Here is a 50,579-nt window from a genome sequence, read left to right on the forward strand (position 1 = left end):
GACACCATGTTCGTCGACATCTCCGCCAAGCAGGGTCTGCACATCGACAGCCTCCTCGAGGCCGTCATCCTCACCGCGGACGCCTCGCTCGACCTGCGGGCCAACCCGAGCCAGGACGCGCAGGGCATCTCCATCGAGTCCCGTCTCGACCGCGGCCGTGGTGCCGTGGCGACGGTCCTCGTCCAGCGAGGCACCCTGCGGGTCGGCGACACGATGGTCGTGGGCGACGCCTACGGCCGAGTCCGCGCCATGCTCGACGACAACGGCAACAACGTCGCCGAGGCGGGCCCGTCGACGCCGGTCCAGGTCCTGGGCCTGACCAACGTCCCGGGTGCGGGCGACAACTTCCTGGTGGTCGACGAGGACCGTACGGCCCGTCAGATCGCCGAGAAGCGCGCCGCCCGTGAGCGCAACGCCGCGTTCGCCAAGCGCACGCGCCGCGTGTCGCTGGAGGACCTGGACAAGGTGCTGAAGGCCGGCGAGGTCCAGCAGCTGAACCTGATCATCAAGGGTGACGCTTCTGGTTCGGTCGAGGCGCTGGAGTCCTCCCTGCTCCAGCTGGACGTCGGCGAAGAGGTCGACATCCGCGTCCTGCACCGCGGCGTCGGTGCGGTCACGGAGTCCGACATCGACCTGGCGATGGGCTCCGACGCCATCGTGATCGGCTTCAACGTCCGCGCGGCCGGCCGCGCGGCGCAGATGGCCGAGCGCGAGGGCGTGGACGTCCGGTACTACTCGGTCATCTACCAGGCGATCGAGGAGATCGAGGCGGCCCTCAAGGGCATGCTCAAGCCGGAGTACGAAGAGGTCGAGCTCGGTACGGCGGAGATCCGCGAGGTCTTCAAGTCGTCCAAGCTGGGCAACATCGCCGGTGTCCTCATCCGCTCCGGCGAGGTGCGCCGCAACACCAAGGCCCGCCTCATCCGGGACGGCAAGGTGGTCGCGGAGAACCTCAACATCGAGGGTCTGCGTCGCTTCAAGGACGACGTCACCGAGATCCGCGAAGGGTTCGAGGGCGGTATCAACCTCGGCAACTTCAACGACATCAAGGTCGACGACGTCATCGCGACGTACGAGATGCGCGAGAAGCCGCGGGCGTAATCGCCAACGGTTCGTGCTGGCCGGCGGGACTTCGGTCCCGCCGGCCAGCGCGCCGTTCCGGGGGCTCCCCCCGGAGCCGACGGTGCCGGGAAACCCTGTCGAGCCACCGGCGGGTACGCGGTACCGTTCTTGATGTCCCCGACCACACGGACCCGGGGCCATCGATCCCGTACCGGCGGGTTAACCGGCTACACACATGTACGTGGGGACTCTGTCCTTCGACCTCCTCCTCGGCGACGTCCACTCGCTGAAGGAGAAGCGCTCCGTCGTCCGCCCGATCGTCGCCGAACTCCAGCGGAAGTACGCGGTGAGCGCGGCAGAGGTGGACCACATGGACCTCCACCGGCGAGCGGTCATCGGCCTCGCCATGGTCTCCGGCGACGCGGCGCACCTCACCGACGTGCTGGACCGGTGTGAACGGCTGGTCGCCGGCCGCCCCGAAGTGGAGCTGCTGTCGGTCCGACGCCGCTTCCACGGTGAGGACGACTGACGACGACCAACGGCGACCAGACCACAGAACGCAAGCAGAAGAAAGAACGGGAGACGGACCAGTGGCCGACAACGCGCGGGCGAAAAGGCTGGCGGACCTCATCCGGGAGGTGGTGGCCCAGAAGCTGCAGCGCGGGATCAAGGACCCGCGGCTCGGCTCGCACGTCACCATCACGGACACCCGGGTCACGGGTGACCTGCGGGAGGCGACCGTCTTCTACACGGTCTACGGCGACGACGAGGAGCGGAAGGCCGCCGCAGCGGGCCTGGAGAGCGCCAAGGGCATCCTGCGCTCCGAGGTCGGCCGCGCGGCCGGTGTGAAGTTCACGCCGACCCTGACCTTCGTCGCGGACGCCCTGCCGGACACCGCCCGGACCATCGAGGACCTCCTCGACAAGGCCCGGCAGTCCGACGCGAAGGTCCGCGAGGCCTCCGCGGGCGCCGACTACGCGGGCGGCGCGGACCCGTACCGGAAGCCGGCGGACGACGAGACGGACGGCGACGCCGCGGAATGACCCAGAAGCACACCACGCCCGACGGCCTCGTCATCGTCGACAAGCCGTCGGGCTTCACTTCGCACGACGTGGTCGCCAAGATGCGCGGGATCGCCAGGACCCGCCGCGTCGGCCACGCGGGCACCCTCGACCCGATGGCGACCGGCGTCCTGGTCCTCGGCGTCGAGCGCGCCACCAAGCTCCTCGGGCACCTCGCCCTCACGGAGAAGGAGTACCTGGGCACCATCCGCCTGGGCCAGAACACGCTCACCGACGACGCCGAGGGCGAGATCACCTCGTCCACCGACGCCTCCAAGGTGACCCGGGACGCCGTCGACGCCGGGATCGCCAAGCTGACCGGCGACATCATGCAGGTGCCGTCCAAGGTCAGCGCCATCAAGATCGACGGCGTTCGGTCGTACAAGCGGGCCCGCGAGGGCGAGGACTTCGACATCCCCGCCCGGCCGGTGACGGTCTCCTCCTTCGCGGTGTACGACGTCCGCGACGCCGTCGCCGAGGACGGCACCCCGGTCCTCGACCTGGTCGTCTCCGTCGTCTGTTCCTCCGGCACCTACATCCGCGCCCTCGCCCGTGACCTGGGCGCCGACCTCGGTGTCGGCGGCCACCTCACCGCGCTGCGCCGGACGCGCGTCGGACCGTACAGGATCGATACGGCGAAGACGCTGGACGAGCTCCAGCAGGAGCTGACGGTGATGCCGATCGCGGAGGCCGCCGGGGCCGCGTTCCCGCGCTGGCAGGTCGACGCGCGGCGGGCCCGGCTGCTGCTGAACGGCGTCCGGCTGGAGATGCCCGACGAGTACGCGGGCGCCGGTCCCGTCGCCGTGTTCGACGCCGACGGCCGTCTCCTCGCGCTCGTCGAACAGCACAAGGGCAAGGCCAAGAGCCTGGCCGTCTTCGGCTGAGCGACCCGCACGCGGGTGTTGCCCGTGGAGCGGCGGCCGGCCACGGGGTGAGCCCCTGCCGCCGCTCCACGGTCCCCCCTCGGTTCCCCCACCCCTAGGGTTATCCAGCGGCTCCCTCCTATTCACCCGTCCGGGCAGGCGCTCGGAGTGAACCAGGGGAGCGGAAGGGGGCGCGTTCGCCACGCGATCTGTCCCGCCGATCATCACGCGCCTACCGTCGGATCTCAGGGCACACGGGGACGGGCGGGGAGGTACGGCCATGGCGGGACGGGGCCCGCGCACCGGAAGCGGTCGCCGTGCGGCCACGGACGGCGCGCCGGAGACGGCGAACGGCTCGCGAGGGTCTGTCCGGGGCCGTACGGGCGACGGTGGCACCACGGGTGCCACCGGCTACACCACAGGTACCGCCGGGGCCGGGTACACCACAGGCGGCAGCACCGGCACCGTCGGCGGCGCCGGTACGGCAGGTCTCTCGGACGTGACCGCCGACCCTGGGGCGCACCCCGGGCCCGCGCTGGTCCAGCTCCGCGACCTCGCCGGCCGCCCGCGAGGCGTCGGTTTCCTCGCCGATCACCAGGGCACCCTGCTCACCGGCCACGAAGCCGTCGACGGCCTGCCCCGGCTCGTGCTGCAGTCCGCGGGCGGCGACCGTACCTGTCTGGTCGCCGCGGACGCCGTCACCCCGCTGCCCGACCTCGGCCTGGCCCTGGTCCGCACCGAGGGCCTGGGCCTGGAGCCGCTGCCGCTGACCGTGCGGGAGCGGATCGACTCCGGCACGTACGTGCGGATTCCCGCGGGCTGCTGGCGGGAGGCCCGGGTGCTGGCCGCCACCGAGGTCACGTACACCGCCACCGACCGTTTCCACGTCCTGAAGGACGCGCTGGAACTGGCCATCGGCACGGCGGGCCGGGACGCGCTGCGGCTGGGCGGCGGCGCGGCCGGGGGACCGGTGCTCGACGCGGAGACCGGCGCCGTCCTCGGTGTCCTGGGCACCGCCCTGCACTCCGCGCGGCGCGACACGGGCTTCGCGGTGCCGCTGCGGGCCGCGGCCGGCCCCCTCGCCGAACTGCTCGCCCGCAACGCGGCCACCGTGCCCGCCTACGGGGCCGACCTCAACCTGGCCGGCATCCTGCAGCTGACCGCCACCTCGGTCGGCCAGGACGGCCCGCAGGGCTTCCTCGCCGGCATCGTGGAGCCGGTGCGACGCGACGGTGTCGCACGGGCGTTGGCCGAGTTCACGGACGGTGAGCGGACCGTGCTCGGACTGGTCGGCGCTCCGGGCAGCGGTCGTACGACGGAACTCGCGGCCCTCGCCGCCCGCCGGGCCCGGGACGAGCGGCCCGCCCCGACGCTGTGGCTGCGCGGCGCCGACCTGGAGGACGCCGACGACTCCGTGGCCGACGCGGCCCGCCGCTCCCTGGAACGGGCCGCCCGGATCGTCGCCGCCGCCCGCTCCGTCGACCCGCAAGCCCTGGGGGACCTCAGCCCCGGGCACCTGGCCCGGGTGGCCGCCCGCTCGGGCCGTCCCCTCCTGCTCCTCCTCGACGGCCCCGAGGAGATGCCCCCCGTCCTCGCCCACCGCCTGCCCGAGTGGACCAGGCAAACGGCCACCTGGCTGCACGAGACCGGAGCACGCCTGGTGGTGGCCTGCCGGGAGGAGTACTGGGAGCGCGCGGGCACACACTTCCCCACCGCCGAGCTGTACGCCCCAGCGAGGCCGGACCTTTCCGGGCACGGTGGGGGTAGCGGGCATCGTGCGAACAGCGGGGTGACTGGGCAGGCTGGGGTGGTTTTCGGCCATGGGGCGCTTGCCCAAGAACCTGCTGCTCCTTCCCCGGCTCCGCCGCCGGCGGCTCCTACGTCTCCTACGGCCCAACAGGAGGCTCCCGCCGGTGCGATGTCTTCCGAGGTTTCTCCAGATCCCGCCGGTCTCACGACCCCGGCCTCCCCGGCCGTGCCCTGCGGCTCCGCAGCGCCTCTTGCGTCCACGGCTCCGGCGGCTCCGGCGGACCATGTCACGGCCCCCGTCCCCCCGGCCGTGCCCTGCGGCTCCGCAGTGCCTCTCGCATCCACGGCTCCGGCGGACCGTTTTACGGCCCCCGTCTCCGCGGCGCCCCTCCCGCCCGTGGCCTCCGCCGCTCACGTGCCCCCCGGGGCCGCTGTCGATTCCGAGGTTGTTCCCGGGAGTGTCCGCTCCGTCGGGCCCGTTGACATGGCCGACGCCGCCCCCGCGGTCATCCCGCTCCCGCCCTGTCTGCGGCTTCCCGACCTGACGGAGGACGAGGCCCGGCAGGCGCGTGTCCGGTACGGGATTCCGGACGGTGCCCTTTCCGATCGGGACGCCCGGCATCCGCTCACCCTCCGGATGCTGGCCGAGGTCCGGGCCGCCGCACCGGAGACGCAGGTCGCGGGGCCGGTCGACCGGCACGAGGTGTTCGCGGCCCACCTCGACCTGATGTGCCTGCGCATCGCCGTCCGGCTCGCCGTGGAGAGCGGTCTGCGAGGCACGGCCGTACGCCGGCTCGCCGCCCGGGTGGCCGGGCAGGTGCACGAGGCCGCCCGGCGCAGCCTCGGCCCCGGACAGGGCGAGCTGGACCGCGCCTCCTTCGAGGCGGTGTTCCCCTGGGGCCCCGCCCCGGCCCGGCTCGGTGGCGGCGCCGGCTGGGCGTCCGCCGTGCTGACCGAGGGCCTCCTGGTCCCGGCCGGCCGCGGCTACCGGTTCGCGGACGAGGAGCTGGCCGACTGGCTCCAGGGCACGCACCTCGACCTCGACGAGGCTTTGCGGGCCCTGGTGCACCGCCCCCGTGCCGCGCGGGACAGCGCCACCGTGCCCGTACCGCACCATCGCGTCGGACCCGTCGTCCAGGCCCTGCTGCTCCTCGCCCGGCAGCACGGCACCCACCAACTGGCCGACCGCCTCAGGGACTTGACGGAGGCCCTGGACTGCGACCCCGTGTCCTGGTGGGCCGCCCGGCTGCTCGCCCGCACCCTGCTCCAGGTCCCGGACGCCACGCCGTACACCGAGGTGCTGCGGCTGCTCGCGGACCGCATCGTCGGCCGGTGCCGCGCGCGCCGGCCCGTGCCGGCCGAGTTCGGTCCGGCCTTCTGGACCGAACTGCCGCTCGACGACACCGAGCGGCTCGACCTGCTGCGCCGCCTCGTCCTGGCCGACCAGGCGCCCCCGGAGGTCGGCGCACGCTACCTGGACGCCGTCGCCCGGCTGCTCTCCGCCGCACCCGCCGTCGTACAGCCCCGGCTGACGTGCTGGTTCGACGACGAGCGGCCGCTGCCCGCGACCCCGCACGCCACCGTCGCGACCGCCGCGCAGGCGCTGCTGCACACCCACCGCCACGGCGCGCTGGACGGGCTCACCGAGCTCCTGGTGGCGAGCCCGCACCGACGCGCCGACGAACTGCTCGCCACGCTCGCCGAGGACGAGCCGTCGGCCGTCTGCCGGGCCGTCGACCGCTGGGCGCACGACGAACGCCCCGCCCGCCGGGCCGCGGCCGTGACCCACGGTCTGCGTGCCGCGTCCCACGTCCGCTCGGAGGCCGACCGGGAGCTGCTGCGCTACGCCGCCCTCGCCCTGCTGGCCCGCCCCGCCGACCGCACCCTGCACGGCGGCGCCCTCGCCCTGCTGGTCAGCGACCCGCACACCCGCGCCACACACCTCGCGGCGGCCCTGCGGCACTTCGCCGACGGCGACCCGCAGTTCCCGCCGAGCGCCCTGGCCCCCGCCCTGACCACCCACCCCGAACCGGTCCTGGAGGCCTTCCGCACCCGCCTCCGCGGCCAGGACGCCGTGGAGGCGCTGCGCACCCTCACCGACGTCACCACACCCGCCCTGGCCCTCCGCGTCGCGCCCCTGCTCCAGGAGGCCGTCCGGCTGCGACCGGCCACCGCCGGACACATCGCCTCCCACATCGACCACCGTCTCGCCCAGGGCCCCACCACCCGGCCCGTCCTGCTGCCCCTGGTCACCGGCCTGCTGGAAGACGCCCCCGAGCCGCTCCGCGCGGCCCTCGCCACCGTCCTCGCCGCCCCCGGCAGCCCCGCCTCCCGCCCGCTGCGCCGCGAACTCCTGGAACTGCTGCTCGCCCGGGAGCAGGAACCGTCCGTGCTGGACGCCGTCCTGCACGCGGCGGCGGAGCACGGCGCGGGCGGGGAGGAGGAGGCCCGCGGGCTCGTGCACCGCACCGGCCTGCTCCTCGTGCGCACCCCCGAGGGCGCCACCCGCTTCGACCGCGGCCTGGTCGACCTGGGCCGGCACGTGCCCGGCTTCGCGGCCCGGATGGCCCGCTGGCTGGCCGACACCCCGGAGGACTGGGCCGCCGTGGTGGGCCCCAGCACGCGCCGCACGCTGGAGAACCTGGCGGGCGTCCGGGTACCGGCCTGAGCGGTGACACGGCGCTGCCGTGAACGTGCGCCCCGTCACAGCCCCGACACCGATGAGGGTCCCGAGCACCCGGCATGGCACCCTTAGACCTGCGCAAGTCTTAAGCGTCGATATGGACACGGGTTCGAGGAGCGGTCACAGTGCAACGCTGGCGTGGCTTGGAGGACATCCCCCAGGACTGGGGGCGCAGCGTCGTCACCATCGGTTCCTACGACGGCGTCCACCGCGGCCACCAGCTGATCATCAGGCACGCCGTCGACCGCGCCCGGGAGCTGGGCGTCCCGGCCGTCGTGGTCACCTTCGACCCGCACCCCAGCGAGGTCGTGCGTCCCGGCAGCCACCCGCCGCTGCTCGCCCCGCACCACCGGCGCGCCGAGCTGATGGCGGACCTGGGCGTGGACGCGGTCCTGATCCTCCCCTTCACCAAGGAGTTCTCGAAGCTCTCGCCCGCCGACTTCGTGGTGAAGGTCCTGGTGGACAAGCTGCACGCGAAGGCGGTCGTGGAGGGTCCGAACTTCCGCTTCGGCCACAAGGCCGCCGGCAACGTGGAGTTCCTCGTCGAACAGGGCGAGATCTACGACTTCGAGGTCGAGGTCGTCGACCTGTACGTCACCGGCGAGGCGGGTGGCGGACAGCCGTTCTCCTCGACGCTGACCCGCCGCCTGGTCGCCGAGGGCGACGTGGCGGGCGCCCGGGAGATCCTGGGCCGCCCGCACCGGGTGGAGGGCGTAGTCGTCCGTGGCGCCCAGCGCGGGCGCGAACTGGGCTTCCCGACGGCCAACGTGGAGACCCTCCCGCACACCGCCATCCCCGCCGACGGCGTGTACGCCGGTTATCTGCACGTCGAGGGCGAGGCCATGCCGGCCGCGATCTCCGTCGGCACGAACCCGCAGTTCGACGGCACGGAGCGCACGGTGGAGGCGTACGCCATCGACCGCGTCGGCCTCGACCTGTACGGCCTGCACGTCGCCGTCGACTTCCTCGCCTATGTGCGCGGCCAGGCGAAGTTCGACTCGCTGGAGGCCCTGCTGGAGCAGATGGCCGCGGACGTGAAGCGGTGCCGGGAGATCGTGGGCGAGCAGGAGTAGGCCTTCGGCGGTGCTACGACGCGAAAGGGCGGCCGGTGCGGTGAGCACCGGCCGCCCTTTCGGTCGCTTCGGTCACTGCTGCGGCGGCGGGGCCTGCGGCGGCTGCTGTCCCTGCGGGGGCTGGGGGTAGCCGTACGGCTGGCCCTGCTGCGGCGGGTACGGCTGCTGCCCCGGGGCGGCCTGCGGGTACGGCTGCTGGTCCGCGGCCTGCGGGTAAGGCTGCTGACCCGGTGCCTGCGGGTACGGCTGGCCCTGCTGGGGCGGATAGGGCTGCGGCGTCCCGCCGTACAGCTCCTGGCCCGGTGCCTGCGGGTAGGGCTGGCCCGGCGTGGACTGACCCGGCATCGGCGGGGCGGCGACCGGCGGCGGGTTGCCGTCGCTCGTCCACAGGCCGTGCGCCTGCTGGTGGCGGGTGAAGTCCTCGGCGACCAGCGCGGCGAGGTGGAAGTAGGCCTCCCGCGTCTTCGGCCGCATCATGTCGAGGTCGACCTCGGCACCGGCGGCCAGATGCTCGTCGAAGGGCACGACCACGACCCCGCGGGTCCGTGTCTGGAAGTGCGCCACGATGTCCTCGACCTTGATCATCTTGCCGGTCTCGCGGACCCCGGAGATCACCGTGAGCGATCGGGAGACCAGGTCGGCGTACCCGTGCGCGGACAGCCAGTCCAGTGTCGTACTGGCGCTGCTCGCGCCGTCCACGGACGGCGTGGAGATGATGATCAGCTGGTCGGCGAGGTCCAGCACACCGCGCATGGCGCTGTACAGCAGGCCGGTGCCGGAGTCGGTCAGGATGACCGGGTACTGCCGGCCGAGCACGTCGATCGCGCGGCGGTAGTCCTCGTCGTTGAACGTGGTCGAGACGGCCGGGTCCACGTCGTTGGCGATGATCTCCAGACCGGACGGCGCCTGCGAGGTGAACCGCCGGATGTCCATGTAGGAGTTCAGGTACGGGATCGCCTGGACGAGGTCACGGATGGTCGCCCCGGTCTCGCGGCGCACCCGTCGGCCGAGCGTGCCGGCGTCCGGGTTCGCGTCGATCGCGAGGATCTTGTCCTGCCGCTCGGTGGCGAGCGTGGAGCCGAGCGCGGTGGTCGTGGTCGTCTTGCCGACGCCGCCCTTGAGGCTGATCACCGCGATCCGGTAGCAGGACAGCACCGGTGTGCGGATCAGGTCCAGCTTGCGCTGCCGCTCGGCCTCCTCCTTCTTGCCGCCGAGCTTGAAGCGACCGGAGGCCGCCGTGGGCCGCCCGCTCTTCGCCTTCTGCCTCTTGTTGTTGAGTAGCCGGTCGGCCGACAACTCCACGGCGGCGGTGTAACCGAGCGGCGCCGCACCGGGGTTGGTCGGCTGCCGCTGGTCGTGCTGGACGGGCTGCGGCCATGCGGCACCGGAGCGCGGGTCCACCGGCGCCTGCGGGCCGTGCGCGCCCTCGGCCGCCGGCCCGCCCCCCGGTCCCTGCGGGAACCCGTACCCGCCCGGCTGGGGCTGGGTGTTGGGGGTGCCGGGCTGGGGGAAGCCGTAACCGGCGGGCGGGGTGGGGGCGTTGGGGTTCGGCTGCTGCGCGGGCGGCTGCGGGAAGCCGTAACCGCCCGGCTGGGGCTGGGGCTGGGGCTGGGGCTGGGGCTGGGTGTTGGGGGTGCCGGGCTGGGGGAAGCCGTAACCGGCGGGCGGGATGGGGGCGTTGGGGTTCGGCTGCTGTGCCGGTGGCTGCGGGAAGCCGTAACCGCCCGTCGGGGCGGGTCCCGTCGGGGCGGGCTGCGGCCCCGGGCCCGTCGTCGGTGCCGCCGGGTTCGGCGCGGGGGCGCCGGGCTGGTTCTGCTGGCTCCAGGCGGCGGGCGCGGGCTGCGGGGCCTGCGGCTGGAACGGCGGCTGCTGTCCGGGCAGGCCACCGGGTCCCTGCGCGGCCGCCGGCTGCGGCTGACCCGGCATCGGACCGGGCTGCTGCGGCGCGTCCGGCTGGCCGGGCCACTGTGCCGCCGGGGCGGGCGCCGCGGGCTGGTACGAGGGCGGCAGCGGGGGCACACCGCTCGGCGGCACGGGCGGAGGCGTCCAGCCCGGCTGGGCGTCCTGTGCGGCAGCGGGCGGTACGGCGGCCTGGGGGGCGCCGGTCTGCGGGGCACTGTCGGCCTGGGCACCGGGCTCCGGCGCGCCCGGCTGAGGCGCACCCTCCTGGGCGGCGGCGTCCGCGGCGGCGGAGACCTGTGCACCGGCGTCGGCTGACCCGGCGTCGGTTGAGCCGGCGTCGGCTGACCCGGTGTCGGCGGACGTGGCGTCGGCGGCGGAAGCATCCCCGGCGGCGGCCGCGTCCACGGACCCGGTGCCGGCCGGGGACATGCCCTCGGCCCGGTCCTCGTCCCCGTCGGCCTCGGGGGTCGCAGTGGCCTGCACGGCGGACGCGTCGCGCTCCGCGCCGTCCTCCTCGACGGCCCCGTCCCCGGTGCTCTCGCCCGCCTGCGACTCGGCACCGTCGGCGGAACCCTCCGGCGCGTCGTCCTCGGCGGAGCCGCCCCCGACCTCGCGGTCGGCGGTAGCCGTGGCGGGAGTCGTACCAGCAGCCGCCGTACCCGAAGCCTCGGCGGAGCCCTCGTCGTCGGACGCGACCTGCTTCGCGGCAGCCGTCGCGCGCTCGGCGATCTCGGCCATCTCGCGCTTCAGGGCCACGGCGGAGAACCGCATGGTGGCCCCGCTCTCCAGGTCCCCGTTGCCCGTCTCCGGCTCGACCGCGGCGGCCGGGGCCTCCGGCCGGGCGGGCTGCGGTGCTGCCGACTGGGCGGGCTGCGGCGGTGCCTGCGAGGCGGACTGCGGCGGTGCCTGCGGGGCGGGCTGCGGTGCTGTCGACTGGGCGGGCTGCGGCTGCTGCAGCTCGAAGCCCTCGGGCAACCGCGGCATCGGGACGGGACTCCCGACGGGCGGCGCGGGCGGCGTCGGCGCGGCGTAGGGCGCGCCGTGCGGCGGGGGCGGAGGCGGCACCGGGGCCGACGAAGGCGCGCCGGAGGGACCCGGCGCGTTCTGCGTGTACCAGGCGGGCGGGGCGTAGTCGATGGTGAACTCGCCCGTCATCTCGATGGCGGACTCCGCGTCGGTCTGGTCGTCGTCGGGTGTGTCCCAGCCCCCGCGGATCCCGTCCCGATCGCTGTTCACAGTTCCTCCTGGTGGTCGAACACCCTCATGCCGTGCTTGGGGGCGACCGTTCCTGTCGTACGATTCGCCGGGCTTCCCCCTTGGGTCACCGGACCCCTGCGTCGCAGAGCGCGTACCACCCGCTCGCGGGGGACTCGCGACGTGCCCGACCCCAGCCTAATCACCAAAGCGACGCGGCGGTCAGGCCCGGCCGCCCCTTCCTGCACGTCCGACGCGTCACACCGGGCCCGAGACCACGTCGGCGCACACGTACGTACACCAAAACGTGACGAAAACGCGTCGGATTCAGGCGTCACCGTAGGCGAATTCGGGCGAGAACGCCCCAGTACTCGTGAAAACCAGCCAAGTTGGACGCACGTCAGTCCATCCGGCGTGCCACACCCAGCAGTCCGGTCTCGGCGTCCGTCGCCCGCGTCACCACGTACTGCCGGTCGCGCTCCGTGCACCACAGCGTCACGCCGTCCGGAAGCGTGGGCAGCGTGTCCAGTTCGGGGCGCGGCAGCGCCATCACCCGCCCGATCTCCGCCGCCTCGTCCGGGGAGACCCGCTGCACGCCCACCAGACGCGCCTGACGCATCAACCGCGGCGCGACCGGGCTCAGATACGGCAGCAACGTCAGCACGGACTGCCACGGCGCCGACACCACGCGCCCGCGCGGCGGCCGCATGCCGCAGTCCCGCACCACCAGCACCGGCGTCCCGGCCGAGGCACCCTGCGGGGGCACGCGGCCGACCTCGTGGACCGCCAGGCCGTTCTGACCGCCGCCCATCGCGTGCACCATCGGCATCCAGGCCTGCGGCCGGCCCGTCTCCACGGCCACCCGCGCGCCCGTCGCCGCCGCACGCAGCGCGATGACCTGAGCGGTCCACAGGCCGCCGATGAGCACGATGTCGAACGGCGTCGGGCGGTTCACCCCGAGCACGGCGGGCTGGCCCTCGGCGTTGTCGCCGACCACCACGCCGTCGTCGCCTATCGGCAGGGACAGCGCATCGGCCTGCTCCGCGGGCAGTGTGTGCCGCGGGTGGCGGGGGCCGAGCAGGCCGAAGCCGGTGCGCAGCCGCCCCTTGGAGCCCGCCGCCGATGCGGTGGCGCGGGACGAGTCGGGAGAGGTCGACAGGGCCATCAGCGGGCACCTCCAAGCGGCAGGGTGGCCAGGACTCCGGGGAGTTGTTCACGGTCCAGGCGCGCGAGCCCGGTCCGCGCCTGCCGCGCCGCCCGCTCCAGATCGCGCCGCGCGTTGGTCAGCTCCTGGTTGCTGCGGCCGGTGATGCGCAGATGGCCGGTGATGGCCACATCCTGCTGCGCGCCCGCCGCCAGCGTCAGGCTGAAGGTCGTCGCCAGCGCGGGCACCTCGGTCAGCTGCGCCACCAACTGCCCCAGCGAGCCGCCGGATCCGCCCAGCTGGGGCCAGCGGCGCACCCAGTAGGTCGTGTGCCGGCGGTTGTCGCAGCGCCAGCTGCGGCTGGACTCCTCGGTGCGGCGCTGCGGCGCCTCACCCCGACCGGCCTGGGCCGTCACCATCGGGTTGGCGCAGGCGGAGGTGGCGATCGCGGCCGTCAGCTCCTCCTCGGTGAGCACACTCGCCCGGAACCCGGCGCCGGTCAGCCGGCTCGACAGGTGCTCGGCCGCGCGGGTCAGACACTTCTGCGCACCCGTCAGGCCGCCGCCGCGGGCGGCCACCGCCTCCGGGCACAGCTCCGGATCGAGCTTCAGCGCGATCCACGTGATGCGCACCGCGGGGGAGCCCGTCTGGGCCTGCAGCGGCGCGTAGTTGCTGACCACGACCGACTGCTGGGGCAGGTGCAGCGCCGGGGCGGGCTGGGTGTGCACCACGATCTGCGCCGACTCCAGCCGGATCCCGTCGACTTCGAGGACGTCACGGACCAGGGCCAGCGGCAGCGGCCTGCGGCTGCGCTCCGCGCGCAGCGCGTCGGCGTCCGACTCCACCTGGAGCACCGCGGTCAGGAAACCGCCGTCGCCGACCATGCCGATCGGCCGCTGGTCGCGGTCGTCACCGCGGCTGTAGCTGTACGTGCGCAGGGCCGGGTCGCACTCCACCGCGGGCGCGAGACCGGAGTCCGTCCCCGGCGCCGGCGGGGTGCTCGCGGCACGCCGTCTGCGGGCCCGCAGCGCCAGCAGGGTGCTGAGCCATTCCGGCAGGGAGCGCCCACGGCGTCGTACGACGGCGAGCACCACGAACAGCGCGGCGACCGGGGCGAGCGCGATCAGCGCGATCGTCCCCACCAGCCATCCGCACAGCGCGAGCGCGGCCGCGATCTCCAGCAGCACCAGCCGCTGCAGTGCGAACGAACCGCCGCGGCCCGAGCGGGACTCCAGATGCGGCGCGAAAGCGCCCTGGTACGACGCGGGTGCCTGCTGCGCGGCGGGCCCGGGGGAGGAAGTGCCGCGGCCACTCGACCGGCGTGCGCGACCAGATCGTGATCCCGATTGCGATCGCGACCGGGTCCGCGTTGCGGAAGCCATCACTCCAAAACCCCCGAACTCACCCGGAAACCCTTTGGGGTCCGGTCCCTTCAAGCCCTGAGCACCCTACCCGTGCCACAAGCACGTCCACGCAACAGGCATAGTAGGGGGCGGGTCTGACAGTCGAGTCACCAGAGGCAACCGAGGGCGGGGGACGGATCTTCACAGGTCCCCCACGGCTCCGCAACGGGGAGAGAGCGGACACAGATGGCATCACGGCGGGACGAACTCAACGCCTACACCTTCGCGAAGCGCCGCACGCTCGCATCATTCCTTCAGCCTTCGCCCACCGGCTCCGAGGAGGGCGCGCCCAAGCCGCTGGGCGCACTCGTGCCCGGCCTCGTCGTCGGCGTCGTGATCCTCGCGGTGTTCGGCGCCATCGGCATGTTCAGCCCCACCGCACCCAAGGGCTGGGACGATCCGGAAAAGCACGTCATCGTCGCGAGCGAGTCGACCACGCGCTACGTCGTGCTGAAGACGGGCAAGCAGACCCAGCTGCACCCGGTCCTCAACATGGCCTCCGCCAAGCTCCTGCTGAGCCCCCAGAACGACAGCGTCATCACCGTCGACGAGAAGATCCTGGACAGCGGCAAGCCCCCGCACGGCGTCACCATCGGCATCCCGTACGCCCCCGACCGCCTGCCCTCCGCCGCCGAGGCCTCGGCCGCCAAGCGCTGGGCGGTCTGCGAACGCCCGGGTGCCGGCGGCCGGGCCATCCAGAAGGCGGCCTTCGTCCTCGCGAAGCGGGAATGGCCCAGGACGGACGGGCCGGACAAGCTCACCGGCGGCGACCTGATGTACGTCGTCGCCCCGGACGGCAGGACCCAGTACGTCGTCGACGCGCACGGCACGGCCTACCAGATCGCCGACACGAGCGACAAGGAACTGCTCAAGGCCCTCGACACCCAGGGCCGCGCCCCGCAGCGCGTCTCCCAGGACTGGCTCGACACCCTGCACAAGGGCGACCCGATCTCCATCCCGACGATCCAGGGCACGCCCGGCGTGAAGGCCGGCGCCGGCAGCCTGCTGGGGCAGTACGACAAGGTCGGCGAGGTCCTCAAGGCACTGGACGGCCAGACCATGCGGTACTACGTCGTCCTGCAGGGCAAGGTGGCCCGCATCTCCGAGTTCACGGCCACCCTGCTGCTCAACAGCGGCAAGCTCGTGACCGTCGGCCAGGCCGGCGAGGCACAGAAGGTCAGCCCCGCCGCGGTGGCCGACAGCACGACGTTCGACGGCAGCAAGAACTGGCCCGCGTACAAGCCGAACACGGTGAACGACGGCTCCAGCGCCACCAGCGGCCGCAACACGGTCTGCAACGTCCTGCGCTCGGTGGACGCCAAGGGCCGCACCACCCTGTCGACCTGGGTCGGCCAGGACTTCCCCGCCCAACTGCCCACCGGCTCCTCCAGCGGCTACGTCACCCCCGGCTCCGGCCAGCTCTACCGCCAGTTCCAGGGCACCGAGACCACGGTCGGCGGCGTCTTCCTGGTCACCGACACCGGCCTGCGCTACGCCCTGCAGTCCAACAGCGACAGCGACAGCAACAACGAGGGCATCGGCACCTCCGCCACGCAGCGCAAGGAGGAACTGCAGGAGGCGAAGATCGCCCAGACCCGGCTCGGCTACGAGAAGGTGAATCCCACGCCCATCCCCATGGAGTGGTCGACGATCCTGCCGACGGGCCCGCGTCTGTCGGAGGCGGCCGCGCGGCAGCCGCAGGGCTCGTAGCGACCGGGCGGAGGAGAACGGAATCATGCTGAAGGCAAGGACGCCGGTGGCCAGGACCTCGGGCACCGCCGCCAGAGCGGCCGCTCTGACCGCCGCGGTGGTCCTCACCGCGACGACGACGGTGATCGCCCTCCCCGCCGCCCCCGCCCTGGCGGACGACGGCCAGTGCACCTTCCCGTCGAAGAAGTACGCGGGCCGGCCGTGGGCGCTGCAACGCGTCAACCTGGACGAGCTGTGGGCGCTGTCCAAGGGCAAGGGCGTCCAGGTGGCCGTGATCGACACCGGGGTCGACGTCAAGAACCCGCAGCTCACCAAGGCCGTGGCCGCCTCGAAGGGCGAGAACCTGCTGCCGCGCAAGAACTCCAAGGGCGAGGCGATAGACCGAGGCAACAACTCGGGCACCACGGACACGGTCGGCCACGGCACGCGCGTGGCGGGCATCATCGCCGCCCGCCCGGTGAAGGGAACGGGCTTCGTCGGCCTGGCCCCCGAAGCGACGATCATCCCGATCAAGCAGAACGACGCCGACGGTGACGGTACGGCGGACACGCTGGCCCAGGCGATTCGCGACGCCGTCGCCAAGGGCGCGGACGTCATCAACATCTCCCAGGACACGGCCAACGCGGTCACGGGCGGCCCGAGGCTGCAGTCGGCCGTCGAGTACGCCCTGAGTCAGCACGTCGTGGTCGTGGCCTCGGCCGGCAACGACGGCCTGGGCGGCAACGTCAAGTTGACCTACCCGGCGTCGTACCCGGGCGTCCTGGCCGTGGCGGCGTCCGACCGCAACAACGAACGCGCGCCGTTCTCACAGTCGCAGGACACGGTGGGCGTCGCCGCACCCGGTGTCGACATGATCTCCACGGTTCCCGGCGGCGGCCACTGCTCCGACAACGGCACGAGTTTCTCGGCCCCCTATGTGGCGGGCGTGGCGGCCCTGTTGAAGGCCAAGTACCCGCACTGGACGGCCCAGGAGATCGTCGCCCAGATAGAACAGACCGCGGAACGCTCCATCCCGGGACATGACCGGCTGGTCGGCTGGGGCGTGGTCGACCCGGTCAAGGCGCTGACGGACGTGGACCCGGAGCACCCCGTCCAGTCCCCGAAACCCGAGGGCGGCGTGTCCAGGGCCGAGGCCCCCTCGGTCACACCCCTGCACTTCGGCGAAACGGCGGAGGAACGGGACAGCCGCATGGCGACCTACGTGGTCGTGGGCGGCCTGGTCGTGGTGGCGGGCCTGAGCGGCACAGCCGTGGCGGTCCGCGACGCCCGACGCCGGCGCGGGAGGCTGGGGGCGGGGCGGTGAGCGCGCCGGTGCCCCGGGGACGCGTGGGGACGTGCGGGCGGCCGGGAACGGGCCGATGGACGCCCTGACGAAGCCGGACGTGCTCCCGCGCCAGGCGCGCACCCGGTCCGCCTGGAACTGCCCGACGCCGCCTTCGTCGTCGCACGCGTCCTCCTCGTGAGCATGGCCGCCATCGGCATCCACACGTCGATCCAGGGCTTCGGTCTCTCCGACGACCAGTCCTGGGACGACGGTGAACTGGCCGGCGCGGTGCGGCAGGCCACGGACGACCTGGACGGCTTCACGTTCACGGTCGACGACACCGGCACCCCGAACTACTTCGACGACTACGCATCGCTGCTCCGGGACAAGGTCGTCCAGTACGGCGGCGGCGACGCTCCGCAGGACGGCGTGACCGTCACCCCGGGCGGCACCGACACGGACGACGACGCGAACCTCACGGTCACCGCGGACGGCGCGGACACCGGCTTCTGCGAGCACATCGAGCGCGGCCGGTCGAAGAAGGACGACTACACGCCGCCGGGTGTGACCGGCGGGGAGGGCTCGCTCACGTATCGGGGATACCGGATCGCCGTGACGATGCGGCAGGGGGAGTGCTGACAAGGAGGGACGGCGGCAAGCCGGCGCCTCACAGCTTGCCGAAGACCACTCCCCGCCAGGTCCAACCCGACTTGAGGACGGTGTCCCGCAGGGGGTCGCGCAGCTCGGCACTGTCGAACCGGAAGGTCTCCGTCGCTTCGACGCGACCGCTCTCCCCCCGCCCGACGGTCCACTGCCGGCTGACGGTCCGGCTCGGCCCGCGCGTGTACTGCGACGTCACCTGAAGCCTCGCCGGAGACCCGACCCGCTCGACCTCCCACTGCTCCTCGAGCGCCCGCACCTCATGTTCCTCGGCGACCAGCCGCATCCGGATGCGCACGGCGTGACTGATCCGGGACTGGACGAAGACGTGCTGCCAGGCGGGCTCCGTGAGGCGCCACTCGGCCAACAGGTCGCACCGCTCCCCGCCGCCGTACCGGATGACGTACGGGACGTCGGCATGACCGAGGCCGAGCAGCGCCGCCCGCAACTCCTCGCCCGGCACCGGCGAAACCCCCGCGGGCGGGCGCCGGGTGCTGGTCAGCTTGTCGAAGAGTCCCATGAGGTCAGCCCACGAAGAGACTTGCTCAGTTCGCGGCCGGGGAGGCCTTGTCGTCGGCCTTGATGTCGAAGTTGACCTGGCTCCCCTTGACGGAGGAAACGGTGACGGTCACGCCCAAGGTGCTGCCGTCGTTCGCGGTCAGCTTGCAACGGGTGCTGCTGCCGACCTTCCCCGTGAGGTCCTCGGGGCACGTGATGTGCGGCTTCGGCTGACCCGTCTGCGCGGCGAGCCGCTCGGAAACGGTGGAGGCGAGCTTGTCGGCGGAAACCTTCGGCTCCGACTTCTTCACGCTCACCGATCCGGAGCAACCGACGAGCAACGTACCGGCGGCCACGGCCGAGAGAATCGAAACAGCAGTGGTCATCCGGGCTTTGGACATTGCAACACTCCGCGTCGGCTTGGATGAAAAGAAGACCTGGCGAGCATACTGGGCGTGAGCGCGGCAGTGGGCGACGGGGCGTCCCGGCATTTGCCGTTTCCAGGTGATGCTTCATAGGTTCTTCACCTTCTCCGCAAGTGCCCCGCAGCGTGCAAAGTGCCTGCCCAATTGGTGAACGAGCCGAGTCCTTTCACTCGCAAGAGTGAATCCGAAGTCGGTGTAGCGCAGTAACAGCGGTGAACCTTCGGGTAGTTGGCCGCACTGTGGCGCCAATGGCGCTCAGTTGCAGGAGTCGTGGGGGCGGGTGGCCCCGTCATTCGAACGATGATGTTGGTGCTAGCGTGAGTGCGCCGACCGCCAACGCGGTTGTCTGCAGGTGGGGTTGGAAGAAAGGTAACGGGGATCTCGTGTCGGCTGATCTCGGAGTGGGGCCAGGAGTCCTCAAGAAAGGCGCTTCGGACATTCTGGAATGTCTCACGTCGGTCCAGAAGGTAGATCTGAAGGATCTGGCCGAACAGGGTGCCTCGATGGGGGACGATTCGGCCGCCGACGCTCTGGTCACGTTCTGTGGCACTTGGCAATTGGGAGCCCAGTTCCTCGCCGACTCCACAGCGACTCTGGCGGGTGGACTGAACAAAGCCAACACCGACTACGCCGCGACGGACGAGGCGATCCGTGACGCGGTGAATTCGGTCAAGTCGGATTTGAGTTAGGGACGGGGAATCCGCATCCATGGCAAGCGCGTTGGGGTCGACGAGCGACCCCAAGGACCTTATCCCGGGAGATCCCGGAAAGCTGGGCGAACTCGCCACCACGCTCAACAGCTGGTCCAAGAAGTTCGAGAAGATCGGCGACGGTCTGCGCGACCTGAAGATCCCGGGCTGGACCGGCCAGGCCAGTGACGTCTTCTGGCCCACCCTGTCCAAGGAGAAGACGAACTGGTACCTCGCGGCCGACGCGATGTCGGGTGCGGCCAAGCAGATCACCTCGTACTCCTCGACCCTGAGCTGGGCCCAGAAGCAGGCCTCCACCGCGATCGAGCAGTGGAAGTCCGGGAACCACGATGCGGCGGAGACGACGCTGAAGGGCGCGCAGAAGCAACTCAAGCCCGAGGCCGAGAAGCTGACGAAGAAGCTGGATGACCTGGCGGGAGGCGCGGCACACAGCCCGGGCTGGCTGAAGCAGGACAGGCAGCAGGTCGATGACTGGAAGTGGATCCAGGATCATTCGGTCGGCAAGACCAGCCAGAACCGGTGGAAGTGGGAGACCCAGCACTGGTTGCCGAAGGGCGACGGTGAGTACCGCACCGACAAGGTCTGGGGCAAGGACGAAGACGGCAACTGGTTCGTCCGGGACAAGCCTGCGGACTCCGGGGACGAAGGCGAAGAGGGCACCCCTGGTAAGAAGACCAACACCACTGTCAAGCTTGCCGAGTGGACGGGCGGCGCGAATGCCTGGTCGGACGGTGGCAGCAAAGAGGGATCCTTCCTGGGTGACGGCAAACTGAAGGGTTCCCTCGGCGTCTCCGCGCTCGGGGTGGACGGAACCGCCGGCGCGAGTGTCACCAACGGGCAATTGCAGGCCGGAGTGTCGGGCAGTGCATATCTCGCCCAGGCTTCCGCGAGCGGCAGTGCGGAATACGGAATGGCCGCGGTCCAGGGCGAAGCGAAGGCGTATGCGGGAGCTGAGGCCTCCGCGAACGTCGGCGTCGGCAAGGACGGGCTGCACGCCGGTGCCGAGGCGTTCGCCGGCGCCAAGGCCACGGGTTCGGCCTCGGCCGACGTCGGTGGTGTCGGCGCCGGTGTGAGCGGAGAGGCGTGGGCGGGTGTTGGTGCCTCCGCCAATGCCGACCTGGGCATGAAAGACGGCAAGTTCACCATCGGTGGCGAGCTCGGAGTCGGTCTGGGCGTCGGTGGCAAAGTGTCCTTCGACGTCACCGTCGATCCCCACAAGATGGTCGACTCGGTCGGCGACGCGGCCGACTGGGTGGGCGACACCTGGGACGACACGGTCGGCAGCTGGCTCTAGGCTGAACCGATGCTCATCGAGGAAGTGGATGCACCATGACGACCACGCTGCCGGTCAAGATCACGTTCTCGCTGCCGGACGGCTGGCAGGCGGCGCCGCCGGACGAGGTGGGAGCACCTGGAGTTGCCTTCGTCGCGCTCCATCCCGCCTCCATCGACGGATTCACGGCGAACATCACCATCGCCGGGCGTATGCGCAACGACTCCGCCACCATGTGGGAAATCGCCGACGAGTCGGTACGGCGACTCCAGCAGGCAGGCCCCGTCGAGGTCGTCAAGAAGGCCGAGGTGGGAAGCCCGGATATCCCGGGCCTGACGGATTCTCCCGGCGTGGTCCAGAACCTCCGCCTTCACACCACCCTGCGGGGAGAGCCGCTGGAACTGCTCCAGAGCCAGGTGTACCTCGGGATGGAGGACGTCAGGAATCCGGCGGAGCGCGCGGTCCTCGAATTCGTACTGACCGCCAAGCCGACCCAACTCGACGCCGTGATCGGGGACTTCCAGGCTTTTCTGCGGACGGTGCACCCGGCCGACGAAGAGTCTGCCTGAACAACGTAGTGCCCCCTGCCCCGGTGATTCTCTCACCCCGGGGCAAGGGGCACTCTGGCTTGCTCAGGCTGCCGACCAGGTCTGTGCCGGAATCCGGTCCAGGACGTCGCACAGGAAGTTCAGCTTCTCGTCGACGGTCTGCGGTGAAAGGGTGCCTCTGTACCACGTGAACAGGTCGTTGTTACGCAGCTGGAGCGGAGACTTCTTGGTCTTAGTATCTGTCATCAGATAGGGCACCACTGCGGGACAGAGGGCATTTCGGACGAATTCCTCGTCATCCGTGATGACCCGGTAGTTCTGATCGAACTCCGGTACGCCGAGCTGCATCTTCGCCCTGCGGTCGAACAACCTGTCCAGCACATTCGGACGCAGTATCTGCACGAACGGCCCTGGACCAGGGGTCGTGACGACGAACACTGCCTCGATGGTGGGCTGCTTGCGTTCTGCGATGTCGGCGCCCGATGTGACATTCATGTACCGGTACTCGAAGTAGGTGAACTGGCGACCCCGGAACTCGCCCGTGGTGTAGTGCCAGGCGCGCAGATTGCTCCCCCGTGTAGGAAAAGGGCGCAGGCCGCAGTACTGGTCGATCCTGCCTTGGACGCGTCTCTCGTACGTCCATCCGCGTTCCGGAGCGATCCGGGCGAGCTGTGCATAGTCCTCCTGGATTTGCGCATCTTTCTTGCGTCCGCGTGCGGACATCGTGAACACGAGGGTGAACATGCCTGCTACGCAAGCGAACAGCAACACCAACACCAGAATCCCGGCCCATTGCTCCATGGGGCCAGATTATTGCGGACGCGGATGCCGCCGTGAACCGGGCCTTCCGCTTGACCACAGACACCCCTCCCCATGGGCCTGTGTCGCCGTCAGCTGTCACCGACCCCCGCAGAGGGAGTCCTGCCTGCCGGGGCCTCCCGGGCACGGTCTTGAGTGCGGACGCAAGTTCTCTGACGAGCGATTGGTTGAGACGCATGTGCGTCGAACGCCGCTCTGTGCCTCGGACTTCAGCTGCTCCCACTCGTCCCATGCCATGTCCGGCACCCCTCCGTGACGTGCTCTTCCCGAGGGGCCGTACTCGAGCGTTGGTGGTTCCGCGGGCCTGTGAGGGCTCCAACGACCCCAATGCGCGCTAGCAAGGCACTTCGCACATGCCAGGCGTTGCTCAGCTGCGCGACCCGTCAGGTGTAGAAGTTTGATGAAGATCGGGACTGGCGCGGCGCCGGAGGCCGATCGTGGCCACGGCGGGTCATACTGCGCCGGAGGCGCGGTTGGGAAGCCCGTCCAAGCTGCGCCACAACCCGGCGAATCGGGCAAAACGCGACCCCTGTTTCGGTGTCGTAACTGAGGTAACACACAGGCCGGTTGGACCCGTCGGGCGGGTTGACTACAGTGGTAAACGCGTTGTGAGGCGCGGCTCGCTTTGCGATCGTACGGCGGGCAGGTGGTCGGGCTCGATCCAGTCGAGGTCGATGGTGTACGGGGAAACGGGGAGGAACATGAGCGGGGGCGGGGCGAGGGCGAACCTCAGGGTCAGCAGTGACGCCCTGAAGCAGTTCGTCGGAACGGTGGACAGCGTTCTGGCAGATCTTGAGAAGTCGGCGGGCAATCCGGCGCGAGTCGGTGAGCAGGGGATCCGGCACACGTCGCTCCGCAGCGGGTCTGCAGGCTTCCATGAGGCCGACGCCCTGTATGGGACGTTCAACGAGGTCCACCAGGCGCTCACGAACCTCTCCAAGACCCTGCATCTGCAGATCGAGGCGATCGGCATCGCCGTCAAGGGTGCCAACGGGACCTTCAACGACCTCGAGGAAGAGCAGCGTCGCAGGTTCTACGAGATCCAGACAGAGATCAAACAGCTCAATCCGCAGAGCGACAAGAACACCGGCGGCGGGAAGAAGGGAGAGATCTGAGCATGACCGACAAGCACAAGGCGGACATGGATCGGGTCTCCGCGGAAAACGGCTTCACAGACCTTGCCCGGGGCCTCGGGGATCAGCCCAGTACTGGTGGCCTGTTTCTCAATCCCGTAGAAATCCTTCGCTCTATGGCCAAGGCCACGCCGTACGGGCAGGCCATGGTCAAGCGCACGGAATTCGACCGCTATGAGCTCAACGCAATGATCGACCTGGTCGAGCGGACGGATCCGGAAGACCTGGAATCCTCCGGTCGGGCTCTCTGGGACGCGCGCGATGCCATCAAGGTGGCAGCAGACACGCTCAAGGGTAAGTTCGACACGGTCCCCTGGGAGGGCCAGGCGGGCCATGAATTCCGCACATGGGGCGACAATCTCGTCAAGCACGCACACGGGCTCGCCGAATTCGCCGGAGGAGCCGGTGACTCGATCACTGCGGCCGCCGAGGGGCTGGCATCGGTTCGCCACGCCATGCCTCCCCGTGACACGCGAGCGGATCGGACGCCGGCCAAGGACTTCCCCGCCCACGAGAAGGTGGCCGGCAACAAGGACTACGCCGCTGCAGTCCAGGTGGAGAAGCACCGCCAAGAGGCGGTCAACCAGATGAACCGGTTGGCGTCGTATTACGCCGTGTCGGACCAGTCACTGCAGGACTTGCACAAGAGCGCGCCTGACTTCGGCGGCCTCCCGAACGTCGGGGTGCCCAGGCCCCAGATCTATAACGACCCCGTTCCGCAGGGCTCCCCTTCGCACGGATACCAGGGCACGGGCTCGAGTGCGGTCGGAGGGCATCATGCGCCGGTGGCGCCAGTGCGTCACGCGGTTGCGCCCGATACAAGCGGCACACCAGCGCCTGTAAGTCACGCCACGGATCGAGTCACGCACCCCGACGTGCCTGTCGGTACGCACATCGACACCACCGGCACGCTGCCGCCGCCCACGACCACCACGCCTGGTCCCGGTCATACTCCGCCAGTCACGGGCACGCCTCCGACAAGTGGTGGCCAGCCCAATGTGTTCGACGGCGGCGGCTTCCGGCTTCCCATGCCCAACGCCACGTCGGGCCGTGGCCTGAACGGTGCCGGCGGGTTCCGTAACCTCCCGACCGCTCAGGGGCGCGCGGGTACGTCCGAGCTGACCAATCCGGGCTCCGGGCGCTCCACTGGGCGAGGGCCCATGGAGCAGGTCGGCCGCGCCACTTCGACTGGACAGTCCGCTGTCAGGGGCACCGGTTCCGGGCCGAGGGCATCCTCGCCCATGGGCCGAGGAGTCACGGGCGGTACGCCACGCCCCGCAGGCACGGCGGCATCGCGTGCGACGAACGGGCCGACCACCGGTGCCGGCCGCGGCAACGGAGTCGTCGGGGGACGACCCTCCACGACGAATCCGTCGGCGAAGAACGGTTCGAGGATTCCGCGTGGCACGGTCATCGGAGGCGAGGAGGAGGCCAACTCCAGGCCCACGACTGGCCGTCTCGGTCAGCGCGGCGTCTTCGGAACACCCGAGTCCGAGTCCACGACGCGGGCCGGCTCAGGTGCGACTGGTTCCCGCGCCCGCGCGGGAACGTCCGAGGCCGTCACCGGGCGGGCAAGCGCACGCACGTCCGCGGCGGGAGCCGAACGCAACGGCATGACCCGTGGTGGTGCCGGTCTAACGCGAGGCGCAGGCCACACCGGACGCCCTGGCGAAGAGCGGAAGACGGACGGGACACCGCGGCCCGACTACCTGGTCGAGGACGAAGAGACACACCTGCTGAACAGCCCCCGGCGCGAAGTGCCGCCGGTCATCAACTGAACGCGAGCGAGGACATTCAACGCCATGAAGTCAGGGACCAGCCGACGAGTCGACCAGGCTGAGCTCCGCACAGCGCGTTGCGGAAGACGAGTGCGCGCGGTGGGTGCGGTTGTCGGCGCTCTGACCGTTGTGACCGTGACTTTGGCCCCGGGTGCCGCTGCTTCCGACGAGCAGTCGAAGCAGTGGTACTTGGGCCCCATGCAAGCCGAGCAGATGTGGAAGGTGAGCACGGGTAAGGGGGTCAAGATCGCGGTCATTGACACCGGGGTGGCGGAAACACCGTCGCTCAAGGGGCAGGTGTTGACCGATGAGGTCCCCAAGGCTGTGGCCTACCACCCGACGGACGACTACACAGGCCACGGCACGAGCATGGCCGAGTTGATCGCGGGTACCGGGGCAGGCGGTGGGCTGAAGGGATTGGCACCAGGCGCGAAGATCGTCCCCTACCGCGTCAAGCTCGACGGCATCAAAGGGGCGAAGGAAGAAGCCAGGACTCCGGAGCCGGCTGTGGCACTGAGGGCTGCTGCCGACACTGACGCAAAGATCATCAATATCTCATTCGCCGGGATGACCACAGACGAGGATGAGGCTGCGGTCAAATACGCGCTCTCGAAGGGCAAACTGCTGATCGCGGGAGTGGGTAACAACGGGGAGAACGGTCAGGCTGATTATCCCGCCTCGTACCCGTATGTCTTTGGCGTTGCGTCCGTCGACAAGTCCCTCACCGCGTCCAGCTTTTCCTCGGGCGGCGGCTATGCCGACGTGGCGGCTCCTGGTGAGGGATATCCGGGCTATTGCAAGGGCGGCACCGTCCGTTACTGCGACAACCGCCAGGGCACGAGCCCGGCCACCGCGCTCACCTCTGCCGCTGCTGCTCTGATCTGGTCCGTGCACCCCGATTGGACTGTGTATCAGGTTGAGAGGGCCCTCCTCGACACCGCTGGACGCACCTGGCCGAAGGACAAACCGAGCAAGTATCTCGGCTACGGGATCATTCGTCCTCGCATGGTCCTTGAGGACAAGAATTACGACCCCGGCCCCGCCAATGTCGATCCGCTCCAGAAACAGGATGGTCACCAGTGGGCGAGCGTAGCCCCTGTGGCTCCTAAGAACTCTCCTTCTCCCTCTGCATCAGCCTCGTCACAAGCCCAGGACAAGGGTTCCACCGGCGCGACCTCGGCGGCAGGATCGAGCGCGGAGTCGTCAAGTGGCGGTAGCAGCAACACCACTTGGATCGCGCTCGGGGCCGTTGGCGCGGTCGTCGTGGTCGGTGGCGGCGCCCTGGCCGTCGCGAGGGCACGTCGCGCAAGGTGAACTCCTTTCAGCATCAACAGCCGTAGCAGCCCGGTGCGGTTCGCCCAGGACAGCACCGCGTGCTCACCGCTGAGAGCACCGCACGGTGAGCCGGAACCATCAGATCAACAACGGACACACGAAAGGCAGGGCCGACCATGGCCGGCGGAAAGCAGAAGCTCGAAGATGCCGCAGTAGTCCACCTCGAGAAGCAGATGGTGGAGAAGTACGAGAACATTCAGAAGCGCGTGCACGCCCTCCAGGGCGTCATCGATGGCCTTGAGGGCCAGTGGCAGGGTATCGGCCGCGCCGCGTTCGACAAGAAGCAGTACGAGATCAACCAGTCGCTGCGGAACATCGGCAACATCCTCGGTGACGTCATCGAGGCGATGACCACGACGCGCAACATCAAGGACAGCAAGGAAGACGAGGTCCGCGCGGCGGTCAACAAGATCGACCTCCAGGACGGCGCTCCGACCGTTCCGACGTCTTCCCTCAGCTCTTACTGAGTCGAGCGAGACAGAGAACATCCGCCGGGAAACCGGCGCACTGATCACGTACACACCAGCGAGACGAGGTAACACGCATGGCCAACAACGCTGATGGGCTGTCAGTCACTTATGACGGGCTCGACCACGCGGCGACCAACATCGGTAACCAGGCGAGCCAGCTCGAGCAGGACCTGGCGGAGCTGCGCCGCATGGTCGTGAGCAGCCAGCAGTACTGGGAGGGCCAGGCCCAGGGCTCCTTCCACGAGAAGCTGCAGCGCTGGGACAAGGAAGCGAACGACATCCACCAGGCCCTGCAGGGCATCGGTCACGTCGTCGCCCAGTCCGGCGGTACGTACATGGAAGGCGACAAGAAGGCGGCCAGCTACTTCCACTAGGAAACGGCTCGCAGAAGCAACTTCAGGGTGGGCGCGCGCGGGAGGCGCCCACCCTGCTGTTGTGCCGAGCCACAGAAGCCGAGTCGCTGAGCCAGAAGGACGAAGAGTGAGCATGGGCGCGCCAGGCACAGGACCGAGTACTCGTGGTACCCGGCAGATCGGCCCGTACACGGTCGTCACGAGGCTCGACACCGGCGCCTCGAAGCAGACACCGGTTCCCGAGCACCGCTTCATCGCCCGCAGCGCCGACGGCGACCGCACCGTACTGCTCAGCAGCCCCCTGGCGACGGTCGACCCGCAACGTTTCATGGCCGAAGCCGACGCCTCTCGCTATCTCCTCGGATCCTGGGTCCTCCCGGCCGTCGAACTCGCCGCACCCGGCCAGCAGCCGTGGCACGCCCGCCCCTACGTGCCCGCGCTTCCGCTGCCCATCGCGCTGACCGTGCACGGCGGCCCATTGCCGGAGCGAACGGTCCGGGCGCTCGGCGTCGCGCTGGCCGAGAACCTGGCCATCATGCACGGGCAGAACCTGACCCACGCGGGGCTCTGCCCGTCCGCCGTACTGATCGCGGCCGACGGACCCCGGCTCACGTGCTTCGGGGCCGTACGGGCCGCAGCGCCCGACGGTGCCGCACGGCAGGAGGTACCCGGGCTCGATCCCGGCAGCCTGCCGCCCGAGCAGGCCACCGGTGGGCAGCCGCGGCCGCTCGGCGATGTGTACGCACTCGGCGCGACGCTCGCCTACGCCGCCACCGGGTACACAATGCCAGAGCGGGGGGAACTACCGTCCACCCTGCGCTCGCTGGTCTCGCGGTGTCTGTCCCGCGACCCGGCCCAGCGGCCTCAACTTGCCAAACTCATCGATGAGTTGGCGGGTGGCTCCCTGTCGGACGTCACCGTGGGTTTCGCTCCACCCTCGCGCGCGGCCGCCTTCCTGGGCCCAGGCTGGCTGCCCGCCCGCCTCGTCGCCGCCATCGTCCATCAGTCGGCGTCCGTTCTGGCCGCGGAGCTACCGGTAGAGGCCGGGCCGCCGAGCGGTGTTCCGTCCCCAGTCCCTGTGTCCCACTCGAGCCACTGACGACAAGAACCCCATGCCGACTCCCCTCACCCACGACGACCCCGTCGCCCTCGGTCCCTACCGGCTCATCGCCCGGCTCGGCAGCGGAGGCATGGGCACCGTCTACGTGGCGCGTTCCGCCGGCGGTCGGACCGTCGCCTTGAAGACCATGCACGCCGCGATCGCCACAGACCCTGCGGCACGCACCCGTTTCCGGCTGGAGGTGGACGCGGCCCGGGTCATCGGAGAGCAGTTCGGAGCGCGGGTGATGGACGCGGACCCGCTCGCCGAGACGCCCTGGCTGGCCACGGAGTACGTGCTGGGGCCCCCGCTCGACGAGGCCGTAGAGGCCGGCGGGCCCTTGTCCGAACAGTCCGTGCGGGCCCTGGGCGCCGCCCTGTGCTCGGCGCTCGGCCAACTGCACCGGTCGGACGTCGTGCACCGCGACCTCAAGCCGTCCAACATCCTCCTCACCGCCTATGGTCCGAAGGTCATCGACTTCGGCATCGCGCGGGCGATCGGCGACGACCGCCTGACCCGGGCCGGTGCCGCTGTCGGTACGCCTGCCTTCATGTCGCCGGAACAGGCCACCGGACAGGAGCACGACGCGGCCGGCGATGTGTTCGCACTCGCCGGAGTGCTGGTGTACGCGTCCACCGGGCGCGGCCCGTTCGGGCACGGACAGACGGCGGATCTGCTGTACCGGGTGCGGTACGCCGAGGCGGACCTCAGCGGCGTACCGCCCACGCTGGTGCCGGTACTGGCCCAGTGTCTGGCGAAGGAGCAGGCGGTCCGGCCCACCATGGCCCAGCTCGCGAGGCAACTCCACGACGGGAAGGGAGAGTTCGCGGAGCACCTGCCCCCCGAACTGCTCGCGGACATAGGGCGGCGGGCCACCGACGTCTGGCGGCTGGTGCCACAGCGGCTGCCCGCGCCGACGGCCGGTCCGGAGGCCGCGGCGGGCACCACGGAGGTCGGCCGTCGCCCGTCGCGCCGAGGATTCCTCGCCCTCGGCGGCGCACTCGCCGTCGCAGCGGCGGCTGGCGGAGGCGCGTGGTGGTGGCGGGAGCGCACCCCAGCGCGAGACCGCGGTGGCACGACCCCGAAGGGCAGCGCCCACAAGACGCAGAACATCGAGCCGATGTGGACGTACACATTCGGTACCGTGCTCCAGGCTGACTTGGGGGCAGTCGTTCCCCGGGCAGTCGGCGGAATGATCGTCGTTCCCACAGGCGGTGGGACCCAAGGCGTCAATCCGACGAGCGGAGTCCGCAAGTGGGACAGCTACTTCGAAGAGAACAGTTGGCAGACGCTCGTGGCGGATGGCCGGCTCTACCGGCTTTCGATCGGTGAGGAGACCGACGACGGGATCGGGCCCGCCGTCACGCTCCAGACCGTAAATCCCGACAACGGGAAAACGATCAAGAACCTGGCGCGGTTCGCGGGTACCAACGACGAACTCCCGACACATCAACTCCTCTGCGTCACGAACCGCGTCGCGTACGTCGTTGTAGGCAAGGGGAAGTACGACGGAGGCGGCACCTTCTCGGCCGGGGAGACCTCCGCCCTGGAGGCCGCCGACATCGAGACCGGCAGGATCCTGTGGTCGAAGCCGCTACCCGTTCGGTTCGAGTTGAGCACGAGCCTGCACTTCCTCGCCGCGAATGCTGTCGGCAGTCGCCTGGTGACACTCCAGGAGGTGAAGGACGAGACCGTCCACGTCGTCGTGCGGAACGCCTCGACCGGGGCCGTCCTGTGGGAGCGGCCATACGGCATCGACGACCCGGACATTCTGAGAAGCGGGATCACCGCGGACAGCGATCACGTGTATCTCGGCGGCAGTCGGCTCTGGGCGTTGCGGCTGAGCGACGGGGCCGTGGTGTGGAAGACCTCGACAGCGCACGCGTACGGTCCGCCGGTGCTCAGGTCAGGCATCCTGTATGCCGTGGGCGACGGTGCCGGTCTGACGGCGGTGGACGCGCGCAGCGGAAAGGTGCTCTGGACGGAACGCGGCGGGGAGGTGGGCGAAGCATCCACGGCATGGCCGCCCGTCCTCGGCGACCGCTACGCGTACTACAAGAACGGGACCCTGCTGCGCGCGATCAGCCTGGCGAACCACTCGACTGCGCTGACTTACCAGACGAGCGGCAAACAGTTCTACGTGGACTCGTACGCGAAGTTGGTCCTCGGCGTGGACAGCCAGAACCTGACTGCGTATCCCCTCCGGTGACGTGACCTCGACGCGGCGGAACACCGGCCATGCGGAACGGCGCATGACGACGGCCCCGCCGCTCGGCCGTCCCCGCCGACGCTCCCCCGGGCAGAAGGACCCAGCATGAAACCCCTCGCTACCGGCGACCCACTTCGCCTCGGTCCCTACCGTGTTCTCGGCATTCTCGGCGAAGGAGGCATGGGCAAGGTCTACGTCGGCCAAGACGGCGCCGGAAGCCTGGCCGCTGTCAAGGTGCTCAGGCCGGAACTCACCCACGACACCAACCTCGCCCAGCGGTTCGTACGCGAGGCACAGGCCGCACAGGCGGTGCGGAGCAACGGCGTCGCGAATGTGCTCGGTGCATGGACCGAGGGCGGACGGCCATGGATCGCCACCGAGTTCCTCGCGGGACTCACCCTGGACCAGGCCATTGACACCTACGGACCTCTCGACGAGCCGGCCCTGCGCGCGCTTGCCACCGCGCTCGCCCGGACCCTCGCCGACATCCATGCTGCAGGTTTCATCCACCGTGATCTGAAGCCGCCCAACATCGTGCTCACCTCGGCCGGACCGCGCGTCATCGACTTCGGTATTGCCCGGCCCGAGCACGGGCTGACCCTGACCATGACCGGGCAGGTGCCCGTCACTCCAGGGTACGGAGCTCCCGAGCAGGTGCTCGGCCGGCGGGTGACCCCATCGGCGGACGTGTTCTCGCTCGGCGCGGTTCTGGCCTACGCGGCAAGTGGCAGACGGGCGTACGAGGGCTCGCATGTCGCGGCCGTGCAGTACGAAGTCGTGCACGGCGAACCGCGCCTCGACGGCATGGCACCGCATGTTCAGGCGCTGATCCTGCCCTGTCTGGCTAAGGATCCGGCCGTGCGGCCCGCCCCGCCTCAGATCGTCCAGGCCATGGCGGCGCCCAAGGGAGCCGATCGGGTGTGGCGGCGCGGACCGGTCGCCGATGCCATCAGAGAACGGGAGGCCGAGGCACGCCGACTGCCCACCCCGGTGACGACCGAGGCGGCTCCGTCCGTCCCGCGCAGGCGCCTGCTCACCGGGCTGGCCGCCGGAGGCGTGGTCCTGGTGGGCGGGGGCTGCTCGGCGGCTTGGTGGTTCGGATCGCGGGCCGGCTCGACGAAGACGAAGAGCGGCCCCTTCGACATCCCTCCGGCTGTGCGCATGCCCGTCCAGAAGCTGGACCCCCACGGCATCAAGGACCCGATCAACAATGACGTCCAGCCGACACCTCTCTGGGAAGTGCACGGGGAGGCGGACGCCTACTCCCAGACGCTGCTGCCGATCGGCGACGTCATCGTCTACGGTGTTGCGACCGGCGGCATCGCGGGATTCGACATCACCAGCGGCAAGCGCCGCTGGAGTGCGCCTCACCTCAGAACGAAGAGCGGCTATCTGTCCCTCTCCGATCGGCTGGTCATCGGCGTTGACGACGAGGGCGTCCTACGGACCTTCGTGCCTTCCACAGGCGAACCCAAGTGGACGTGCCCGGCATCGGAGGCGTCGGCGCTGCTCGCGGCCGACAACGACGCGGTGTACTGCGTGACGAAGGACCACAGGCTGCGCAGCGTGAACCGCGCCGACGGCAGGATCCGCTGGACGGCTGCCGTCCCCACGAAGTTCCGCGGGAACCTGCTCGCTCCTGCCGTTGTCGGCCAGGGCAGGTTGGTCATATCGGCCGTGGACGGCACCGTGCTCGTCGTGCACACCAGCGATGGCAGCACGGCATGGACCCGCCTCGACCAGGACGAGGACCTTACGGTCAGCCCGGCCGTCTACGGCGGCATGGTGTACATCAACGGCAAGTCCATGGACGCTCGCCGGCTCAGCGACGGAACGAGGATCTGGAACACCAAGCTCGACGACTGGCAGACCGATGGGTACAAATGGGGCCCTGCCGCAGTCTACGCGGACGCGGTCTATACCAACGCGGGTGACAGCACCAGGAGTCTGGACACGGCGAGCGGCAATGTGCTGTGGGAGGCGTTCCAGAACGCGAACCACGGGAGTCCGGTGGTACGGCAGGGCCGCGGCGTCTGGACGTTCGGCAGCACCACCAACGGGTATGGGCCACAGCTGTTGATCAATGCCGTGCGGGCCTCGGACGGAAAGGGCTCACGGAGCTACACGGTCCCCGAGCCCGACTACGCCCGCCTGGCCGCCGCCGGAAACCGCGTGTTCGTCATGTACGACAGCTCGGTCATCGCTCTGTCGACGTTCTGAGTGGCGAGAGGGCCCCAGAGGCCCGCGACGGTGTCCGACGGCCGGGCCTTGTTCCACAGGTCAAGCGCGTCCGAACTTGAGTGCTCCCATTCACCCCATGCCATGTATGAGTGTGGGCACGGACACAGCGGCAACCCCAAGCGTCCCCGACAGCGCCACTTCAACCCCCACATCCCCCTGAAAACGCCGGATGCCGCGGACCGTTACGGTCCGCGGCATCCAGGTCGGGGCAAGAGCAGCTGCCCGGTGACGAACTACGACTCCGAAAGCCCCACCTGCACCATCGGCTTCCCCCGCTTCCGGGACACGAAGATGCCGCGTCCCGGCGGCATCGTCCGCGGGCGTACGCCGCCCAGCAGTTCGCCCTCGGCCGGGTCGCCCGCGAGGACCACGCCCTGGGCGCCGAGTTCCTTGATGCGCTGCATGAAGGTCTCGTAGCCGGCGCGGCCGGCGCCCGCCGTGGAGCGGGCGATGATGAAGCGGACGCCGACGTCGCGGGCGAAGGGCAGCAGTTCCGTCAGGCCCGCCAGCGGGTTGCCGCTCGACGTGGACACCAGGTCGTAGTCGTCGATGACGACGAACACCGTGGGGCCCCGCCACCAGCTGCGGTTGCGCAGCTGCTCCGGGGTGACGTCCGCGGTCGGGGTGCGGCGCTGCATCAGGTCGGCCAGTGCGTCCATGTGGTGCTGCATCTGGTTCGACATGGGGATGTACTCGGCCAGGTGGGAGTCCGGGGTCACCCCGAGCAGCGAGCGGCGGTTGTCGACGACGAACAGCTTGCAGGACTTGCCGTCGTAGCGCTCGGTGAGGCGCTTGATGAGCAGCTTCAGCAGGTTCGACTTGCCGGACTCGCTCTCGCCGAACACCAGGAAGAACGGGTCCTGTTCGAAGTCCACGAACACCGGCTCGAGGTTGTCCTCGTCCAGGGCGAAGGAGATGCCCCGGTCCGGGAAACGGTCGCCCGGCGGGAGCTGGAGCGCGGGGAACTCGCGGGGCAGCAGTCGCACTTCCGGTGCGCCCGGCTCCTGCCAGTGGCGGGTGACCTCGGCCGCGAGCGCGGTCGTCGCCTCCGCCAGGTCCGTGTCGGAGGAGAGCCCGTCGATACGCGGGACCGCCGCCATGAAGTGCTGCTTCTGCGGGGTCTGACCGCGGCCCGGCACGCCGGTGGGCACGTTGGCCGCGATCTTGCGGTCGATCTCGGAGTCCATGGGGTCACCCAGCCGCAGTTCGAGGCGGTTCATCAGGTGGTCCTTGAGGTTCGCCCGGACCTCCATCGAGCGCGACGCGGTGATGATCACGTGGATGCCGTAGCCGAGGCCGCGCGCGGCCATGTCGAGGACCAGCGGCTCCAGGGCCTCGTAGTCCGTGCGGAAGTTGCCCCAGCCGTCGATGACCAGGAAGACGTCGCCCCAGGGCTGGTCGGTCACCGAGATGTCGCCGCGCGCGCGACGGGACCGGAACTCCGCGATGGAGGAGATGCCCATGGAGCGGAAGTACTCCTCGCGGCGCGTCATGACGCCGTACACCTCGGCCGCCGTACGCCTGACCTTCTCGGGGTCCAGACGCGAGGCGACGCCGCCCACGTGCGGCAGGCCGGCCACCGCCGCCATACCGCCACCGCCGAAGTCCAGGCCGTAGAACTGCACTTCATGCGGCGTGTGGGTGAGGGCGAACGACGCGATGATCGAGCGCACCAGTGTCGACTTGCCGGACTGTGGGCCGCCCACGATCTGCATGTGGCCGGCCGCGCCGCCGAAGTCGAGCCACAGCGGGTCGCGCCGCTGCTCGTAGGGCTTGTCGATGATGCCGACCGGGACGACGAGCCGGCCCGCGCCCTCGTAGCCCGGCTGGGTCATGCCACGGCCGGGCACCGGGGCGAGGCCCGGCAGCAGCGCGTCGAGCGACGGCGGGCTGTCCAGTGGGGGCAGCCACACCTGGTGGGCTGCCGGACCCTGCGCCTCCAGGCGCCGCACGATCACGTCGAGCACGGTGTCGGCGAGCGCGTCGTCCTGCCGCTCTGTCGCCGCCTCCTGGCGCTGCTGCGGGACCGGCGCGTACTGCACCGCCACCTGGGCCGCGGTGAACAGCACCGGCCTGCGGTCCACGGGCAGCGGGCCGCCGAGCGCCGCGGCCTGCTGCGAACTCGTGCGGTACACACCGGAGACGTACGCCGCCTTGAAGCGCACCATTTCGTCGGTGCCGAACTTCAGGAAGCCGGAACCGGGCACGTTCGGCAGTTCGTAGGCGTCCGGGACACCGATCGCGGCGCGCGACTCGGCCGCCGAGAACGTCCGCAGACCGATGCGGTACGACAGGTACGTCTCCAGGCCCCGGAGCCGGCCCTCCTCCAGGCGCTGCGAGGCCAGCAGCAGGTGCACGCCCAGCGATCGGCCGATGCGGCCGATCTGCACGAACATCTCGATGAAGTCCGGCTTGGCGGTCAGCAGCTCGCTGAACTCGTCGATCACCAGGACGAGCGAGGGAATCGGCTGCAGGGGAGCGCCGGCCGCGCGTGCCTTCTCGTAGTCGTGGATGTTCGCGTAGTTGCCCGCGTCGCGGAGCATCTCCTGGCGGCGGTTGAGCTCACCGCGGATCGAGTCCCCCATGCGGTCGACGAGCGTCAGGTCGTCGGCGAGGTTGGTGATCACGGCCGCCACGTGCGGCATCTGGGCCATGCCCGCGAACGTGGCACCACCCTTGAAGTCGGCGAGGACGAAGTTCAGCGTCTCGGAGGAGTGGGTCACGGCGAGGCCGAGGACCAGCGTGCGCAGCAGCTCCGACTTGCCGGAACCGGTCGCACCGACGCACAGGCCGTGCGGGCCCATGCCCTCCTGGGCGGCCTCCTTGAGGTCGAGCATCACGGGCCGGCCGTCCTCGCCGAGACCGATCGGCACGCGCAGCCGCTCGGACTGCGAGCGCGGCCGCCAGGTCCGCTTCGTGTCGACCGAGGCCGCGTCGCCCAGGTTCAGCAGGTCCGTGAAGTCCAGGTTCGCGAGCAGCGGTTCGTCGTCGTCGCCGCCCGACGCCATCCGCAGCGGCGCCAGTTGGCGGGCGAGGGCCTCGGCGGCCTCGTACGACAGGACGTCGGGCGTCCCCTCGTAGACCATGCCGTGCGCCGACTCCAGGCGCAGCTCCGTGGGCTGCACGATGACGGCGAGGTCGCCGCGGCCCATGCTGAGGTCGCCCGGCACGACCTCCAGGACCGTCACGCCCTGCAGGCCCTCGGGGTTGGCCAGCAAAGACGCCGGGGGCAGGGAGACGCCGTCGAGCACGACCACCACATGCGGCTGCTCGGGGACCGGAGGTCCACCGGGGTGGAAACGCGGGCGGCCCTGCAGCCGTGAGGCGAGCCGGTCCTCCAGCTCCATCGGGTCGGTGGTGATCAGACGCATGCTGCCGGCGCCGTCGGCGAGGCCCGGAGCCTGCACGTGCGGCAGCCACTTGGCCCACTCCCACTCGCCCACCGACTCGCGTCCGGCGACGACGGCGATGACGAGGTCCTCGGGCGAGTGCATCGAGGCGAGGGAGGCGGCGACGGCACGGGCGGTGCCGCGCACGGTGCCCGGCTCGCCGCTGATCGACACGTGGTAGAAGGCGCGCAGCGAGACCGCCATCGGCAGGTCGTCGAGGGTGCTGTGCGTGGCCAGGAAGCGCTGCATGGCCCCCGCGGTCAGCGGCTCCAGCTCGTCCACGGGCGCGGTCTGCGGCGGGACCAGGGGAGTGGCCAGGCCCTGCGGGCCGAGGCCCACGCGCACCTGCCCGAAGTCCTCGTCACCGGTGCGCCGTTCCCACACCCGGCTGCCCTCGGCGACCAGCGCCCACAGTTGCTCCGGCGAAGGATGCAGGTAGTACTGCGCGTCCCGCTGGGACTTGGCGGTGTCCAGGGCCGCGCGTCGGGTCTGCGACAGGTAACGCAGGTAGTCACGGCGCATGTCGGCCATCTGCCCCTGGTTGCCGCGCCGGTAGCGGACCAGCATCGAGATGCCCATGGCGATCGTCGAGGCCACCATCACCAGACCCATGATCTTCATGAAGGGCTGGGCCTGGGGGTTGAAGAAGAACACCACGGACCCGCCCATGCCGAGCATGGGCAGGAGCTGCATCCAAGCGCCTTCCTGCTGACCGCGCGGCAGTTCCGGCGGCGCCTGCAGCACGACCTCGTCCGTGGGCACTTCCTTCGGCAGTGCCCGCGGCGGGCGCTTGACGACGATGTGGCTCACTACGCACCAATTCCCTTGCCGGACCGAGATTTTTCGTCCGCCGCCCCGTGTCAGGCGAACGTCGATCGCGAAGCGCGATCCTACTGACAACCACCGACAACGGCTGGCGGTAGGGTGCCGGTGAGACGCGTGAGCAGTTGCGAATCGTTCCGGGAAAACCCGGGCAATTGGCAACGGTTCTAGGAAGGTGCCCCGCCGCGAACCCCGGATACGACCGCCCGGTCGACCGGCTGAGCGTGTGGCGCCGCACAACCTACACAGGATTTTTACGGGCGGCGGGCGCGCGGCGGCACCGCGGACCGCGCCCACCACCGACGAGGGGGAAACAGCAGGTGAGCATGACGGCCTCCGCGCCTGCCGGCGCGACGGGTGGACCGGGCTCCGGAGCCCCTTCCGGGGCAGGCATGGGATTCGGCTTCTGCCGGGTCACCATCGTGGCGCCCGACAGCCGTATCGACGTGGCGTTGCCCGACGACGTACCCGTCGCCGACCTGTACCCGGAGATCCTGCGCCTGTCCCAGCAGAGCCCCGCCGAGGGCGCTCCGGTCGGCTACCACCTCGTCCGGCGTGACGGCACCGTCCTCGACGGCGCCCGTTCCTTCACCGCGCAGCGCATCCTCGACGGCGAGCTGCTCACCCTGCGCCCGTTCAGCGAGTCGCTGCCGCCGGCCGTCCTCGACGACGTGTCCGAGGCGGTCGCCTCCGCCGTCACCCGCGACCGCACCCTGTGGAGCGGCGACCTCACCCGGGCCGCCGGACTCGTCGCCGGCGGCATCCTGCCCGCGCTGCTCGCGTTCGTGGCCTGGAGCTCCCAGGTCCGGCACGACATGCACAGCCTGCAGGGCATCATCGCGGGCGTCACCGGCATCCTGCTGGTCACCATCGCCTGTGTACGGGCGCGTGTCTACGACGACCGGGGCTCCGCCGTCGCGCTGGGACTCGGCGCGCTGCCGAACATCGGCGTGGCCGGTTCCGGACTGCTGCCGCTCGCCCACCACGAGGGCATCGGACGCCTGCAGTTCCTGCTCGCCTGCGCCGCGGTCCTGGTCGCCGCCCTGGTGCTCACCCTGGTGTCGCCCGGCGGCGACGGACCCTTCGTGGCGTTCCTCTTCGCCTCCGCCATCGGTCTGGTCACCACCTTCATCGCGACCCTCACCGATCTGAAGCCCATCGAGACGGCCGCGGTCTGTGCCCCGCTGTCCGTCGTGGCGCTGGCGTTCCTGCCGGGCCTGTCCATGCGCTTCGCGCGCCTGCCCATCGGCTTCGAACCGCCCAACCCCTCCCGCGGCGGCTACGACACCGGCGAGCCCGCCCCGCAGGAGACCGTGGACGCCGAGCGCGTGGCCGCGCAGGCCCGGCGCGGTCACGAACTCCTCGTGGGCCTCGTCGGGGGCTGCGCGCTCGTCGCCGTGGGCGCCTCGATCGTCCTCGGTTTCTCCAGCAACACCTGGGCCCAGCTCCTGGCCCTCGCGACCGGCATGGCCATGCTGATGCGGGCGCACCTGTTCCGCTACACCGCACAGGTCGGCGCCACCCTGGCCGCCGGCCTCGCCGCGATCGTCTTCCTCGGCCTCGGGCTCGCCCTGAACCCGCCCCGCGGGTACCTGATCGACGCCTTCCAGGGCGACACGTCGGCCCTCGACATCCGCAGCATCTGGCTCGCCGCGGCGGTCGGCGCTGCCACCGCCCTGGTCACCGCGATCGGTCTGATCACCCCGCGGCGCGGTGTCACCCCCTTCTGGGGGCGCTTCCTGGAGATCGCCGAGAGCTTCGTCCTGCTCACCCTGATCCCGCTGGCGCTGGCCGTCTTCGACGTGTACGCGCGTGCCCGGGCGATGACCAGCTAGGAAATTCCCGCAGTGCGAGAACAGGAGCTTCCCGCAGTGCGAGAACTGGAACCTCCCGCAGTGCGGGAAAAGGGGCGGCACGCGTGCGTGCCGCCCCTTCGCACACCCCGTTCACTGCGCCGCGAGGCCCCCGTCGCGCTCCGTGGGCTCCAGATCGAACTCGCCGTCCCGCGCCCCCAGCACGAACGCCCGCCACTCCGCCTCCGTGTAGCGCAGCACGGTGCCGTGATCCAGGGACGAGCGCATCGCCACGGCCCCGCCGGGCAGGTACGCGATCTCGACCCGCTCCTCGTGCTCCTCCGTGCCCGGCGCGCAGTGCCACTCCACGTCCGAGATGTCGAGGGCGTACAGCTCGTCCCGCTCCCGCTCCTTGCGCGCCTTGATCTCCGCTTCCGTCTCCGTCATCGTGCAGCGATCCCTTTCCGGAGGTACGTACGGTCCCGGCGCTCACCCTAGTGGCCGCCCGAGCCCCACCTGGGCGGTTTCCGGCCGGGGTAAAGGTGCGGGCAACCTGCTGGTACCCTGTGTGACGGCCGTTTGTGTACGCACCCCCGGAGCCCCCTGAAAGGCTCTGGAGGCCGCGCCCAGCGGATCCCCGGCTCCCGAGTAACGGAAGCTCCCCCGAGAAGCAGACCGGGGGCACTCGGTTGCCACTCACAGACTATGAGGAGTACGCGTGTCGCTCGACGCCGCTACGAAGAAGCAGATCATCGCCGAGTTCGGTACCAAGGAGGGTGACACCGGCTCCCCCGAGGTCCAGGTCGCTCTGCTCTCCCGTCGGATCTCCGACCTGACGGAGCACCTCAAGACCCACAAGCACGACCACCACTCCCGTCGTGGTCTGCTGATCCTCGTCGGTCAGCGCCGCCGCCTTCTGCAGTACCTGGCGAAGAAGGACATCCAGCGCTTCCGTGCGCTGGTCGACCGCCTCGGCATCCGCCGTGGCGCGGCGGGCGCCAAGTAAGACGCCGTGAAGGGAGCGGTTCCCGGTAGCACCCGGGACCGCTCCCTTCGTCGTACATGCGGAAACGTGCGGAGTGTCACTGACGCTTTGTAGTGTGGTAGCACAACGCAATACGTACGACACAGCACGACAACGAACAGCGAGAAGCGCACCTCGCCGCCGCCGGTCCTCGGTAGTGGCCCCCGGGGGGAAGCGAGCCCCGGGTGCTTCGATCGAAGACCGGCCCGCACCAGACGGCGCGCTTCTCCACCACCGTCCCCCTGCCACACGGGCAGCCAAGGGACGAAAGACGATATGTATCGGAGAAAACGCTAGTGGAGAACGAGACCCACTACGCCGAGGCCGTCATCGACAACGGCGCCTTCGGCACCCGCACGATCCGCTTCGAGACGGGCCGCCTGGCCAAGCAGGCCGCCGGTTCCGCCGTGGCGTACCTGGACGACGACACCATGGTGCTGTCGGCCACCACCGCCTCCAAGAACCCCAAGGACCAGCTCGACTTCTTCCCGCTCACGGTGGACGTCGAGGAGCGGATGTACGCCGCCGGCAAGATCCCCGGCAGCTTCTTCCGCCGTGAGGGCCGCCCCTCCGAGGACGCGATCCTCACCTGCCGCCTGATCGACCGCCCGCTGCGCCCGTCCTTCAAGAAGGGCCTGCGCAACGAGATCCAGGTCGTCTGCACGGTCATGGCCCTCAACCCCGACCACCTGTACGACGTCGTCGCGATCAACGCCGCGTCCGCGTCCACGCAGCTGGCCGGCCTGCCCTTCTCCGGCCCGATCGGCGGCGTCCGCGTCGCGCTGATCCGCGGCCAGTGGGTCGCCTTCCCGACGCACACCGAGCTCGAGGACGCCGTCTTCGACATGGTCGTCGCGGGCCGCGTCCTGGAGGACGGCGACGTCGCGATCATGATGGTCGAGGCCGAGGCCACCGAGAAGACCATCAAGCTGGTCGAGGGCGGTTCCGAGGCGCCGACCGAGGAGGTCGTCGCCGCCGGTCTGGAGGCAGCCAAGCCCTTCATCAAGGTCCTGTGCCGCGCCCAGTCCGACCTCGCCGCCAAGGCCGCCAAGCCGACCGGCGAGTTCCCGATCTTCCTGGACTACCAGGACGACGTCCTGGAGGCCCTGACCGCCGCGGTCAAGCCCGAGCTCGCCCAGGCGCTCACCATCGCCGGCAAGCAGGAGCGCGAGGCCGAGCTGGACCGCGTCAAGGGTCTGGCCGCCGAGAAGCTCCTGCCGGAGTTCGAGGGCCGCGAGAAGGAGATCTCCGCCGCGTACCGCTCGCTGACCAAGACCCTGGTCCGTGAGCGCGTCATCAAGGAGAAGAAGCGCATCGACGGCCGTGGCGTGACGGACATCCGTACGCTCGCCGCCGAGGTCGAGGCCATCCCGCGGGTGCACGGTTCCGCGCTGTTCGAGCGTGGCGAGACCCAGATCCTGGGCGTCACCACCCTCAACATGCTCCGCATGGAGCAGCAGCTGGACACCCTCTCCCCGGTGACCCGCAAGCGCTACATGCACAACTACAACTTCCCGCCGTACTCCACCGGTGAGACCGGCCGCGTCGGCTCCCCGAAGCGCCGCGAGATCGGCCACGGCGCCCTCGCCGAGCGCGCCCTCGTGCCGGTGCTGCCGACGCGCGAGGAGTTCCCGTACGCGATCCGCCAGGTGTCCGAGGCCCTCGGCTCCAACGGCTCGACGTCCATGGGTTCGGTCTGCGCCTCCACCATGTCGCTGCTGAACGCCGGTGTGCCGCTGAAGGCCCCGGTCGCCGGTATCGCCATGGGTCTGATCTCCCAGGAGATCGAGGGCGAGACGCACTACGTCACCCTCACCGACATCCTCGGTGCCGAGGACGCCTTCGGTGACATGGACTTCAAGGTCGCCGGCACCAAGGAGTTCGTGACCGCCCTCCAGCTCGACACCAAGCTGGACGGCATCCCGGCCTCCGTCCTCGCCGCGGCCCTCAAGCAGGCCCGCGACGCGCGTCTGCACATCCTCGACGTGATGATGGAGGCCATCGACCGGCCCGACGAGATGTCCCCGCACGCCCCGCGGATCATCACCGTCAAGATCCCGGTCGACAAGATCGGTGAGGTCATCGGCCCCAAGGGCAAGATGATCAACCAGATCCAGGAGGACACGGGCGCCGAGATCACCATCGAGGACGACGGCACGATCTACATCGGTGCCGCCGACGGCCCGTCCGCCGAGGCCGCCCGCGCCACGATCAACGGCATCGCCAACCCGACGATGCCCGAGGTCGGCGAGCGTTACCTGGGTACGGTCGTCAAGACGACCACCTTCGGTGCGTTCGTCTCCCTGCTGCCTGGCAAGGACGGTCTGCTGCACATCTCGCAGATCCGCAAGCTCGCCGGCGGCAAGCGCGTGGAGAACGTCGAGGACGTCCTCGGCGTGGGCCAGAAGGTCCAGGTCGAGATCGCCGAGATCGACTCCCGCGGCAAGCTCTCCCTCGTTCCGGTGATCGAGGGCGAGGAAGGCAACGAGACCAAGGACGACGCCGAGCAGTGACGTCCCGTAGCTCCAAGGTGACGGCCCGCCCCTCTTCGGAGGCGCGGGCCGTCGCCCGTACCCAAACCCTGATCAAGGGCCAGAACGGCATCGGCACGGTCCGCAAGACCACCCTCCCGGGCGGCCTGCGCATCGTCACCGAGACCCTGCCCTCGGTCCGTTCCGCGACCTTCGGCATCTGGGCGCACGTCGGTTCCCGCGACGAGACCCCGGCCCTGAACGGCGCCACGCACTACCTGGAGCACCTGCTCTTCAAGGGCACGTCGACGCGCAGCGCGCTGGACATCTCCGCCGCCCTCGACGCCGTCGGCGGCGAGATGAACGCGTTCACGGCGAAGGAGTACACGTGCTACTACGCGCGCGTGCTCGACACCGACCTGCCGCTCGCCATCGACGTCGTCTGCGACATGCTGACCGGCTCGCTGATCCTGGAGGAGGACGTCGACGTCGAACGCGGCGCGATCCTCGAGGAGATCGCGATGACCGAGGACGACCCGGGCGACTGCGTGCACGACCTGTTCGCGCACACCATGTTCGGCGACAACGCCCTCGGCCGCCCCGTCCTCGGCACGGTCGACACGGTCAACGCCCTCACCGCCGACCGCATCCGCCGCTTCTACCGGAAGCACTACGACCCCACCCACCTGGTGGTCGCCTGCGCCGGCAACATCGACCACGCCAAGGTCGTACGCCAGGTCCGCGCGGCCTTCGAGAAGGCGGGCGCCCTGCGGGACTTCGACGCGCGGCCCATCGCCCCGCGCGACGGCAGACGTACGATCCGCGCCTCCGGCAAGGTCGAACTGCTGGGCCGCAAGACCGAGCAGGCGCACGTCGTCCTCGGCATGCCGGGCCTGGCCCGCACCGACGACCGCCGCTGGGCCATGGGCGTGCTCAACACCGCCCTCGGCGGCGGCATGTCCTCCCGTCTCTTCCAGGAGGTCCGGGAGAAGCGGGGCCTGGCCTACAGCGTGTACTCGTACACCTCCGGCTTCGCCGACTGCGGCCTGTTCGGCGTCTACGCCGGCTGCCGGCCGAGCCAGGTGCACGACGTGCTGCGGATCTGCCGCGACGAACTCGACCACGTGGCGGCCAACGGCCTCACCGACGACGAGATCGCCCGCGCCATCGGCCAGCTCCAGGGCTCCACGGTCCTCGGCCTGGAGGACACCGGCGCGCTGATGAACCGTATCGGCAAGAGCGAGCTGTGCTGGGGCGAGCAGATGTCGGTCGACGACATGCTGGACCGGATAGCGTCGGTCACCCCGGACGAGGTCCGCTCGGCCGCCCGCGAGATCCTGGGACAGCGCCCGTCGCTGTCGGTCATCGGCCCGCTGAAGGACAAGCAGGCCGCGCGGCTGCACGACGCCGTCGCCTAATCACTCCCGTAAGGAAGCACAAGAGATGAGCAAGCTGCGCGTGGCGGTCCTCGGTGCCAAGGGCCGGATCGGGTCCGAGGCGGTCAAGGCGGTCGAGGCCGCCGACGACATGGAGCTGGTCGCCGCCCTCGGCCGCGGCGACAAGCTCGAGACGCTGGCGGAGACCGGCGCCCAGGTCGCCGTGGAACTGACCACGCCCGACTCCGTCATGGACAACCTCGACTTCTGCGTGCGCCACGGCATCCACGCGGTCGTCGGTACGACGGGCTGGACCGAGGAGCGCCTGGCGCAGCTGAAGGGCCTGCTCGCCGAGTCCCCGCGGACCGGTGTGCTCATCGCGCCGAACTTCTCCATCGGCGCCGTGCTGACGATGAAGTTCGCGCAGATCGCCGCGCCGTACTTCGAGTCGGTCGAGGTCGTCGAGCTGCACCACCCGAACAAGGTGGACGCCCCGAGCGGTACGGCCACGCGCACGGCTCAGCTCATCGCCGAGGCCCGCCGGGCGGCCGGCACGGCTCCGGCGCCGGACGCCACGGCCGGCGGGCTGGAGGGCGCCCGCGGTGCCGACGTCGACGGGGTCCCGGTCCACGCCGTCCGCCTGCGCGGCCTCCTGGCCCACCAGGAGGTACTGCTCGGTGGTGAGGGCGAGACCCTGACGATCCGTCATGACTCCCTGCACCACAGCAGCTTCATGCCGGGCATCCTGCTCGGCACCCGCCGTGTGGTGACGACTCCGGGCCTGACCTTCGGCCTGGAGCACTTCCTGGACCTGAACTGAGACCGACTCCCCGATGCGCGCGAAGATCACCTACCTCGTCACGGCCGCCGTCCTGGTCTTCTACTTCGTCCTGGTCGGCAGCCGCGGCGTGATGCTCATCCAGTCCGGCACCGTCCTCACTGTCACCTTCGGCGTGGCGGTGCTGATCCTGCCGGTCATCGGCCTGTGGTTCCTGTGGAAGAACACCCAGTTCGTCCGCAGGGCCAACGCCCTCGCCGCCGAGCTCGACGCCGAGGGCGGACTGCCCGTGGACGAGCTGCGGCGCACCCCGGGCGGCCGGATCGACCGCGACTCGGCCGACGAGGTCTTCACCAAGCGCAAGGCCGAGACCGAGGCGTCCCCCGACGACTGGCGCTGCTGGTTCCGCCTCGCCGTCGCCTACCACGACGCCCGCGACACCCCACGCGCCCGCAGGGCGATGCAACGGGCCATCGCCCTGCACGACGGAAAGCCGGCCGGGGCCTGACCCCGGCCCTCACCGACCGGGAATGCTGCCCCCACCGTCCACACCGAGCTGCTGCCCGGTGACGAACCCGGCGTCCTCGCTCAGCAGGAAGGCGATCGCCGCGGCCACCTCCTCCGGGCGGCCGAGGCGTCCCGCGGGCACCGAGCGCAGCACCCTGGCCTCTTCCGCACCGCCCACCGGGTGCGAGGCGCGGAAGAGCTCGGTCTCCACCGGACCGGGGGCCACCGCGTTGACCGTCACCCCGTCCGCGGCCAGTTCCAGCGCCCAGGTCCGCGTCAGCCCCACCAGCGCGCTCTTGGCCGCCGCGTAGCTGCTGCGCCGGCGCGCTCCGTGCACCGAGCGGCTCGTCACATTGACGATCCGGCCCCAGCCGCGCTCCCGCATCCCGCCGACACAGGCCTGGGTGACCTGCACGGCGGCGCGCACGTTGAGGTCGTACACGGCCTGCAGTGTGCCGAGCGTGATCTCGCCCAGGGGTTCCGGCACGGCGATGCCGACGTTGTTGACGACCGCGTCCACCCGCTCCGCACGCGTCACGGTCTCCATCAACTCGACGGTGGCGTCCGCGTCGGCGAGGTCGCAGGCGTGCAGCACTCCCGGGAAGCCACTGTCCGGGGCGCTGCGGGCGACTCCGAGCACCCGGTGTCCCCGGGCGGCGAGACGGTGTGCGGTGGCCAGGCCGATCCCCTTCGACGCTCCGGTGATCAGCACGGTACGTCCGGACAACAGCGGTCTCCCTTCCTTCCGTGTGAACACTCCACAGCCGATGCCTCCACCGGCAATGCGTCCACCGGCAATGCCTCCACCGGCTCCGACCCGCCGTGCCGTGCCCGCCGCCCGGTAGCCGTAGGGGCCGGTCCACGACGCGCGGACCGGCCCCTACGGGTTCGTCCGGGTTCAGGGGGTGCGGTACTCCGCCGCCCACGCCTCCACCGTGTCCGCGGCGCGGTCGAACGCGGCCGGGCGGCCCAGGAAGTCCAGGGTGTGCGTGGTCAGCAGCACAGGCGTGTCCTCGGCGGGCCGGTCCTTGCGGACGAGCGCCAGCGCCTGCCCCTGCACCGTCCGCGGCAGCCCGAGCCAGCGCACCGGCTGCTGCACGGTCCGCACCGAGACCACCCGCGCCCACGGCGCCGTACGCGTCACCAGGAAGCCCACGTGACGCAGCCCGCGCCCGCTCACCCACACGCCCATCCGCAGCAGCCTCAGCGCGCCGGCGATGCCCACGAACGCCCCGCCCAGGACGGCCCCGGCGGAGGACACCGAGTCGGTCAGGGCGATGGCCACCGCGGCGAACAGCACGAAGGAGGCGAGCAGCAGCAGCACCGCCGCCACGCCCACACGCCAGGGACCGGGACGGTAGGGGCGCCGCCAGCGCTCCCGGTCGTCGTACGGCAGCGCGCTCTCGGAAGCGGCCTCGGACGTGCGATCGGCCGTCAGGAAGGACAGGGGCACGGCTGGTCCTCACTCGGTGCGTGCGTGGGCTGTGCCCGGTGAGGCTATCCGCCGCCGTTCCCGCTCACCACCCTGGGAAGCCGGAAGAGTCAGTGCCCCTGCGAGGCCTGGGACTGCTGTGTCGCCGTACTGGACGTCGGGGTACTGGACGGTGTCGACATCGCCGGCATCCCGACGATCAGGGCGCCCACCAGCCCGGCGACGAGGGTGAGTCCCAGCAGCCAACGCCCGGCTATCTCCCCGAAGGACGCCCGCTGACGGGGCGGGGGAGTGACATTGCTGCGGAACCTGTCCGTCTCGGCCAGGAAGGCGAAGGGTACGGGCTCACGCCGACGGAACATCGCGGGTACGTCTCCTTTCGGGTCGAACGAGTGGACCTCACCGATACAGACGCTCGAGTGACGCAAAAGGTGCCCATGTCGGAAAAAATCCCGGGTGGGATTTGTGAGGCCGGCACTGCCGTGGCCCCGGCGGGTGCCCCGTAAGGTGGGCGCGAACCACAGCTGTGATGGGAAGGACCCCGAACCCCGTGACCACCCCCGAGTCGCTCACGTTCCGCAGTGACGTCACCGTCGAGCTGGTGAAGTCCAGTGCTTCGGACGCCGACGTCCTCTTCGCCGCGCGAGTCTCCACCGCCGGTGAGCAGTCCCTGGACGAGCTGAAGAAAGACCCCGAGCGCTCCAAGGGGCTGATCAACTTCCTGATGCGCGACCGGCACGGCAGCCCGTTCGAGCACAACTCGATGACGTTCTTCGTCAGCGCCCCGATCTTCGTCTTCCGTGAGTTCATGCGGCACCGCGTGGGCTGGTCGTACAACGAGGAGTCCGGCCGCTACCGGGAGCTCGAGCCGGTCTTCTACGTCCCCGGCGCCGACCGCAAGCTCGTGCAGGAGGGCCGTCCGGGCAAGTACGTCTTCGTCGAGGGCACCCCGGCCCAGCACGAGGCGGTCAGCGACACCCTGCGGGAGTCCTACGAGCAGGCGTACGCGGCCTACCAGAAGATGCTCGCCGAGGGCGTCGCCCGCGAGGTCGCCCGCGCGGCCCTCCCCGTCGGCCTCTACTCCTCGATGTACGCCACCTGCAACGCCCGCTCCCTGATGCACTTCCTCGGCCTGCGCACCCAGCACGAGCTGGCCAAGGTGCCGTCCTTCCCGCAGCGGGAGATCGAGATGGTCGGCGAGAAGATGGAGGCGGAGTGGGCCAAGCTCATGCCGCTGACGTACGCCGCCTTCAACGCGAACGGGCGTGTGGCCCCGTAGCGAAGCCGTGTTCCCCCGCCAGGAACGGATGTACGGATCAGCCTCGCGAAGTGTCCGTATTGCGGCATTTAGAGAAGTTCATCTAGCCTGATCAAACGGACCCGGCACTGCTTGAACCCCCGAGCAGGCAGTGCCGGGCTCCGCATTTGTCCTGACTTTTCCCGGTACCCCACGGGCAGACCACGCATGGAGCACCGAGTAGCGTGTTACCCATGGCTCCGACCTCGACTCCGCAGACCCCCTTCGGGCGGGTCCTCACCGCCATGGTCACGCCCTTCACGGCGGACGGCGCACTCGACCTCGACGGCGCGCAGCGGCTCGCCGCCCACCTGGTGGACGCAGGCAACGACGGCCTGATCATCAACGGCACCACCGGCGAGTCCCCCACCACCAGCGATGCGGAGAAATCGGACCTGGTACGAGCCGTACTGGAGGCGGTCGGCGACCGCGCCCACGTCGTCGCCGGCGTCGGCACCAACGACACCCACCACAGCATCGAGCTGGCCCGCGAGGCCGAGCGCATCGGTGCCCACGGCCTGCTCGTCGTCACGCCGTACTACAACAAGCCCCCGCAGGAGGGCCTCTACCGGCACTTCACTGCCGTCGCCGACGCCACCGGCCTGCCGGTGATGCTCTACGACATCCCGGGCCGCAGCGGGGTCCCGATCAACACCGAGACCCTCGTCCGGCTCGCCGAGCACCCCCGGATCGTCGCCAACAAGGACGCCAAGGGCGACCTCGGCCGCGCCAGCTGGGCCATCGCCCAGTCCGGCCTCGCCTGGTACTCCGGCGACGACATGCTGAACCTCCCGCTGCTCTCCGTGGGCGCGGTCGGCTTCGTCTCGGTCGTCGGCCACCTCGTCACCCCCGACCTGCGCGCCCTCGTCGACGCGTACGCCTCCGGTGACGTCGTCAAGGCCACCGAGATCCACCAGAAGCTGCTCCCGGTCTACACCGGCATGTTCCGCACCCAGGGCGTCATGACCACCAAGGCCGCGCTCGCGCTCCAGGGCCTGCCCGCAGGCCCGCTGCGCTCGCCCATGGTCGAGTGCTCGCCCGAGGAGATCGCCCAGCTCAAGATCGATCTTGCTGCCGGCGGGGTACAGCTCTGACAACAGACTTGGCACCACACGGGCTTCACAACTGAAGAACAACAGAAGACGTGGGCCACCGGTGCCCGCAACCCACAACGACAACTGCTTCTGCACGAACGTCATGCGCGCCACGTGCCCGACCGGTACGTGGCGCGCGTGGTGAGGAGAGTCTTTTGAGTCATCCGCATCCTGAACTCGGCTCGCCCCCGCCGCTCCCCGAGGGCGGCCTGCGAGTCACCCCGCTCGGTGGTCTCGGCGAGATCGGCCGAAACATGACGGTCTTCGAGTACGGCGGCCGTCTGCTGATCGTCGACTGCGGAGTGCTCTTCCCCGAGGAGGAGCAGCCCGGAATCGACCTGATCCTGCCGGACTTCTCATCCGTCCGGGACCGCCTCGACGACATCGAGGGCATCGTCCTCACCCATGGTCACGAGGACCACATCGGCGGTGTCCCCTTCCTGCTCCGCGAGAAGCCGGACATCCCGCTGATCGGCTCGAAGCTGACCCTCGCCCTGATCGAGGCCAAGCTCCAGGAGCACCGGATCCGCCCCTACACCCTCGAGGTGGCCGAGGGGAACCGCGAGCGCATCGGCCCCTTCGACTGCGAGTTCATCGCCGTCAACCACTCCATCCCGGACGCCCTGGCCGTCGCCATCCGCACCCCCGCCGGCATGGCCGTGCACACCGGTGACTTCAAGATGGACCAGCTCCCGCTGGACAACCGCCTCACCGACCTGCACGCCTTCGCCCGGCTGAGCGAGGAGGGCATCGACCTCCTACTCACCGACTCCACGAACGCCGAGGTCCCGGGCTTCACGCCGCACGAGCGCGACATCTCCAACGTCCTGCGTCAGGTCTTCGCGAGCGCCCGCAAACGGATCATCGTGGCGAGCTTCGCCAGCCACGTCCACCGCATCCAGCAGATCCTGGACGCCGCCCACGAGTACGGCCGCCGGGTCGCCTTCGTCGGCCGCTCCATGGTCCGCAACATGGGCATCGCCCGTGACCTCGGCTATCTGAAGGTCCCGCCGGGCCTCGTGGTCGACGTCAAGACGCTGGACGACCTCCCGGACCACGAGGTGGTCCTGGTCTGCACCGGCTCCCAGGGCGAACCGATGGCGGCCCTGTCGCGGATGGCCAACCGCGACCACCAGATCCGCATCGTCGACGGCGACACGGTGATCCTGGCCTCGTCCCTCATCCCGGGCAACGAGAACGCGGTCTACCGCGTGATCAACGGTCTGACCCGATGGGGCGCCAACGTCGTCCACAAGGGCAACGCCAAGGTGCATGTTTCCGGCCACGCGTCCGCGGGCGAGCTGCTGTACTTCTACAACATCTGCCGCCCGAAGAACCTGATGCCGGTCCACGGGGAATGGCGCCATCTGCGGGCCAACGCCGAGTTGGGAGCGCTCACGGGCGTCCCGCACGACCGGATCGTCATCGCCGAGGACGGCGTGGTGGTCGACCTGGTCCAGGGCAAGGCCAAGATCTCCGGCAAGGTCCAGGCCGGTTACGTCTACGTCGACGGTCTCTCCGTCGGCGATGTCGGCGAGCCGGCCCTGAAGGACCGCAAGATCCTCGGCGACGAGGGCATCATCTCGGTCTTCGTGGTCGTGGACTCGTCCACGGGCAAGATCACCGGCGGCCCGCACGTCCAGGCGCGCGGCTCCGGCATCGAGGACTCGGCCTTCGCCGACGTCATCCCGAGGATCACGGAAGCGCTGGAGCGGTCCGCCCAGGACGGCGTCGTGGAGCCGCACCAGCTCCAGCAGCTCATCCGGCGCACCCTCGGCAAGTGGGTCTCGGACACCTATCGCCGCAGGCCGATGATCCTGCCTGTGGTCGTGGAGGTCTGACGGACCGTCGGAGCATCACCCGAGCGGGGGGGGGGGGGGGTTTGTTTTAGTGCGGCCGCGGCGACAGTTTGATAAGGGGCCCCCCCCCCACACAGC

Annotated in this window: 40 protein-coding genes (1 of these 40 running past the window's edge); 29 read left to right on the forward strand and 11 right to left on the reverse strand. The window is 70.3% G+C overall.

Annotation, left to right across the window (positions count from 1 at the left end):
- The 6 genes from infB to AB0D93_RS16810 form a co-directional block, all read left to right on the forward strand.
- Positions 1–1,101, forward strand: the end of a protein-coding gene (gene infB / locus AB0D93_RS16785) for a translation initiation factor IF-2 (RefSeq protein ID WP_362119804.1). It extends 1,980 nt beyond the left edge of the window; 1,101 of the gene's 3,081 nt are visible here — the last part of the coding sequence; its start codon lies off the left edge, out of view; it ends in the stop codon at positions 1,099–1,101.
- Positions 1,102–1,297: 196 nt separating this feature from the next.
- Positions 1,298–1,591 carry a DUF503 domain-containing protein gene (locus AB0D93_RS16790; protein WP_030216812.1) on the forward strand — a complete coding sequence of 98 codons (294 nt, stop codon included), beginning with the start codon at positions 1,298–1,300 and terminating at the stop codon, positions 1,589–1,591.
- Positions 1,592–1,652: 61 nt separating this feature from the next.
- Entirely contained in the window at positions 1,653–2,105 is a 453-nt protein-coding gene (rbfA, locus tag AB0D93_RS16795) for a 30S ribosome-binding factor RbfA (protein WP_362119807.1), read from the forward strand.
- The gene (truB, locus tag AB0D93_RS16800) at positions 2,102–3,007 is read left to right on the forward strand and encodes a tRNA pseudouridine(55) synthase TruB (RefSeq protein WP_362119809.1); all 906 of its coding nucleotides are present in this window, start codon (positions 2,102–2,104) and stop codon (positions 3,005–3,007) included. The genes rbfA and truB overlap by 4 nt, the downstream gene beginning before the upstream one ends.
- A 259-nt stretch (positions 3,008–3,266) precedes the next feature.
- The gene (locus tag AB0D93_RS16805) at positions 3,267–7,403 is read left to right on the forward strand and encodes a hypothetical protein (protein ID WP_362119811.1); all 4,137 of its coding nucleotides are present in this window, start codon (positions 3,267–3,269) and stop codon (positions 7,401–7,403) included.
- A gap of 140 nt (positions 7,404–7,543) precedes the next feature.
- Positions 7,544–8,491, forward strand: a complete 948-nt coding sequence (locus tag AB0D93_RS16810; RefSeq protein WP_362119813.1) for a bifunctional riboflavin kinase/FAD synthetase — start codon at positions 7,544–7,546, stop codon at positions 8,489–8,491.
- Positions 8,492–8,563: 72 nt separating this feature from the next.
- Here the strand turns inward: AB0D93_RS16810 and AB0D93_RS16815 are convergent, their stop codons facing one another.
- From AB0D93_RS16815 to eccE, 3 genes are all read right to left on the reverse strand, one after another.
- Complete coding sequence (locus AB0D93_RS16815) at positions 8,564–11,629, reverse strand: SCO5717 family growth-regulating ATPase (protein ID WP_362119815.1); 3,066 nt, start codon at positions 11,627–11,629, stop codon at positions 8,564–8,566.
- Positions 11,630–11,987: 358 nt separating this feature from the next.
- On the reverse strand, positions 11,988–12,752 hold the full coding sequence (locus AB0D93_RS16820; protein WP_362119817.1) for a hypothetical protein: 765 nt from the start codon (positions 12,750–12,752) through the stop codon (positions 11,988–11,990).
- On the reverse strand, positions 12,752–14,113 hold the full coding sequence (eccE, locus tag AB0D93_RS16825) for a type VII secretion protein EccE (RefSeq protein WP_362119819.1): 1,362 nt from the start codon (positions 14,111–14,113) through the stop codon (positions 12,752–12,754). The genes AB0D93_RS16820 and eccE overlap by 1 nt, the downstream gene beginning before the upstream one ends.
- A gap of 207 nt (positions 14,114–14,320) precedes the next feature.
- Here eccE and eccB point away from each other — a divergent pair, with 207 nt between their 5' ends.
- From eccB to AB0D93_RS16840, 3 genes are all read left to right on the forward strand, one after another.
- A complete protein-coding gene (gene eccB, locus AB0D93_RS16830) occupies positions 14,321–15,844 on the forward strand; it encodes a type VII secretion protein EccB (RefSeq protein WP_362119821.1) in 1,524 nt (507 codons plus the stop codon).
- A 25-nt stretch (positions 15,845–15,869) separates the two neighbouring features.
- The gene (gene mycP, locus AB0D93_RS16835; RefSeq protein ID WP_362119823.1) at positions 15,870–17,147 is read left to right on the forward strand and encodes a type VII secretion-associated serine protease mycosin; all 1,278 of its coding nucleotides are present in this window, start codon (positions 15,870–15,872) and stop codon (positions 17,145–17,147) included.
- A gap of 162 nt (positions 17,148–17,309) precedes the next feature.
- A complete protein-coding gene (locus AB0D93_RS16840) occupies positions 17,310–17,747 on the forward strand; it encodes a hypothetical protein (protein WP_362119825.1) in 438 nt (145 codons plus the stop codon).
- A 28-nt stretch (positions 17,748–17,775) separates the two neighbouring features.
- Here AB0D93_RS16840 and AB0D93_RS16845 read toward each other — a convergent pair whose 3' ends face one another.
- Positions 17,776–18,288, reverse strand: coding sequence for a hypothetical protein (locus AB0D93_RS16845; protein WP_362119827.1), 513 nt, complete (start codon positions 18,286–18,288; stop codon positions 17,776–17,778).
- Positions 18,289–18,313: 25 nt separating this feature from the next.
- Entirely contained in the window at positions 18,314–18,652 is a 339-nt protein-coding gene (locus tag AB0D93_RS16850) for a DUF4333 domain-containing protein (RefSeq protein WP_362119829.1), read from the reverse strand.
- A 356-nt stretch (positions 18,653–19,008) separates the two neighbouring features.
- Between AB0D93_RS16850 and AB0D93_RS16855 the strand changes: the two genes are divergently transcribed.
- The 3 genes from AB0D93_RS16855 to AB0D93_RS16865 are packed head-to-tail and all read left to right on the forward strand — an operon-like array spanning position 19,009 to position 21,243.
- Positions 19,009–19,380: a hypothetical protein gene (locus AB0D93_RS16855; RefSeq protein ID WP_362119832.1), complete on the forward strand. Its 372-nt coding sequence runs from the start codon at positions 19,009–19,011 to the stop codon at positions 19,378–19,380.
- A 19-nt stretch (positions 19,381–19,399) separates the two neighbouring features.
- Positions 19,400–20,695 (forward strand): putative T7SS-secreted protein, encoded by a 1,296-nt coding sequence (locus tag AB0D93_RS16860; RefSeq protein WP_362119834.1) that lies wholly within the window; start codon positions 19,400–19,402, stop codon positions 20,693–20,695.
- A gap of 35 nt (positions 20,696–20,730) precedes the next feature.
- Positions 20,731–21,243, forward strand: coding sequence for a hypothetical protein (locus AB0D93_RS16865; protein WP_362119836.1), 513 nt, complete (start codon positions 20,731–20,733; stop codon positions 21,241–21,243).
- 63 nt (positions 21,244–21,306) lie between these two features.
- Here AB0D93_RS16865 and AB0D93_RS16870 read toward each other — a convergent pair whose 3' ends face one another.
- Positions 21,307–22,023 carry a hypothetical protein gene (locus AB0D93_RS16870; RefSeq protein ID WP_362119838.1) on the reverse strand — a complete coding sequence of 239 codons (717 nt, stop codon included), beginning with the start codon at positions 22,021–22,023 and terminating at the stop codon, positions 21,307–21,309.
- 692 nt (positions 22,024–22,715) lie between these two features.
- Between AB0D93_RS16870 and AB0D93_RS16875 the strand changes: the two genes are divergently transcribed.
- From AB0D93_RS16875 to AB0D93_RS16910, 8 genes are all read left to right on the forward strand, one after another.
- On the forward strand, positions 22,716–23,156 hold the full coding sequence (locus AB0D93_RS16875; protein ID WP_362119840.1) for a hypothetical protein: 441 nt from the start codon (positions 22,716–22,718) through the stop codon (positions 23,154–23,156).
- 2 nt (positions 23,157–23,158) lie between these two features.
- The gene (locus AB0D93_RS16880; RefSeq protein WP_362119842.1) at positions 23,159–24,952 is read left to right on the forward strand and encodes a hypothetical protein; all 1,794 of its coding nucleotides are present in this window, start codon (positions 23,159–23,161) and stop codon (positions 24,950–24,952) included.
- 90 nt (positions 24,953–25,042) lie between these two features.
- Complete coding sequence (locus tag AB0D93_RS16885; RefSeq protein WP_362119844.1) at positions 25,043–26,266, forward strand: S8 family serine peptidase; 1,224 nt, start codon at positions 25,043–25,045, stop codon at positions 26,264–26,266.
- A gap of 137 nt (positions 26,267–26,403) precedes the next feature.
- On the forward strand, positions 26,404–26,754 hold the full coding sequence (locus tag AB0D93_RS16890) for a WXG100 family type VII secretion target (protein ID WP_362119846.1): 351 nt from the start codon (positions 26,404–26,406) through the stop codon (positions 26,752–26,754).
- 77 nt (positions 26,755–26,831) lie between these two features.
- Positions 26,832–27,131: a WXG100 family type VII secretion target gene (locus AB0D93_RS16895; protein ID WP_362119848.1), complete on the forward strand. Its 300-nt coding sequence runs from the start codon at positions 26,832–26,834 to the stop codon at positions 27,129–27,131.
- A 112-nt stretch (positions 27,132–27,243) separates the two neighbouring features.
- The gene (locus tag AB0D93_RS16900; protein ID WP_362119850.1) at positions 27,244–28,209 is read left to right on the forward strand and encodes a serine/threonine protein kinase; all 966 of its coding nucleotides are present in this window, start codon (positions 27,244–27,246) and stop codon (positions 28,207–28,209) included.
- Positions 28,210–28,222: 13 nt separating this feature from the next.
- Positions 28,223–30,418 carry a serine/threonine-protein kinase gene (locus AB0D93_RS16905; protein WP_362119852.1) on the forward strand — a complete coding sequence of 732 codons (2,196 nt, stop codon included), beginning with the start codon at positions 28,223–28,225 and terminating at the stop codon, positions 30,416–30,418.
- Positions 30,419–30,523: 105 nt separating this feature from the next.
- Positions 30,524–32,638, forward strand: a complete 2,115-nt coding sequence (locus tag AB0D93_RS16910) for a serine/threonine-protein kinase (RefSeq protein WP_362119854.1) — start codon at positions 30,524–30,526, stop codon at positions 32,636–32,638.
- A 254-nt stretch (positions 32,639–32,892) separates the two neighbouring features.
- Here AB0D93_RS16910 and eccCa read toward each other — a convergent pair whose 3' ends face one another.
- Positions 32,893–36,858 (reverse strand): type VII secretion protein EccCa, encoded by a 3,966-nt coding sequence (gene eccCa, locus AB0D93_RS16915; RefSeq protein ID WP_362119856.1) that lies wholly within the window; start codon positions 36,856–36,858, stop codon positions 32,893–32,895.
- A gap of 338 nt (positions 36,859–37,196) precedes the next feature.
- Here eccCa and eccD point away from each other — a divergent pair, with 338 nt between their 5' ends.
- Positions 37,197–38,705, forward strand: a complete 1,509-nt coding sequence (eccD, locus tag AB0D93_RS16920; protein ID WP_362119890.1) for a type VII secretion integral membrane protein EccD — start codon at positions 37,197–37,199, stop codon at positions 38,703–38,705.
- Between the two features lie 111 nt (positions 38,706–38,816).
- Here the strand turns inward: eccD and AB0D93_RS16925 are convergent, their stop codons facing one another.
- A complete protein-coding gene (locus tag AB0D93_RS16925; RefSeq protein ID WP_362119858.1) occupies positions 38,817–39,110 on the reverse strand; it encodes a DUF397 domain-containing protein in 294 nt (97 codons plus the stop codon).
- A 271-nt stretch (positions 39,111–39,381) separates the two neighbouring features.
- Between AB0D93_RS16925 and rpsO the strand changes: the two genes are divergently transcribed.
- The 5 genes from rpsO (at position 39,382) to AB0D93_RS16950 (ending at position 44,820) form a co-directional block, all read left to right on the forward strand.
- A complete protein-coding gene (rpsO, locus tag AB0D93_RS16930; protein WP_003997419.1) occupies positions 39,382–39,669 on the forward strand; it encodes a 30S ribosomal protein S15 in 288 nt (95 codons plus the stop codon).
- A 314-nt stretch (positions 39,670–39,983) separates the two neighbouring features.
- On the forward strand, positions 39,984–42,200 hold the full coding sequence (locus tag AB0D93_RS16935; protein WP_362119861.1) for a polyribonucleotide nucleotidyltransferase: 2,217 nt from the start codon (positions 39,984–39,986) through the stop codon (positions 42,198–42,200).
- Positions 42,197–43,576, forward strand: coding sequence for a pitrilysin family protein (locus tag AB0D93_RS16940; RefSeq protein WP_362119863.1), 1,380 nt, complete (start codon positions 42,197–42,199; stop codon positions 43,574–43,576). Before AB0D93_RS16935 ends, AB0D93_RS16940 begins: the two co-directional genes overlap by 4 nt.
- A 25-nt stretch (positions 43,577–43,601) precedes the next feature.
- The gene (gene dapB / locus AB0D93_RS16945) at positions 43,602–44,354 is read left to right on the forward strand and encodes a 4-hydroxy-tetrahydrodipicolinate reductase (RefSeq protein WP_362119865.1); all 753 of its coding nucleotides are present in this window, start codon (positions 43,602–43,604) and stop codon (positions 44,352–44,354) included.
- Between the two features lie 13 nt (positions 44,355–44,367).
- Positions 44,368–44,820: a hypothetical protein gene (locus tag AB0D93_RS16950; RefSeq protein WP_362119867.1), complete on the forward strand. Its 453-nt coding sequence runs from the start codon at positions 44,368–44,370 to the stop codon at positions 44,818–44,820.
- A gap of 9 nt (positions 44,821–44,829) precedes the next feature.
- Here AB0D93_RS16950 and AB0D93_RS16955 read toward each other — a convergent pair whose 3' ends face one another.
- The 3 genes from AB0D93_RS16955 to AB0D93_RS16965 all read right to left on the reverse strand — a co-directional run bounded on the left by AB0D93_RS16955 (position 44,830) and on the right by AB0D93_RS16965 (position 46,613).
- On the reverse strand, positions 44,830–45,546 hold the full coding sequence (locus AB0D93_RS16955) for an SDR family oxidoreductase (RefSeq protein ID WP_362119869.1): 717 nt from the start codon (positions 45,544–45,546) through the stop codon (positions 44,830–44,832).
- A 171-nt stretch (positions 45,547–45,717) separates the two neighbouring features.
- Entirely contained in the window at positions 45,718–46,272 is a 555-nt protein-coding gene (locus tag AB0D93_RS16960; RefSeq protein WP_362119871.1) for a hypothetical protein, read from the reverse strand.
- 89 nt (positions 46,273–46,361) lie between these two features.
- Positions 46,362–46,613: a hypothetical protein gene (locus AB0D93_RS16965; protein ID WP_362119873.1), complete on the reverse strand. Its 252-nt coding sequence runs from the start codon at positions 46,611–46,613 to the stop codon at positions 46,362–46,364.
- A gap of 167 nt (positions 46,614–46,780) precedes the next feature.
- On the opposite strand from AB0D93_RS16965, the gene thyX reads away from it, so the two are divergent.
- The 3 genes from thyX to AB0D93_RS16980 all read left to right on the forward strand — a co-directional run bounded on the left by thyX (position 46,781) and on the right by AB0D93_RS16980 (position 50,483).
- Positions 46,781–47,530 (forward strand): FAD-dependent thymidylate synthase, encoded by a 750-nt coding sequence (gene thyX / locus AB0D93_RS16970; RefSeq protein ID WP_362119875.1) that lies wholly within the window; start codon positions 46,781–46,783, stop codon positions 47,528–47,530.
- 212 nt (positions 47,531–47,742) lie between these two features.
- Positions 47,743–48,642, forward strand: coding sequence for a 4-hydroxy-tetrahydrodipicolinate synthase (dapA, locus tag AB0D93_RS16975; RefSeq protein ID WP_362119877.1), 900 nt, complete (start codon positions 47,743–47,745; stop codon positions 48,640–48,642).
- A gap of 155 nt (positions 48,643–48,797) precedes the next feature.
- Entirely contained in the window at positions 48,798–50,483 is a 1,686-nt protein-coding gene (locus tag AB0D93_RS16980) for a ribonuclease J (RefSeq protein WP_362119879.1), read from the forward strand.
- Positions 50,484–50,579 lie beyond the last annotated feature (96 nt).

The sequence above is a fragment of the Streptomyces sp. NPDC048191 genome, from assembly GCF_040652655.1.
Classification (GTDB): Bacteria; Actinomycetota; Actinomycetes; order Streptomycetales; family Streptomycetaceae; genus Streptomyces.

Excerpts from the sequence above, each read along its gene's own strand:
- AB0D93_RS16790 (WP_030216812.1), top strand. The coding sequence starts at position 1,298 with ATGTACGTGGGGACTCTGTCCTTCGACCTCCTCCTCGGCGACGTCCAC.
- truB (WP_362119809.1), top strand. The coding sequence starts at position 2,102 with ATGACCCAGAAGCACACCACGCCCGACGGCCTCGTCATCGTCGACAAG.
- AB0D93_RS16805 (WP_362119811.1), top strand. The coding sequence starts at position 3,267 with ATGGCGGGACGGGGCCCGCGCACCGGAAGCGGTCGCCGTGCGGCCACG.
- AB0D93_RS16820 (WP_362119817.1), bottom strand. The coding sequence starts at position 12,752 with ATGGCCCTGTCGACCTCTCCCGACTCGTCCCGCGCCACCGCATCGGCG.
- eccE (WP_362119819.1), bottom strand. The coding sequence starts at position 14,113 with ATGGCTTCCGCAACGCGGACCCGGTCGCGATCGCAATCGGGATCACGA.
- eccB (WP_362119821.1), top strand. The coding sequence starts at position 14,321 with ATGGCATCACGGCGGGACGAACTCAACGCCTACACCTTCGCGAAGCGC.
- mycP (WP_362119823.1), top strand. The coding sequence starts at position 15,870 with ATGCTGAAGGCAAGGACGCCGGTGGCCAGGACCTCGGGCACCGCCGCC.
- AB0D93_RS16840 (WP_362119825.1), top strand. The coding sequence starts at position 17,310 with ATGGCCGCCATCGGCATCCACACGTCGATCCAGGGCTTCGGTCTCTCC.
- AB0D93_RS16845 (WP_362119827.1), bottom strand. The coding sequence starts at position 18,288 with ATGGGACTCTTCGACAAGCTGACCAGCACCCGGCGCCCGCCCGCGGGG.
- AB0D93_RS16850 (WP_362119829.1), bottom strand. The coding sequence starts at position 18,652 with ATGACCACTGCTGTTTCGATTCTCTCGGCCGTGGCCGCCGGTACGTTG.
- AB0D93_RS16860 (WP_362119834.1), top strand. The coding sequence starts at position 19,400 with ATGGCAAGCGCGTTGGGGTCGACGAGCGACCCCAAGGACCTTATCCCG.
- AB0D93_RS16865 (WP_362119836.1), top strand. The coding sequence starts at position 20,731 with ATGACGACCACGCTGCCGGTCAAGATCACGTTCTCGCTGCCGGACGGC.
- AB0D93_RS16870 (WP_362119838.1), bottom strand. The coding sequence starts at position 22,023 with ATGGAGCAATGGGCCGGGATTCTGGTGTTGGTGTTGCTGTTCGCTTGC.
- AB0D93_RS16875 (WP_362119840.1), top strand. The coding sequence starts at position 22,716 with ATGGTGTACGGGGAAACGGGGAGGAACATGAGCGGGGGCGGGGCGAGG.
- AB0D93_RS16880 (WP_362119842.1), top strand. The coding sequence starts at position 23,159 with ATGACCGACAAGCACAAGGCGGACATGGATCGGGTCTCCGCGGAAAAC.
- AB0D93_RS16890 (WP_362119846.1), top strand. The coding sequence starts at position 26,404 with ATGGCCGGCGGAAAGCAGAAGCTCGAAGATGCCGCAGTAGTCCACCTC.
- AB0D93_RS16895 (WP_362119848.1), top strand. The coding sequence starts at position 26,832 with ATGGCCAACAACGCTGATGGGCTGTCAGTCACTTATGACGGGCTCGAC.
- AB0D93_RS16900 (WP_362119850.1), top strand. The coding sequence starts at position 27,244 with ATGGGCGCGCCAGGCACAGGACCGAGTACTCGTGGTACCCGGCAGATC.
- AB0D93_RS16905 (WP_362119852.1), top strand. The coding sequence starts at position 28,223 with ATGCCGACTCCCCTCACCCACGACGACCCCGTCGCCCTCGGTCCCTAC.
- AB0D93_RS16910 (WP_362119854.1), top strand. The coding sequence starts at position 30,524 with ATGAAACCCCTCGCTACCGGCGACCCACTTCGCCTCGGTCCCTACCGT.
- eccD (WP_362119890.1), top strand. The coding sequence starts at position 37,197 with ATGACGGCCTCCGCGCCTGCCGGCGCGACGGGTGGACCGGGCTCCGGA.
- AB0D93_RS16925 (WP_362119858.1), bottom strand. The coding sequence starts at position 39,110 with ATGACGGAGACGGAAGCGGAGATCAAGGCGCGCAAGGAGCGGGAGCGG.
- dapB (WP_362119865.1), top strand. The coding sequence starts at position 43,602 with ATGAGCAAGCTGCGCGTGGCGGTCCTCGGTGCCAAGGGCCGGATCGGG.
- AB0D93_RS16950 (WP_362119867.1), top strand. The coding sequence starts at position 44,368 with ATGCGCGCGAAGATCACCTACCTCGTCACGGCCGCCGTCCTGGTCTTC.
- AB0D93_RS16965 (WP_362119873.1), bottom strand. The coding sequence starts at position 46,613 with ATGTTCCGTCGGCGTGAGCCCGTACCCTTCGCCTTCCTGGCCGAGACG.
- thyX (WP_362119875.1), top strand. The coding sequence starts at position 46,781 with ATGGGAAGGACCCCGAACCCCGTGACCACCCCCGAGTCGCTCACGTTC.
- dapA (WP_362119877.1), top strand. The coding sequence starts at position 47,743 with ATGGCTCCGACCTCGACTCCGCAGACCCCCTTCGGGCGGGTCCTCACC.